The organism is Flavobacterium algicola (assembly GCF_022399565.1).
GTDB classification, from domain to species: Bacteria; Bacteroidota; Bacteroidia; order Flavobacteriales; family Flavobacteriaceae; genus Flavobacterium; species Flavobacterium algicola.
Genome location: NZ_JAJTUT010000001.1, coordinates 692,058 through 749,728, shown reverse-complemented (window position 1 = coordinate 749,728; position 57,671 = coordinate 692,058). Strand labels below are relative to the sequence as shown.

48 protein-coding genes, 3 tRNA genes and 1 pseudogene (2 of these 52 cut by a window edge) are annotated in these 57,671 nt (G+C 34.5%); 27 read left to right on the top strand and 25 right to left on the bottom strand.

From position 1 onward, the window contains the following. The 15 genes and pseudogenes from LXH21_RS03225 to LXH21_RS03155 all read left to right on the top strand — a co-directional run. Positions 1-104 carry the 3' portion of a phage holin family protein gene (locus tag LXH21_RS03225; protein ID WP_239862719.1) on the top strand. The gene continues 241 nt to the left of window position 1, outside the view, so the window shows 104 of its 345 coding nt (coding positions 242-345); its start codon lies beyond the left edge, outside the window; it ends in the stop codon at positions 102-104. 86 nt (positions 105-190) lie between these two features. Next, positions 191-559 (top strand): hypothetical protein, encoded by a 369-nt coding sequence (locus LXH21_RS03220; RefSeq protein WP_239862717.1) that lies wholly within the window; start codon positions 191-193, stop codon positions 557-559. A 143-nt stretch (positions 560-702) separates the two neighbouring features. Beyond that, a pseudogene (locus LXH21_RS03215) lies at positions 703-1,046 on the top strand (heavy-metal-associated domain-containing protein); the annotation flags it as partial. Between the two features lie 50 nt (positions 1,047-1,096). Then, positions 1,097-1,786: a DUF3347 domain-containing protein gene (locus LXH21_RS03210; protein ID WP_239862715.1), complete on the top strand. Its 690-nt coding sequence runs from the start codon at positions 1,097-1,099 to the stop codon at positions 1,784-1,786. 61 nt (positions 1,787-1,847) lie between these two features. Beyond that, positions 1,848-3,128, top strand: a complete 1,281-nt coding sequence (locus LXH21_RS03205) for an efflux RND transporter permease subunit (protein ID WP_239862713.1) — start codon at positions 1,848-1,850, stop codon at positions 3,126-3,128. 7 nt (positions 3,129-3,135) lie between these two features. Further along, a complete protein-coding gene (locus LXH21_RS03200; RefSeq protein ID WP_239862712.1) occupies positions 3,136-5,073 on the top strand; it encodes an efflux RND transporter permease subunit in 1,938 nt (645 codons plus the stop codon). Continuing rightward, positions 5,060-6,307, top strand: coding sequence for a TolC family protein (locus LXH21_RS03195; RefSeq protein ID WP_239862710.1), 1,248 nt, complete (start codon positions 5,060-5,062; stop codon positions 6,305-6,307). Before LXH21_RS03200 ends, LXH21_RS03195 begins: the two co-directional genes overlap by 14 nt. A 2-nt stretch (positions 6,308-6,309) precedes the next feature. Further along, the gene (locus LXH21_RS03190; RefSeq protein WP_239862708.1) at positions 6,310-7,551 is read left to right on the top strand and encodes an efflux RND transporter periplasmic adaptor subunit; all 1,242 of its coding nucleotides are present in this window, start codon (positions 6,310-6,312) and stop codon (positions 7,549-7,551) included. Positions 7,552-7,553: 2 nt separating this feature from the next. Further along, a complete protein-coding gene (locus LXH21_RS03185) occupies positions 7,554-8,768 on the top strand; it encodes an efflux RND transporter periplasmic adaptor subunit (RefSeq protein WP_239862706.1) in 1,215 nt (404 codons plus the stop codon). A 74-nt stretch (positions 8,769-8,842) separates the two neighbouring features. Next, on the top strand, positions 8,843-9,403 hold the full coding sequence (locus LXH21_RS03180; RefSeq protein WP_239862704.1) for a helix-turn-helix domain-containing protein: 561 nt from the start codon (positions 8,843-8,845) through the stop codon (positions 9,401-9,403). An 86-nt stretch (positions 9,404-9,489) separates the two neighbouring features. Then, on the top strand, positions 9,490-12,336 hold the full coding sequence (locus LXH21_RS03175) for a heavy metal translocating P-type ATPase (protein WP_239862703.1): 2,847 nt from the start codon (positions 9,490-9,492) through the stop codon (positions 12,334-12,336). 23 nt (positions 12,337-12,359) lie between these two features. Then, entirely contained in the window at positions 12,360-12,836 is a 477-nt protein-coding gene (locus LXH21_RS03170) for a DUF305 domain-containing protein (protein WP_239862701.1), read from the top strand. Then, positions 12,826-15,174, top strand: coding sequence for a multicopper oxidase domain-containing protein (locus LXH21_RS03165; protein ID WP_239862699.1), 2,349 nt, complete (start codon positions 12,826-12,828; stop codon positions 15,172-15,174). Before LXH21_RS03170 ends, LXH21_RS03165 begins: the two co-directional genes overlap by 11 nt. A 209-nt stretch (positions 15,175-15,383) precedes the next feature. Next, a tRNA-Glu gene (locus LXH21_RS03160) sits at positions 15,384-15,455 on the top strand. Positions 15,456-15,558: 103 nt separating this feature from the next. Continuing rightward, a complete protein-coding gene (locus LXH21_RS03155) occupies positions 15,559-16,368 on the top strand; it encodes an MOSC domain-containing protein (RefSeq protein WP_239862697.1) in 810 nt (269 codons plus the stop codon). Between the two features lie 49 nt (positions 16,369-16,417). Here LXH21_RS03155 and LXH21_RS03150 read toward each other — a convergent pair whose 3' ends face one another. Continuing rightward, positions 16,418-16,810, bottom strand: a complete 393-nt coding sequence (locus tag LXH21_RS03150) for a response regulator (RefSeq protein WP_239862696.1) — start codon at positions 16,808-16,810, stop codon at positions 16,418-16,420. Beyond that, entirely contained in the window at positions 16,797-19,208 is a 2,412-nt protein-coding gene (locus LXH21_RS03145) for a PAS domain S-box protein (RefSeq protein ID WP_239862694.1), read from the bottom strand. Before LXH21_RS03145 ends, LXH21_RS03150 begins: the two co-directional genes overlap by 14 nt. A 329-nt stretch (positions 19,209-19,537) precedes the next feature. Here LXH21_RS03145 and LXH21_RS03140 point away from each other — a divergent pair, with 329 nt between their 5' ends. The 4 genes from LXH21_RS03140 to serB all read left to right on the top strand — a co-directional run bounded on the left by LXH21_RS03140 (position 19,538) and on the right by serB (position 24,565). Continuing rightward, positions 19,538-20,863, top strand: a complete 1,326-nt coding sequence (locus LXH21_RS03140) for a trigger factor (RefSeq protein WP_239862692.1) — start codon at positions 19,538-19,540, stop codon at positions 20,861-20,863. Positions 20,864-21,170: 307 nt separating this feature from the next. Then, positions 21,171-21,845 carry an ATP-dependent Clp endopeptidase proteolytic subunit ClpP gene (clpP, locus tag LXH21_RS03135; RefSeq protein WP_239862691.1) on the top strand — a complete coding sequence of 225 codons (675 nt, stop codon included), beginning with the start codon at positions 21,171-21,173 and terminating at the stop codon, positions 21,843-21,845. Between the two features lie 84 nt (positions 21,846-21,929). Beyond that, a complete protein-coding gene (gene clpX / locus LXH21_RS03130; RefSeq protein WP_239862688.1) occupies positions 21,930-23,162 on the top strand; it encodes an ATP-dependent Clp protease ATP-binding subunit ClpX in 1,233 nt (410 codons plus the stop codon). 164 nt (positions 23,163-23,326) lie between these two features. Further along, complete coding sequence (gene serB / locus LXH21_RS03125) at positions 23,327-24,565, top strand: phosphoserine phosphatase SerB (RefSeq protein ID WP_239862686.1); 1,239 nt, start codon at positions 23,327-23,329, stop codon at positions 24,563-24,565. Between the two features lie 140 nt (positions 24,566-24,705). Here serB and LXH21_RS03120 read toward each other — a convergent pair whose 3' ends face one another. Beyond that, positions 24,706-26,232, bottom strand: coding sequence for a GH3 auxin-responsive promoter family protein (locus LXH21_RS03120; RefSeq protein WP_239862685.1), 1,527 nt, complete (start codon positions 26,230-26,232; stop codon positions 24,706-24,708). An 89-nt stretch (positions 26,233-26,321) separates the two neighbouring features. On the opposite strand from LXH21_RS03120, the gene LXH21_RS03115 reads away from it, so the two are divergent. Beyond that, positions 26,322-27,116, top strand: a complete 795-nt coding sequence (locus LXH21_RS03115; protein WP_239862683.1) for a DUF2797 domain-containing protein — start codon at positions 26,322-26,324, stop codon at positions 27,114-27,116. A gap of 88 nt (positions 27,117-27,204) precedes the next feature. On the opposite strand, the gene LXH21_RS03110 is transcribed toward LXH21_RS03115, so the two are convergent. Beyond that, a complete protein-coding gene (locus LXH21_RS03110; protein WP_239862682.1) occupies positions 27,205-29,865 on the bottom strand; it encodes an AsmA-like C-terminal region-containing protein in 2,661 nt (886 codons plus the stop codon). A 138-nt stretch (positions 29,866-30,003) separates the two neighbouring features. Then, complete coding sequence (gene sppA / locus LXH21_RS03105) at positions 30,004-31,764, bottom strand: signal peptide peptidase SppA (RefSeq protein ID WP_239862679.1); 1,761 nt, start codon at positions 31,762-31,764, stop codon at positions 30,004-30,006. Positions 31,765-31,896: 132 nt separating this feature from the next. On the opposite strand from sppA, the gene folK reads away from it, so the two are divergent. After that, complete coding sequence (gene folK / locus LXH21_RS03100; protein ID WP_239862678.1) at positions 31,897-32,406, top strand: 2-amino-4-hydroxy-6-hydroxymethyldihydropteridine diphosphokinase; 510 nt, start codon at positions 31,897-31,899, stop codon at positions 32,404-32,406. Between the two features lie 54 nt (positions 32,407-32,460). On the opposite strand, the gene LXH21_RS03095 is transcribed toward folK, so the two are convergent. Together LXH21_RS03095 and LXH21_RS03090 are read right to left on the bottom strand one after the other, a co-directional pair. Next, entirely contained in the window at positions 32,461-32,997 is a 537-nt protein-coding gene (locus LXH21_RS03095) for an RNA methyltransferase (RefSeq protein ID WP_239862676.1), read from the bottom strand. Between the two features lie 166 nt (positions 32,998-33,163). Further along, positions 33,164-33,595 carry a DUF1573 domain-containing protein gene (locus LXH21_RS03090; protein ID WP_239862675.1) on the bottom strand — a complete coding sequence of 144 codons (432 nt, stop codon included), beginning with the start codon at positions 33,593-33,595 and terminating at the stop codon, positions 33,164-33,166. A 162-nt stretch (positions 33,596-33,757) separates the two neighbouring features. Here LXH21_RS03090 and mutS point away from each other — a divergent pair, with 162 nt between their 5' ends. The 4 genes from mutS to LXH21_RS03070 all read left to right on the top strand — a co-directional run bounded on the left by mutS (position 33,758) and on the right by LXH21_RS03070 (position 37,246). Continuing rightward, the gene (gene mutS, locus LXH21_RS03085) at positions 33,758-36,364 is read left to right on the top strand and encodes a DNA mismatch repair protein MutS (protein WP_239862673.1); all 2,607 of its coding nucleotides are present in this window, start codon (positions 33,758-33,760) and stop codon (positions 36,362-36,364) included. Positions 36,365-36,509: 145 nt separating this feature from the next. After that, positions 36,510-36,582: transfer RNA gene (locus tag LXH21_RS03080), tRNA-Gly, on the top strand. A 118-nt stretch (positions 36,583-36,700) separates the two neighbouring features. Then, a tRNA-Leu gene (locus LXH21_RS03075) sits at positions 36,701-36,786 on the top strand. A 112-nt stretch (positions 36,787-36,898) separates the two neighbouring features. Next, on the top strand, positions 36,899-37,246 hold the full coding sequence (locus tag LXH21_RS03070) for a YegP family protein (RefSeq protein WP_239862670.1): 348 nt from the start codon (positions 36,899-36,901) through the stop codon (positions 37,244-37,246). Positions 37,247-37,408: 162 nt separating this feature from the next. On the opposite strand, the gene LXH21_RS03065 is transcribed toward LXH21_RS03070, so the two are convergent. Together LXH21_RS03065 and LXH21_RS03060 are read right to left on the bottom strand one after the other, a co-directional pair. Continuing rightward, entirely contained in the window at positions 37,409-37,609 is a 201-nt protein-coding gene (locus LXH21_RS03065; protein ID WP_239862668.1) for a hypothetical protein, read from the bottom strand. 286 nt (positions 37,610-37,895) lie between these two features. After that, positions 37,896-39,122 carry a 3-deoxy-D-manno-octulosonic acid transferase gene (locus LXH21_RS03060; protein WP_239862667.1) on the bottom strand — a complete coding sequence of 409 codons (1,227 nt, stop codon included), beginning with the start codon at positions 39,120-39,122 and terminating at the stop codon, positions 37,896-37,898. 151 nt (positions 39,123-39,273) lie between these two features. Here LXH21_RS03060 and LXH21_RS03055 point away from each other — a divergent pair, with 151 nt between their 5' ends. Continuing rightward, positions 39,274-40,407, top strand: a complete 1,134-nt coding sequence (locus LXH21_RS03055) for a DegT/DnrJ/EryC1/StrS family aminotransferase (protein WP_239862665.1) — start codon at positions 39,274-39,276, stop codon at positions 40,405-40,407. 172 nt (positions 40,408-40,579) lie between these two features. Here LXH21_RS03055 and fabD read toward each other — a convergent pair whose 3' ends face one another. From fabD to LXH21_RS02975, 16 genes are all read right to left on the bottom strand, one after another. Next, complete coding sequence (fabD, locus tag LXH21_RS03050; protein WP_239862664.1) at positions 40,580-41,452, bottom strand: ACP S-malonyltransferase; 873 nt, start codon at positions 41,450-41,452, stop codon at positions 40,580-40,582. A 263-nt stretch (positions 41,453-41,715) separates the two neighbouring features. Then, positions 41,716-42,009 carry a GNAT family N-acetyltransferase gene (locus LXH21_RS03045; RefSeq protein ID WP_239862663.1) on the bottom strand — a complete coding sequence of 98 codons (294 nt, stop codon included), beginning with the start codon at positions 42,007-42,009 and terminating at the stop codon, positions 41,716-41,718. Between the two features lie 133 nt (positions 42,010-42,142). After that, the gene (locus tag LXH21_RS03040; RefSeq protein WP_239862661.1) at positions 42,143-42,859 is read right to left on the bottom strand and encodes a pirin family protein; all 717 of its coding nucleotides are present in this window, start codon (positions 42,857-42,859) and stop codon (positions 42,143-42,145) included. A 130-nt stretch (positions 42,860-42,989) separates the two neighbouring features. Continuing rightward, positions 42,990-43,565 carry a Crp/Fnr family transcriptional regulator gene (locus LXH21_RS03035; protein ID WP_239862659.1) on the bottom strand — a complete coding sequence of 192 codons (576 nt, stop codon included), beginning with the start codon at positions 43,563-43,565 and terminating at the stop codon, positions 42,990-42,992. Further along, on the bottom strand, positions 43,565-43,888 hold the full coding sequence (locus tag LXH21_RS03030) for a DUF6370 family protein (RefSeq protein ID WP_239862657.1): 324 nt from the start codon (positions 43,886-43,888) through the stop codon (positions 43,565-43,567). Before LXH21_RS03030 ends, LXH21_RS03035 begins: the two co-directional genes overlap by 1 nt. Before the next feature lie 290 nt (positions 43,889-44,178). Beyond that, positions 44,179-44,427, bottom strand: a complete 249-nt coding sequence (locus LXH21_RS03025; protein ID WP_239862655.1) for a hypothetical protein — start codon at positions 44,425-44,427, stop codon at positions 44,179-44,181. Positions 44,428-44,458: 31 nt separating this feature from the next. Continuing rightward, on the bottom strand, positions 44,459-44,920 hold the full coding sequence (locus tag LXH21_RS03020; protein ID WP_239862654.1) for a ferritin-like domain-containing protein: 462 nt from the start codon (positions 44,918-44,920) through the stop codon (positions 44,459-44,461). Between the two features lie 287 nt (positions 44,921-45,207). Next, positions 45,208-47,067 (bottom strand): peptidase U32 family protein, encoded by a 1,860-nt coding sequence (locus LXH21_RS03015; RefSeq protein ID WP_239862652.1) that lies wholly within the window; start codon positions 47,065-47,067, stop codon positions 45,208-45,210. A gap of 455 nt (positions 47,068-47,522) precedes the next feature. Further along, entirely contained in the window at positions 47,523-47,975 is a 453-nt protein-coding gene (locus tag LXH21_RS03010) for a ferritin-like domain-containing protein (protein WP_239862650.1), read from the bottom strand. A 279-nt stretch (positions 47,976-48,254) separates the two neighbouring features. After that, positions 48,255-48,680: a DoxX family protein gene (locus tag LXH21_RS03005; protein WP_239862648.1), complete on the bottom strand. Its 426-nt coding sequence runs from the start codon at positions 48,678-48,680 to the stop codon at positions 48,255-48,257. Between the two features lie 387 nt (positions 48,681-49,067). Next, the gene (locus LXH21_RS03000) at positions 49,068-49,502 is read right to left on the bottom strand and encodes an RbsD/FucU family protein (RefSeq protein WP_239862646.1); all 435 of its coding nucleotides are present in this window, start codon (positions 49,500-49,502) and stop codon (positions 49,068-49,070) included. A gap of 53 nt (positions 49,503-49,555) precedes the next feature. Then, on the bottom strand, positions 49,556-50,326 hold the full coding sequence (locus LXH21_RS02995; RefSeq protein ID WP_239862644.1) for an SDR family NAD(P)-dependent oxidoreductase: 771 nt from the start codon (positions 50,324-50,326) through the stop codon (positions 49,556-49,558). Positions 50,327-50,966: 640 nt separating this feature from the next. Beyond that, positions 50,967-51,728 (bottom strand): GLPGLI family protein, encoded by a 762-nt coding sequence (locus LXH21_RS02990; protein WP_239862642.1) that lies wholly within the window; start codon positions 51,726-51,728, stop codon positions 50,967-50,969. A 38-nt stretch (positions 51,729-51,766) separates the two neighbouring features. Next, entirely contained in the window at positions 51,767-54,532 is a 2,766-nt protein-coding gene (locus LXH21_RS02985) for an outer membrane beta-barrel protein (protein WP_239862641.1), read from the bottom strand. A gap of 566 nt (positions 54,533-55,098) precedes the next feature. Then, positions 55,099-56,289: a pyridoxal phosphate-dependent aminotransferase gene (locus LXH21_RS02980; RefSeq protein ID WP_239862638.1), complete on the bottom strand. Its 1,191-nt coding sequence runs from the start codon at positions 56,287-56,289 to the stop codon at positions 55,099-55,101. Positions 56,290-56,356: 67 nt separating this feature from the next. Beyond that, positions 56,357-57,451, bottom strand: coding sequence for a fatty acid desaturase family protein (locus LXH21_RS02975; RefSeq protein WP_239862637.1), 1,095 nt, complete (start codon positions 57,449-57,451; stop codon positions 56,357-56,359). 111 nt (positions 57,452-57,562) lie between these two features. On the opposite strand from LXH21_RS02975, the gene rsmG reads away from it, so the two are divergent. After that, a protein-coding gene (gene rsmG / locus LXH21_RS02970) for a 16S rRNA (guanine(527)-N(7))-methyltransferase RsmG (protein WP_239862635.1) crosses the window boundary here: on the top strand, positions 57,563-57,671 show its 5' portion. Its footprint extends 521 nt past the window's final position; 109 of the gene's 630 nt are visible here — the first part of the coding sequence; its start codon is at positions 57,563-57,565; its stop codon lies off the right edge, out of view.

Sequence of the window (57,671 nt, the reverse complement as noted above, 5' to 3'; positions counted from 1 at the left end):
TAGGAGGCTTTAGGGTAGATTCTTTTTTAACTGCCTTTTTGTTTAGTGTTATATTGTCTGTTTCTCAGTCAATTATGTATGCGCTTTTTGGAGAGACTAAATAAATAAAACAGCTTAGTAAAACTATATTAACAATTTTTTTAAGGATTGTTTATATAGTTTTACTAATTTTGTGCTCAATTACAAGACGATGAAAAAAATCCACTTTATACTAATACTTCTGATTGGCGCCTTTATGATGCCAACATCAGTATTTGCATGTGGAAATAATTCAAAACAAAAATCTTGTACCAAAGAAATGTCTTCTCATAAGGGCATGAAAAACTGTTGCAAGAAAAAAACTGGTTCAAACGATAAAGAACACAGTGGTTGCAGCGGTAAATGTGGCAACGCTTTGTGTAGTGTTTCAACATTGAATTTAGGAATTGTTTCGGCCTTTACTATTGAAACAAATTCCGATGTCTTTAATTTTTCTACCAAAAGACAAAAGTTTTATCATTCAGTATCGTTCACTTCTGAAGGGTATTCATCTATTTGGCTTATTCCTAAAATAAGCTAAAAATAATCTGTGACAGCCATTATTCTGTCAAATTCAAAGCTATAAATGCTTTATCCTATTATTTAACGACTTTAAAAATGCAACTTATAATAGTTTTGATACTGTTGTTCGGCCATTTTATACGTCATTCTAATTTTTATCCAATGAAATCAATTAAAAAAGTATTGATAATAACTGTCTTGTTATTATCAACAGTGGCTATGCAAGCCCAAATAAAAAATGCAAAAACAGATACTGTAACTATTCTAGGTAATTGCGGTATGTGTCAAAAAAACATCGAGAAAGCTGGGAACATTAAAAATGTAGCTTTAGTAAATTGGAACAAGGATATTAAAGTAGCTTCTATAACATATGACGCTAATCAACCAATCAAGATGAAATCTTAAAACGTATTGCATTAGCAGGTTACGATAGTGAAAAAAACACTGCACCAAACGCAGCATACAAAAAGCTTTCTCCATGTTGTCAATACGACCGAGAAGCAAAAGAATCAAACTAAAATACATCAAATAATTATCACATTTAAAGTACATAAAAATGAAAAATTTAATAAAAATTGGTCTCTTATCATTAGTTCTAATATTAGCATCTTGCAAAGACAATAAAGAAAATGCATCAGACGACAACAAAGAAATGATTGCTGATAACGAATTATACTTCTGTTCCATGCATCCAGAAATCACTGGTAAAATGAATGATATTTGTTCAGAATGTGGAATGAAATTAACAGAAAAAGTGAGCGATAGAGACGAAACTGTAAGTGTAAAGAAAATGGAGATCATAAAAAGCAAAGCGGCTTTTTCTACAGATCTAATTTTAGATAAATACATTAATCTTAAGAATAAGCTAGCGGCTGATGATAGTAAAGCGGCCGCTGCTGCAGGTACGGAATTAGAACGAGCAATAGAAGATGCCAGATTTGAGATAATCGAAGCAGAATTACAAAATCAGTACACAACGATTACAAAAGCGGCAATTGAAGAAACAGTTGCTATTACTGCAAATTCGGAAAAAATTGCTAATCAAAGAAAGCAATTTGCGGCTTTAAGCCAAAACATGACGTATTTAATTCAAATGTTTGATACTGATAAAATATTATACCAAGATTATTGCCCAATGTACGGTGAAGGTAAAAACGGATATTGGATCAGTGAAGTAAAAGATATTAAAAATCCTTACTACGGAGCTGAAATGTTGACTTGCGGTGGATTAATCAAAGAGTTGTAATAACAAACACAATGTCCTCTAATCTTTTGACAACAGTAATTTTGTCTAACACCTTCTGGTTATGGTTGAAAAATTAATATCCTTTTCTTTAAAAAACCGTGCGGTTGTGCTGCTCGTTTCGCTCGCCCTTTTTGGATGGGGAATTTATAGCGTGCAACAAAATCCTATTGATGCAATCCCTGATTTGTCTGATAATCAAGTGATTGTTTTCACGGAGTGGATGGGTAGAAGTCCGCAGGTAATTGAAGACCAAGTAACCTATCCTTTGGTTTCCAACCTGCAAGGAATTCCGAAAATCAAAAATATTCGTGCCTCTTCTATGTTCGGGATGAGTTTTGTTTACATCATTTTTGACGATGAAGTAGATCCTTATTGGGCAAGAACCCGAGTTCTAGAACGCCTCAATTTTGCTCAACGCTTGTTGCCAGAAAATGTCACACCTACATTAGGGCCTGATGGTACGGGTGTTGGTCATGTTTTTTGGTACCACTTAAAAACCGATAAAATGGATCTTGGAGAGCAGCGTGCCTTGCAAGATTGGTACGTAAAATTTGCTTTACAAACGGTTCCTGGTGTTGCTGAGGTGGCCTCTTTCGGTGGTTTCGAAAAACAATATCAATTGGTATTAGATCCTCTCAAAATGCAATACTATAATGTAAGTATGATGGAGATAATGAAGGCGGTCAAAACGAGTAACAACGATGTCGGTGGTCGAAAATTCGAAATGAGTGACCGCTCGTATGTTGTGAGAGGACTAGGGTATATCAAAGACATTAAAGACGTCGAAGGTATCGCTATTAAAAACTACAATTCGGTTCCTGTGAAAGTGAGCGATGTAGGATCGGTACAAATGGGTGGTGATTTGCGTTTGGGTGTATTTGATGCAAACGGTGAAGGTGAAGTTGTAGGTGGTATCGTGGTGATGCGCTATGGCGAAAACGCCGACAAAGTTATTGCTGCGGTCAAAGAAAAAATGAAAGAAGTTCAAAAAGGCTTGCCTGATGGAGTGACTTTCGAAACCTCTTATGATCGTTCGGATCTAATTGCCAAAGCTGTCGAGTCAATCAAAGGAACGCTTATCGAAGAAATGATTGCTGTGTCAGTGGTTATTTTACTCTTTCTTTTTCATTGGCGAAGCGCCTTGATTATTTTAATACAGTTGCCAATTTCGGTAGCGATAGGATTTATTTTATTGCAAGCTTTTGGCATTTCGTCAAATATAATGTCCCTCACAGGAATCGCACTGGCAATAGGTGTAGTTGTGGATGACGGAATAGTAATGGTCGAAAATGCTTATAGAAGCATATCCGAAAGGCAAGAAGAACTTAATAGTAATCCATAATTTGGCCATGAAAAAATTATTCAAAAAAATATTTAAAAAAGAGCATGATCCGCTGTCTCACGAGGAGCGCATGAAACTCATCGAGGATTCCTCTAAGCTTGTAGGGCCTGGAGTTTTTTATTCGACCCTAATTGTGATTGCTTCTTTTTTACCGGTTTTCCTTTTAACAGGAATGGAAGGGAAATTGTTCAGTCCATTGGCTTGGACCAAATCATTTATATTAATCGTAGATGCAATTGTTGCGATTACATTAACTCCGGTATTGATTAGCTATTTGCTAAAAGGGAAATTACGACCAGAATCGAAAAACCCAATCAATAGAAAATTAGAAACGCTTTACACTCCCATTTTGATTTTCTGCTTAAAATGGCGCAAATCAGTTTTGGCTGTAAATGTTGTAGCCTTGCTTATTGGCGGACTCATGTACACAAGATTAGGATCTGAGTTTATGCCGGCTCTTGATGAGGGTTCGATATTGTTTATGCCGGTTACTTTGCCTGATGTTTCTAATTCTGAAATCAAAAGAATACTACAAGTTCAGGATAAATTGATAAAATCAATTCCGGAGGTGACACACGTTTTAGGAAAGGCAGGAAGAGCAAACACGGCGACAGATAATAGTCCGATTAGTATGATCGAAACCATTATGCTGTTGAAACCTCATAACGAATGGAGATCTGGTAAAACAAAGAGTGATATTGTAAGCGAAATCAATAATAAACTGCAGATTCCCGGGGTGACCAATGGATTTACGCAACCGATTATTAATAGAATCAATATGCTTTCTACGGGTATTCGAACAGATGTAGGGATAAAAATCTACGGTGCTAGTTTGGATACCATTGATGCGCTTTCGCAAAAAATAAAAAAGACATTAGAAGGTACAGAGGGAGTCAAGGATTTATTTGCAGAACCAATTACTGGCGGAAAGTATATCGATATTTCGGCAAAAAGAGACGTGATTGGACGCTACGGACTCACTGTTGACGATGTCAATAATGTGGTAGAAGCTGCTATTGGCGGGATGACATTAACGACAACTATTGAAGGGAGACAACGTTTTTCTGTAAATGCACGCTACGCTCAAGAATATCGTAATAGCATTGACGGACTTAAAAAATTGCAGGTGCAAACTATGGATTTTGGCCCCATTCCTTTAGAAACAGTGGCTGATATCGCCATAAGTGACGGACCTCCAATGATTAATAGCGAAAACGCCATGTTGCGCGGAAGCGTTTTGTTTAATGTTCGTGATCGCGATTTAGGAAGTACTGTCGAAGACGCACAGAATAAATTGAATACCATGATGGCCAAAATGCCAAAAGGGTACTACGTAGAGTGGAGCGGACAATGGGAAAGCCAAATCCGAGCCAATAAAACGCTATCGCTGATTTTGCCGATCGTTGTAATTATCATTTTTATCATTTTGTACTTTACTTACAATTCGATAAAAGAGGCAATGATCACAATGATTACAGTTCCTTTTGCTTTGATTGGTGGAATATTCATGGTGTATTTCTACGGTATTAATTTATCAGTAGCGGTGGCTGTTGGGTTTATTGCATTATTTGGTATGGCCATAGAAACAGCCATGTTGATGACAATATATCTCAACGAAGCCATGACAAAAATGGTTGCAAAACACGGAAACACTGCCGAGACAATCAACGAAGATATTATCAGAGAATATGTTATCGAAGGTTCTGCTAAGAGACTGCGTCCTAAATTAATGACGGTTTTTGTAGCACTCTTTGGTTTGATTCCTATTCTTTGGTCTACAGGAACGGGCGCTGATGTGATGATTCCAATCACGGTTCCATTGATTGGTGGAACGATTTCTTCAATTATTTATGTATTACTAGTAACACCTGTTGTTTTTGAAATGTCAAAATTACACGAACTAAAAACAAAAGGTAAAATAGATATTATCGATGCGAAACATTAAATTATATACGATAGTTTGCTTTTTAGTTTTTGGTTTAACCAATGGGCAAACACTTTCTGTTGATGCGGTTTTAACGGCTATCAAAGAGAATAATCCGCAGTTAAAAATGTACGATGCCGAGATTCAAAGCATGGATGCCAATGCCAAAGGGGCTAAAAGTTGGAGTGCTCCTCAGGTGTCAACAGGTTTTTTTATGACTCCTTATAATACTAAAATGTGGAAAGCTACAGATATGAGTGCCGGAATGGGAGCCTACATGATTGGTGTCACACAGATGATTCCCAATGCTTCGAGACTCAAAGCCGACGCTGATTATATGTACGCCATGTCATCCGTGGAAACTGAAAATAAAAATTTCACGATCAATGAATTGAATGCACTGGCAAAAACAAACTATTACGAGTGGATTGTTTTAGATAAAAAACTAAAAATCACCAAGGACAATTTACGCTTACTCGACTACATGATTAAAAGTATCGAGGTGCGATTCAAGTACAACAAAGACAAGCTTTCTACTTATTACAAAGCCAAATCACAATATAGCGCACAGCAAAGTTTGATTGTAACGATGCAAAATGATTTGATTCAGAAAAAAGTAATGCTCAACACTTTGATGGCTCGCGATAAAAACAGCAATTTCGAAATAGATACAACTTATAACATCAAGAATTTTGAAATGATGCCAATGGATAATTCCGCTTTGTCAGAAAGTAGAAGTGATGTAAAAGCTATTGATCGCACAATGGAATTAAACCAAATGAAAATAGCGATCGAAAAATCAAAGTTACTACCGGAATTTGGAGTGAAATACGATCACATGGTTCCGTTTGGAGATCGCTCACAACAATTTTCGTTGATGGGAATGGTGACTATCCCGATGCCGTGGTCTACCAAAGGAAATAAAGCAGCGATAAATAGTATCCAAATCAAAAATGAAAGTTTGGAGTGGCAAAAACAGATGATCTTGAATGACGCTGCTGGTGCCGTAAATGGCATGCAACAAGAGCTTGTGAATTTAAAAAAGCAATTTGATATCGCTGAGAAAAGTATCATTCCCGCAATAAAACGCAATTACGATACTTCGGTTTTATCGTGGCAAAACAATACAGGAGAATTATTTGAAGTTTTAGATGCTTGGGAAGCTTTGAATATGGCTCAAATAGACAAACTAGATAAGTTACAGAATATATTCAAGACCCAAATTGCTATCGAAAAACAACTTGAAATAGAATAATTATGAATAAATATTTAAAATATAGTATCCTGTTTTTGACTGTTGTAGTGGTGGGACTTGCTGTTTATTATAAAACAGAATTGTTTCATAACACGGATACGCATGCCGCAACTGGTGAGGTTTACACCTGTTCAATGCATCCTCAAATAATCAAGCACGAACCTGGGAATTGCCCTATATGCGGAATGGATTTAGTGAAAAAAGTCAGCGAAGAACAGCCTGAAGAAAGTCAAGACATTAGCTATTTATTGCAACGCACGGATGGTTTTGTAGTAGGTGAATTTGAAAACACAAGGTTAAAGGATACTGCCATTGGTAGCGTGGTTAATTTACCGGGAATGGTGACTTATGATCCTAATTCGTCAGTTACGATTTCGGCTCGAATTAGTGGTCGAATCGAAAGAATGTACGTGAATCGAAAGTTTCAGGCTGTAGCCAAAGGTCAAAAACTCTTTGATGTTTACAGTCCAGAATTGGTGACTGAACAGCAAAATTTTATCTACCTCATCACTAATGATGCTGAAAATAAAACCATTATTAATGCTATCAAGCAAAAGCTAGCGCTCTACGGAATGACTAAAGCACAAATCAATGCTTTGGCTGCAGCCAAAAAAGTAAATCCGATCATTACTATTTACAGTCCCGCAAACGGAATTGTAGATGGAACAGAAAAGATGGATGCTAATGCCGAAGCAAAAATGCAAAGCATTAATACTGAGGTTTTAGGGATCAAAGAAGGAGATTATATCACAAAGGATGTCGCAATTTTTAGGTTGTTAAATACAGATAAAGTTTGGGGCGTTTTTAATATCATTCAGGGATATGCCAGTTTGGTGCAACTAAATCAGACAATTGCGATTACCACAGAATTAGATGCTGAAGAAGTAATTCATGCCAAAGTGAATTTTATCGACACCCAATTAGACCCAAACGAAAAGACCAATCGCATAAGAGTATATCTTGATAATTCAAAATTAAAATTACCGGTAGGTTTGCGTTTGGAAGCAAAAGTTTCGACAAATGCAACTGCTGGTTTGTGGTTGCAAAAAGAAGCTATTGTGAGTTTAGGTACTGATAAAGTCGCTTTTGTAAAAAAAGAAAAAGGCTATCGAGCGGTCAAAGTAAAAATGGGATTAGAAAGAGAGAATTTGGTGCAAATCTTAGAAGGAGTTTCCACTGAAGATGTATTAGTATCAAATGCACAGTATTTAATAGATAGCGGAAGCTTTATAAAAACAAAATAAAGATGAAAAAGCTACATCAATTTGGGATGCTTATTTTAATGATTGCACTTTTGGTGAGTTGTAATTCTAAAAATGAAGAAAAACATGCCGACCATAAGTATCAAGAAAGTATTTATTACACTTGTTCGATGGATCCTCAAATCAAAGAAGAAAATCCAGGGAAATGTCCTATTTGTCATATGGAGTTAACGCCGATGCAAAAGGACAATGGCGCTTATAACGAAATCACATTAAGCGATCAGCAAATAAAATTGGGGAACATTACCATGCAAAAAAGTAGTGCCTCTGAACAATCGAGTCAAGAAAATTTCACAGGAGTTTTAACCCTGAATCAGTCTAATGTCAAGAGTATTTCGGCACGAGCTACGGGTCGTATAGAAAAATTGTACTTTAAAACGGAAGGTGCTTCAATCAAAAATGGACAAGCAGTTTACCAAATTTACAGCGAGGACATTGCGATCGCAAAGCAAGATTATATTTCGGCTTACAAGCAAATGGAGATTCCGGGAGATTTTGGTAAAAATGCCAAAAGCATGATGCAAGCGGCTAAGCAAAAACTATCTTTTTACGGACTCTCAAATGCGCAGATTGAAGCGATTAAAAGAGGCAAAGAAGTATCACCTTATACTACGTTTTATAGTAATTATAGTGGTACCGTTGCCGAAATCACAGCTACCGAAGGAAGTTATGTCATGGAGGGAGCGCCTGTTTTGAAAATCGGGAATTTGTCTACTTTGTGGTTGGAAACGCAAGTGAATGTGAATTACGCCAAGCAATTGCGAGTAGGACAGACGGCTTTGATTTCGTTTGTAGATTTTCCGTCGAAGGAAATTTCGGCAAAAGTATCGTTTATCAATCCAGAAATTAATGCAAGTTCGAGATTGTTGTTGATCCAGATGGAAGTACCCAATACTAATTTAGCTTTAAAACCCGGAATGCAAGCTATTGTAAAATTGACCAAGTCAAATACTAAAGGTATTTTTATTCCTGCAGATGCGGTGATTAGAGACCAAAATGGTAGTTCGATTTGGGTCGAAAAAAGTAAAGGTGTTTTCAAAAATATAAGGGTTACCTTGGGGACTGAATCTAATGGAATGGTAGAACTTATTTCAGATCTAGATCCCGAAGCTAAAATAGTAATCACTGGAGCCTATGCTGTTAACAGTGAGTTTGAATTTCGAAAAGGAAAAGATCCTATGTCCGGAATGAAAATGTAAACTGGTTTGATTCGAATGCAATAATTGATGAGGTTCGAATGCTGTTTTTAATATAAAGTAAACGCGTTGTTTTAATGAAAGTATACATAAAAAATATGGTTTGCAGTCGTTGTGAAAGTGCAGTGACAAAGGCATTCGAAAATTTAAAACTGCCATTGGTGGGATTGACTTTGGGAGAAGCTACGTTGTCAAGAATGCTTTCAAGTGGTGAGAAACTGAATTTAGCTGCGGCATTGCATGTGCTTGGTTTCGAACTGCTAGAAGACAAAACAACACAAACAATCGAAAAGATTAAGAATAGAATCATTGATTTGGTACACCATCAAAATGACAAGTTAAAGGTGAATTTTTCTACTTATCTCTCGGGAGAATTAGGTCAGGATTATAGTGCTTTGAGTAAACTTTTTTCTGAAGTTGAAAGTATGACGATCGAACATTATTTTATAGCTCAGAAAATAGAAAGAGCTAAAGAATTATTAGTTTATGATGAGTTGAGTTTAGGCCAAATAGCAGAACAATTAAACTACAGTAGCGTGGCACATTTGAGTAATCAATTCAAAAAAGTAACTGGTTTAACACCAACACATTTCAAGAAATTGAAAGATAAAGACCGCAAGCAAATCGATGCTTTATAAATGATGCAAATGTCTTCCATAATTGTGTAATGAAGATGAGGTTTAGTATTCGGATCTTTGTATAGCAATATTAAAAGAGCCACATTATGAAACATACCTATATAATTGACGGAATGTCCTGCGATGGCTGCCGTAAAAAAGTAGAAAAAGCATTAAACGAAATAGAAGGTGTTCAAGCGACTGTCTCACTTGAGAATAAAGAAGCGGTGATTACCATGGAAAATCATATTCCAACCACGACTTTTGCTACAGCGTTAGCCGCTTTGGGCAATTATACCATAAAAATGGAAGGCGACTATACAGCTGCTATTCCTGAGGTTGAAAAAAAATCATGTTGCGCATCTGCAACACCACAAAATCTTGATCACGATCATAGCGCTGCACATTCTCACGCTGCAGAGCCGGGTAAATATTATTGCCCAATGCATTGTGAGGGAGATAAAGTGTACGATGAGGCAGGAGATTGTCCGGTGTGTGGAATGCATTTAGTACGACAACCTATTCCTGATCAAAAACAACAATATACCTGCCCGATGCATCCCGAAATTGTTGAAAACGAACCTGGCAAATGCCCAATTTGCGGAATGGATTTAGTGCCTTTAGAAAAAGATCAAGAAGGCGCTGTCACTGAAGTTGAAAAAAAATCATGTTGTGCATCTGCAACGCCGCACAATCACGATCATAGCGCTGCACATTCTCATGCTGCAGAGCCGGGCAAATATTATTGCCCAATGCACTGCGAAGGAGATAAAGTATACGATGAGGCAGGAGATTGTCCAGTATGCGGAATGGATTTAGTGCAACAACCTGTGCTGAATCAAAGACAGCAATATACATGCCCGATGCACCCCGAAATTATTGAAAACGGACCTGGTGATTGCCCAATTTGTGGAATGGACTTAGTGCCTCTAGAGCCAGACGAAAGCGAAGACAATAAAACTTACAATGATTTATGGCGTAAAATGAAAATTTCGATCGCCTTTACATTACCCATTTTTATCATCGCGATGTCAGACATGATTTCCAATAATCCTTTGATGAAAATCTTCGATATGGAAACATGGAATTGGGTGCAATTTGCGCTGTCACTTCCCGTAGTTTTTTATGCATGTAGCATGTTTTTTGTTCGCGCCTATAAATCCGTAATCACTTGGAATCTAAATATGTTTACCCTTATTGGAATTGGTTCTGGTGTTGCGTTTCTGTTTAGTGTTTTTGGTTTATTCTTTCCAGATTTATTTCCGGCGGAATTCAAAACCGAAGATGGAACAGTGCATCTCTACTTTGAAGCTGCCACAGTAATTTTGACTTTAGTTTTATTGGGACAATTGTTAGAAGCAAGAGCACATAGCAGAACCAGTGGCGCTATTAAAGAATTGATGAAACTAGCGCCGACTGAAGCAACAATTGTGGTGGACGGAGTAGATAAAAAAATCTCCATCCATGATATTAAAAAAGGCGATTTATTGCGTGTAAAACCAGGTGACAAAATTCCCGTTGATGGAAAAATAACCAAAGGGGAAACCACGATCGATGAGTCGATGATTTCTGGAGAACCTATTCCTGTTGATAAAACGGTTGATGATTCGGTGATCTCAGGAACGATTAACGGAACCAAATCATTTGTAATGGTGGCAGAAAAAATAGGTTCTGAAACCTTGCTTTCGCAAATCGTACAAATGGTTACAGATGCCAGCCGTTCTAGAGCGCCAATTCAAAAACTAGCAGATAGAATCGCAAAATACTTTGTACCAATTGTAGTAGGGGTTTCAATTATCACATTCTTCATTTGGGCAATCTTCGGACCTGATCCTGCTTTGGTTTACGGATTCATAAATGCCATTGCGGTGTTGATTATTGCTTGTCCGTGTGCGTTAGGTTTGGCTACCCCCATGTCGGTTATGGTAGGAGTAGGGAAAGGAGCGCAATCTGGTGTTTTGATTAAAAATGCTGAGGCGCTTGAAATCATGAACAAAGTAGACGTTTTGATTACTGATAAAACAGGAACCATTACAGAAGGGAAACCATCTGTAGATAAAGTGTATGCTACGCAGAAGAATGAGCAAGAGTTGCTGCAAATGATTGCTTCGTTAAATCAATATAGCGAACACCCTTTGGCGCAAGCCGTAGTCGATTTTGCAAAAGCGAAAAACACAACGTTAACGGAAGTAAATGATTTTGATTCGATTACCGGAAAAGGAGTTTTAGGAACTGTCGCAGGTAAAAAAGTAGCTTTAGGAAACAAAAAATTAATGGATCAAGTGAATGCTCAAATCGATGCAGAACTTGAAGATGCAATCATAGCAGAGCAAAAACTGGGAAAAACAGTTTCTTATATTTCAGTGGATGGGGTAGCAGTAGGGTTTGTAACGATCAAGGATGCCATCAAAGCTACTAGTGCAAATGCGATTAAAGAATTGATGGCACAAGGAATTGAAGTCATTATGCTTACTGGTGATAACGAAAATACCGCTAAAGCTGTGGCCGATGAATTGCATTTGACCTCCTATATTGCAGGTTGTTTACCAGCAGATAAGTTGAACGAAATTAAACGTTTGCAAGCCGAAGGTAAGATTGTTGCTATGGCAGGTGACGGAATAAATGACTCACCAGCTCTGGCTCAAGCCAACGTAGGAATTGCAATGGGAACGGGATCTGACGCTGCTATTGAAAGTGCAAAAATCACTTTGGTGAAAGGAGATTTGCAAGGAATTGTAAAAGCACAAAAATTAAGTCATGCCGTGATGAAAAATATCAATCAGAATTTATTCTTTGCGTTTTTCTATAACGTGATCGGAATCCCAGTCGCAGCCGGAATTCTATATCCATTCTTTGGATTATTATTATCGCCAATGATTGCCGCTTTGGCCATGAGTTTCAGTTCAGTTTCTGTAATTGCAAATGCACTTAGATTGCGAAATTTAAAATTGTAATAGTAATATAAAAATGATAAAACATGGAAAAATCAAACAACAACAACAAACAGTACAATACATTTTTTTTAATGTTAGGTCTTTCATTCGTAGCAATGTATATCACTATGTATTTGAATACTTATTCGATAGACCACGTATATTTTAGTCTTACTAGGTTCTACATGAGCTGTTTGGGGATAGCTGCAATGGCAGTGATAATGTTATCCCTGATGATGGGGATGTATAAAAATAAGAAGAAAAACGCAGCAATATTTCTAGGGAGTGCGATTCTTTTTAGTTCTGCCTTGTTTCTAGTTCGTACTCAAAAGCCAATTATAGGTGATGTTTTATGGTTAAAAGGAATGATTCCTCATCATTCTATTGCCATAATGACTAGTGAAAGAGCAGACATCAAAGATCCTGAAGTAAAAAAGCTAGCTGACGATATAATTAAAGCGCAAAAAAAGGAAATTCAAGAAATGAAATTAATGATAAAAAGGTTGGAGAATGAGAAATAATACTATAATTCTATTCGCTTTACTACTACTAACTTCATCGGCAATCAAAGCACAGAAAGTAGTTCGATACGATTTGTATGTTAGAGATACCATAGTGAATTTCACAGGAAAAGAGAAAAGAGCTATAGCAGTCAATGGAAAGATTCCGATGCCGACTTTAACTTTTACAGAAGGTGATATTGCAGAAATTCATGTGTATAATGAATTGAAAGAAGGAACCTCTTTGCATTGGCACGGCTTGTATTTACCCAATAAAGAAGATGGTGTTCCTTATTTGACACAGATGCCTATAAAGCCAGGAACTGAGCATGTGTACCGATTCCCGATTGTTCAATCGGGTACGCATTGGTACCACAGTCATAGCGGTTTGCAAGAGCAAATTGGGATGTATGGTTCTTTAATTTTAAAGAAAAAAGTAGACGATCCAACTTTTAGGAAAGGCATTGATGATCTTCCGCAAGTTCCCGTTATTTTAAGTGAATGGACAGATTATAAACCAGAAAATGTGCATAGAATGTTGCACAATGCTTCAGATTGGTTTGCAATAAAAAAAGGAACTACTCAAAGTTATGCCGAAGCCATTAAAGAAGGTCATTTTAAAACCAAATTAACCAACGAGTGGAAGCGCATGTTGGCGATGGATGTAAGCGATGTGTACTACGACAAGTTTTTGATTAATGGAAAAACAGAAAGTCAGTTATCACAATTTAAAGCAGGTGATAAAGTACGGTTGCGCATTTCTAATGGTGGAGCCTCTTCTTATTTTTGGTTGACTTACGGGGGAGGGAAAATAACAGTGGTAGCCAATGATGGGAATGATGTTGATCCAATTGAAGTTGATCGATTAATTATTGGGGTATCTGAAACCTATGATGTGATTGTTACTGTTCCTGATAAGGATACTTCCTATGCATTTTTAGCAACTCCGGAAGATAGAACAAAATCGACTTCAATTTATATTGGAGAAGGTGAAAAAAAAGCCGCCGATCTTCTGCCAAAATTGAAATATTTTGAAGGTATGAAGATGATGAACAACATGATGAATATGGACGGTACCATGGATGACATGGGAATGAGTATGAGCATGCAAAAAATGGATATGAATACCGTTATGTATCCAGAATTATCAGCAAGTACAAATATGAAGATGGACGGTAAAATGGACCATTCCAAAATGAACATGAAATCAGAAGAAATAGATCATTCCAATATGGAACATTCAATGGCGGGAATGACGTCTGATAAAGTGGATAGGAAAGAAGGCGAAATGGATCACGCCAAAATGGACCATTCAAAAATGGATATGAGTTCAAAAAAATCCAAGATTATAACATTGAATTACGGGATGCTCAAATCTCCAATAGCAACTACATTGCCTAAAGAGGCAGCAGTTCGAGAGCTTCGTTTTGAACTGACAGGAAACATGAACCGTTATGTTTGGAGTATGGATAACAAAGTACTATCAGAAAGCGACAAGATTTTAATCAAGAAAGGAGAAATTGTTCGCATCACTTTATACAATAATTCGATGATGCGTCATCCAATGCATTTACATGGTCATGATTTTAGAGTATTGAACGGAAAAGGGGATTATGCACCATTGAAAAACGTTCTAGATATTATGCCGATGGAAACCGATGTAATTGAATTTGAGGCCAATGCTGATGGTGATTGGTTCTTTCATTGCCATATTTTATACCACATGATGGCGGGAATGAATCGAGTTTTTAGTTATGAAAACTCAGCACCCAATCCACTTTTGCTAAATAAAGAGAAAGCATATGAGAAATTACAAGCCGAAAGTAACGCGCTTCATTTTATGGCCGAAAATGATTTCGCGACCAATGGAAATGATGGTCAAGCGATGTTACAAAATGCAAGATGGAGTTTTGGAACCGAATGGCGATTAGGTTATAACGACCATCACGGTTATGAATCTGAAACGCATATTGGGAGATACATTGGAAGAAATCAATGGTTTATGCCCTTTATAGGTTTTGATGCACGGTATCGAAAATTAAATCATGGTGAAGTAGAAGAAAATTTATTTGGACAAAGTAGTACCAAAGACAAAAGAATGCAAGTAAGTTTAGGATTTAATTATACGTTACCTCTATTAGTAGTAGCTCAAGCCGAAGTCTACCATGATGGAAACGTTCGTTTTCAATTGATGCGTGAAGATATACCATTGACCAAAAGATTACGAATGGCATTTATGGTCAATACTGACAAAGAATATATGGCTGGACTAAAATATATCGTCGGCAAAAACATGGGTATAACTACTCACTATGATAGTGATATGGGAGTAGGTTTTGGATTGAATTTGAATTATTAAACCCTTTTTTAATAAAAAAACGGAGTTTTTCAACTTTAAAAAATGCAAAAATATAAAAAAGATTAAATCTTTTTCTTGCGTTAAGTGCTAGTTATAAATATTTTATGCTTTATGATATTCAAAAATATAATTTTAGTATTATGCTTTTAAAATTAGGCTTTGCATATTTCAAAAAAAGTGTTAGTTTTGCAACCGCAATATAAAAGCAGGGCCCGTTCGTCTATCGGTTAGGACGCATGGTTTTCATCCATGTAAGAGCGGTTCGATTCCGCTACGGGCTACAGAAAAATATAGGCTAAGCCTCGAAGACAAAATGTTTTCGAGGCTTTTTTTTGCTTGTTAGACAATCACTTTTTTGTAATTTGGTCAAAAAATAAAAAATCTATGTTGCTACTTTCTGAAATTTGGATCTATCCTGTAAAATCTTTAGGCGGAATTAGTCTTAATGCTTCTGTTGTTTTGGACCGTGGTTTAGAACATGATCGCCGATGGATGTTGGTAGATGAGGAAGGAGTGTTTTTATCGCAAAGAACAACACCGCAATTGGCCTTGTTCAGCACCGATATTAGTGATGGTTTTTTAAAAATTTCTCATAAATCAACTGAGAAAGAATTTGTAAAAGTTCCTTTGTTTCCGAAATTTGATTCTGATGACAGTAAACTGACAGCAGTTGTTTGGGACGACAGTATCGCATCCTATGAAGTCGATAAAGAGGTTTCAGAGTGGTTTTCTGCAATTTTAAAACGAAAGGTACGGTTGGTGTACATGCCAGAAGATAGTAATCGTAGCGTTGATCCCAAATACGCGTTAACTACAAATGATGTCACTTCTTTCTCAGATGGATTTCCTTACTTAATAATTGGCCAATCATCTTTGGATGATTTAAATGCTCGTATGGCAGCACCAATTACCATTAAACGTTTTCGACCAAATTTTGTTTTTACTGGCGGAGTAGCTTATCAAGAAGAAACTTTCAAACATTTTAAAATAGGTTCGGTATCTTTTTATGGTACAAATGCTTGTGAGCGTTGCGTGCTTACGAACGTGGATCCAGAAAGAGGAGTTATTGCAGGTAAAGAACCTCTGTTTACTTTGTCAAAATACAAAAGATCAGGGAAGAATGTCATCTTTGGTCAAAATGTAATAGCAGTAGATAGGGGAAATATAAAATTAGGAGATTTACTTTCGTTCTAAAAGCACAAAAAGAAACAGATGCTGTTTCTTTTTGTGGAGTATTTTTTGGTTATAATTCGCTGAAAATTGTTTTAATTTCGCCAAACGTAATAGGTTTTACCAGATATTTCCCGTTGAGGTTAAATTGTTCCGCTCGTATTTTATCTTCTGCACTAACTGAACTTGTCAAAATAAAGATATGGATTTTGGCCTGTATCGGAATCTTCAAAAATTCTTCGAGAAACTGCCATCCATCCCAGATTGGCATGTTTAGATCCAATAATATAATCTCGGGTAATTTTTGAGAGGCAACTATAATTGCTTTTAAACTATCATAAGCTTCTTTACCATCTTTATAGACCACTATGTTATTAACTAAGCCAGATAGTTCAACATATTTCTTTGTAATAAATAGATGTGTTGGGTCGTCATCTATTATACAAATTTGATCAATTTTCTTCATATTCAAAATATATTTTAAAGGTGGTGCCTACATTTAGTTCACTTTCGACTTCGATTTTTCCTCTCATTGCTTCGATTTGATTTTTAGTGATAAACAAACCGATTCCGCGCGAGTCAGCATGGTTATGAAATGTCTTGTACATACCAAATAATTTTTGACCATGTTTCTCTAAATTTATTCCAAGTCCATTATCTATAAACTTTAAAATTATGTAGCTTTTATTTTTTTGTGCTTGTATTTTTAAGAAACTTTCTCTTTCTGTAGAACTGTATTTAATAGCATTGGTCATAAAATTCATAACGATACTATCAAGGTAGGCGGGAATAGCCTTCACTTTTATACTTTCCTCTATTTCATTGTAAATGGTGACATTAGCATTTTTAGCTTGTAGTAGTAAGCTATTGATGTTATTTTCAATTACTGGTTTTAAAGCAACTAATTGTAGTTTCTCTTTGTCAGAAAGATTTATTTGAACAACCTCTGTTAAGTGCTTAATTGTTTCAGAAAGATTCTGAGAGGATTTTTTTAAATATTCAAAAATTTCAGTAGTTCCAAAATCAGGATGTTCTGATTCGGTTAATTCGATTAGTGACGAAATTCCGCCAGAGTGAGAACGCAGGTTGTGCGATACTATGTAAGCAAAATTTTTAAGTCTGTCATTTTGTAATTCGGCTATCTCCAGTAACTCTGCAGTCTCCCTCTCAACTTTTTTCGTTTCAGTAATATCTGCGGCAACACCTAGGTAGCCTGTTACCTTTCCTTGATGCTTGATAGACGTGACAGAAAGTAGTACAGACAAAGTTGATTTATCCTTTCGTACATACGTCCATTCGTTAGTTTCATGAAGATCAATCTCAACTTTTTCTTTAAATTGATCATCATTGTCTATTTCATTTTCACCTTCTGTTCCTTTGTCAGAATAGAAAGCTTTAAGCTCGTCTTCCAAATGAAATACTTGAGGCTCGTACTTTCCAATTACTTCAGTTGAGGTGTAGCCTAGCATTTGTTCGGCTCCTCTATTAAATAAATTTATTTTTCCATCTAGATCGGTACCAATAATCGCTACCTGGGTGTTGGCATCCAAAATGGCCTGAGTATTAGCGAGCGTATTGGCTAGCTGAATTTCAAATTGTTTGGTTGTAGTGATATCTACAATTTGAGTTACAAAATACTGAATCTTACCAGCTTTATTTTTAACAGTTGAGACGGCCAAAATGATATGAATCATATTGCCATTCTTATGGATGTAGCGTTTCTCTAAGGTGTAATTGTCAAGTTTACCTTGTACTAACTGTTTAATTAGGTGTAATTCTGATGAAGTATCTTCAGGATGTGTAATGTCGGCAACGGTTAGATTCATTAATTCTTGTTCAGAATATCCAAGAATTTCGCAAAGCTTTTTATTAACCTTAAACCATTTTCCTTTTTCATTAAGTAAAGCCATACCAATTGCTCCGTGCTCAAAGCTTCCTCTAAAGGCTTCCTCACTGATACGTAATTGGTCTTCAATGTTTTTTTGATCGGTAATATCTTGAAAAATTCCAATAAGCTTATTTGCTTGGTTTTTTTCCTTCCAAACTCTACCAGCAGAGCGTACCCATTTGTGACTGTTTTTTGCTGATATAAAGCGACACGTTAAATCAAATGGCTGTTCTGTCTTTAAGGTATGAGCAATTGCATCCAAAATTTTTTGTCGGTCATCAGGATGGTAAAAGTCTATTGCTTTTGATTTGTTGTGATTGTAGTCTAATGGTAGTTCATATATAGAATACACCTCATCTGTCCAAATAGTTTCATTTGTCGATAAATCTAGTTCCCACGTTCCTACATGATTGATACGTTGACTTTCTTTAAAAAGTTCGGTTATTTTTTTTAAACTATTATTTTGCTTTTTCAGTGTAATTGTCTTTCGGTGCAATTCAAGTAATTTCATCACCTGTGTTGAAAGTAATTTCAACGAATCAATTTGATTTTTATTTAATGTTTTTGGTTCATCATCTATCACGCATAAGGTGCCCAAAGGATACCCTTTTTTCGTCACCAATGGCATTCCAGCATAAAAAACCACCTGTGAACTGCCCGTTACCAAAGGGTTGTCAAAAAAACGTTTGTCTTTTGTAGCATCTTCAATAATAAATAACTCTTTTGGTTTATTTATAGCATGAGCACAAAAGGCAATTTCTTTAGGTGTTTCTTTTGTATCTATGCCGTGGTGTGATAAAAACCACTGTTTGTCTTCGTTAAGAATAGATATCAACGAAATTTTGGTACCACAAATTTCCGCTGCCATTTTAGTCAAAAAATCATAGTCGGAATTTTCTAATTCTCCCATAATATTATAGGATCGTAGCTCTTGCAACCTTTCGTTTTCGTTACTTGGAATGTCTGGATATGTCATAAATAATCAAATAATATTTGGTGCAGACTATTGCCTAACTACAAATAAACAATATAAAAGTAATCTTATTATCGGGCCATTCAAATTTATTCTAGATAAATTAATCGAATTTACTATTTTTTTAAGCTAATTGAATTGAAGAGAGACGAGTTAATTGATGTCAGAATAGTTTGCTATTTATTTTAAGAATATCATATATACGGTAGTTAGCTGTAGGTTGATCTATTGAAGTTAAACCCCTTGGCATTCAATAAATAAAAAAGCTTGTATGGCTTCTAAAAATTTTATAATTTTGCCACCCAATTTTATTATGTAAATTAAAGACGAAGATGGATATCAAAAGAGTAGCAATAGACACAGTAAGCGAAACAATAGTAATGAATGTGGTTCACATGGATTACAAAGGTCAAGTAGCCAAAAGATTAAATGAAAAAATGCCTTTAGCACAAGTAAAGGGTTTTAGAAAAGGGGCTGTGCCTAAAGATTTAGTTGAAAAACAATACGGAAGAGAAATCAAACAAGAAGAAATTAAAAAAGTTGTTGATTTAGCTCTTGAGCGTTATATTCAATCAGAAAGATTGAACCTTTTGGGAACTCCACTTCCAGTAGCGAATGATGCAATTGATTGGTCTGCAGAAGAACTAACTTTTGAATTTGAAATTGGTTTAGTGCCAAATTTTGAATTGAATTTAGATGCAGAAAATGAAATAGTAAAATATGTAGTTACTGCAGATGATAAATTAATTGATGGTCAAGTAGAGCGTATCCAAAAACAATTTGGAACTGCAGTTCCACAAGAAGCTGTAATCGAAGGTGCAGACTTGAAGGGAATCTTTACTAATGAAGCAGAAGGAATTGGTAACACTACTACAGTGCCATTGTCAGCTTTCAAAGACAAAGCTACTGCAGATAAATTTATCGGTAAAAAAGTAGGTGACGTAGTTACTGTAAATACAAAAGATTTATTTGAAGATGCACATCAATTGATGGATTACTTAAAAGTAGAACACGATAATGTACATGACTTAGCAGTTGATGTTGATTTTACTATCGAAGAAATCACTACATCTGAGCCAGCAGAATTGAATCAAGAATTGTTTGATAAATTGTTTGGAGCAGGAACTGTTGCTTCACTTGATGAATTGAAAGCAAAAATTAAAGAAGATGCTGAATCTCAATTCGCTCAACAAGCAGACCAAAAATTACTAGGTGATGTAACTGAATTTTTGATCGAAAGCACAAAATTCGAATTGCCAGCAACTTTCCTTAAGAAATGGTTGCAAACAGTAGGTGAGAAAAAATTATCTCCAGAAGAAGCTGAAGCAGAATATGCACGTTCAGAAAAAGGATTGCGTTACCAATTAATTGAAGGTAGAGCAATGTCTCAAACTGATATCAAAGTTTCATTTGAAGATTTGAAAACTTTCACAACAAAAAATATTCGTCAACAAATGGCTCAATTTGGTCAAACAAATCCAACTGACGAAGAAGTTCAAGGAATTGTAGCAAGAGTTTTGTCTAACCAAGATGAAGTTAAAAAACTTTCGGAGCAAGTTGTTGCTGAGAAATTGTTAGAAGTTTTCAAAGAAAAAGCAAAACCAACTATCAAAGAAGTAACTTACGATGAATTTATTGCTGCGTCTTACGGAGAATAATTTCAAAAAAAAATAAGTATATTTGAGCGTCATTAGATTTTTTCTTTGACGCTCTTTTATTTTAAGGAGCTTTTCCAGTTGTACGTTACAAGTTTTTTTAGTCCTGCCTTTTTTTGTAAGGTAAAAAAAGAGCTTCCTTTGGTCGCTTTTTTCTAACAACAAAAAATAGTCAGTAATTTCAAAAAGCTTTTCACTTCCATCTGGGCTAAAAAGATAAGACATATTGGCACTATCTGTAAAGCGGAATGACCTTTGCAGTAATCAAATAAGTAATAAAGACACAAAGTTAAACCTGAAATAAAAAAATATGAACTACGGTAAAGAATTTAAAAAATTTGCTACAAAGCACCAAGGAGTCAATGCAATGTACTACGATAAAATTGTAGCTGCTATGAATCCTACCAATATGACTCCCTATATTATCGAAGAACGTCAATTGAATATTTCTCAATTAGATGTTTTTTCAAGATTAATGATGGACAGAATTATATTTCTAGGAACTGGTATCGATGATCAAATTGCAAACATTGTACAAGCACAATTGCTGTTCTTAGAAAGTGCAGATGCTTCAAAAGATATTCAGATTTATTTGAATTCTCCAGGAGGAAGTGTTTATGCTGGTTTAGGAATTTATGATACTATGCAATACATCAAGCCTGATGTAGCAACAATCTGTACAGGTATGGCAGCGTCTATGGGAGCTGTGTTATTATGTGCAGGGGCAGAAGGGAAACGTTCTGCATTACCACACTCAAGAGTAATGATTCACCAACCATCAGGTGGAGCTCAAGGTGTAGCTACAGATATGGAAATCAACTTACGCGAAATGTTGAAACTGAAAGATGAATTATACAAAATCATTTCTCAGCACTCAGGACAAACTTTTGACAAAGTGCACACAGACAGTGAGCGTGATTACTGGATGAAAGCTGATGAAGCAAAAGAATACGGAATGATTGATGAAGTGTTGAGAAGAAGTTAAATTAGTTACAAGTTTGATGTCTCAAGATTCTAGTTGCACAAGTAACTTGAAACTTGAAAACGTTCAAACTTTAAACAAAAAATAATGGCAAAAGAAAAATTAGAATGTTCATTTTGTGGACGAAAAAAGCCTGAAACCAATTTGTTAATTGCTGGTATCGATGCGCACATATGTGATAAATGTATCGAGCAAGCGCACGGAATTGTACTCGAAGAAATTAAGTCGGGTAAAGGAGCCAATGTCGTAGGAGATTTGATTTTACAAAAGCCGAAAGAAATTAGAGCTTTTCTAGATCAATACGTAATTGGTCAAGACCAGACTAAAAAAGTAATGTCTGTTGCGGTTTATAATCACTACAAACGTTTGATGCAACAGCAACAAGACGATGAAGTAGAGATTGAAAAAAGTAATATCATAATGGTAGGGCAAACTGGAACTGGAAAAACATTAGTTGCAAAGACAATTGCAAAAATGTTAGATGTTCCTTTGGCTATTGTAGATGCTACCGTATTAACAGAAGCAGGTTACGTTGGTGAAGATGTAGAAAGTATTTTAACTCGTTTATTGCAAGCGGCAGATTATGATGTTGCAAAAGCAGAACGCGGAATCGTTTTTATTGACGAGATTGATAAAATTGCTCGTAAGAGTGATAATCCATCTATTACACGTGATGTATCTGGTGAAGGTGTGCAACAAGCTTTGTTAAAACTACTTGAAGGAACAGTTGTAAACGTGCCGCCAAAAGGAGGTCGTAAACACCCCGACCAAAAGTTTGTTGAAGTAAATACGCAAGATATTTTATTTATTGCAGGTGGAGCTTTTGACGGAATTGAAAGAATTATTTCAAAACGTTTGAACCGTCAGGCAGTAGGATATTCTACTTCAAAAAATGTAGATAACATTGATAAAGACAACTTGCTACAATATATTATTCCAAAAGACATCAAAGATTTTGGATTGATTCCAGAGATTATTGGTCGTTTGCCAGTACTAACTCATATGGACCCTTTGGATAGAGAAACTTTACGTTCGATCTTGACAAAACCCAAAAATGCGTTGATCAAGCAATACCAAAAATTATTCTTGATGGATGAAGTGGAGTTCACTATCACTGACGAAGCTTTAGATTTTATAGTTGATAAAGCTCTGGAATATAAATTAGGTGCTCGTGGATTGCGTTCGCTTTGTGAGGCGATCTTAACAGATGCCATGTATGAATTACCAAGTTCTGAGAATAAAGTGCTCGTAATTGATAGAGAATATGCAGAAGAAACTTTAAATAAAAACTTATTGAAACGATTAGAGATAGCTTCATAAAATCAGATTTTCGATACTATACAAAACCTATTCATTTATTTGAATAGGTTTTTTTTGTGGTCTACATCTAAATCAGGTTGTCGATTCAAAAAATCACTCAATATCCTTTTATATAAACATTAGATTACCGATTTTTGTTAAATCGTAATCAATAGAGATACAAAATGGCAATAGAAGATAAGGAGATTATATTATTAAAAGTTTCTGGTCAAGACAAACCAGGGGTAACAGCTGGGTTAACTGCGGTACTTGCTACTTACAATGCAATTATATTAGATATTGGTCAAGCCGATATTCATGATACTTTATCACTAGGGATTTTATTCGAAATAGAAGCGGGTTCTTGTTCAGCTCCTGTTCTTAAGGATTTATTATTCAAAGGATATGAACTCGGAATCAAAGTGAAGTTTATTCCTATTTCTATTGATGATTATGAAAGTTGGGTTAAAACGCAATCTAAACAACGTTATATAATCAACATTTTGGGCGAAACACTTGCAGCAAAACAAATTGCGGCGGTTACCAAAATAATGTCAGACCAGCATTTGAATATTGATTCTATAAAAAGATTGACAGGAAGGACTTCTATCATTGATGTAGAAGATTATCCTCGCTCTTGTGTACAGTTATCTGTTTCAGGAACTATCGTAGACAAAAAGTTGATGACGTCTAGTTTTATGAAAATTTCGAGAGCTTTGGACGTTGATATATCATTTCAAGAAGATACTATCTACCGAAGAAACCGTCGTTTAGTTTGTTTTGATATGGATTCGACTTTGATTCAAACCGAAGTAATAGATGAGTTAGCCGATTTGAATGGAGTAGGAGAGCAAGTGAGAGCTATCACCGAATCTGCTATGAATGGCGAAATTGACTTTACAGAAAGTTTTAAACAACGTATGGCGCTGCTAGAAGGATTGAGTGAAGATGTACTTCGTAACGTCGCTGTTAATCTTCCAATCACCAAAGGAGCTCATCGTTTGATGAAAGCTTTGAAATATTATGGATATAAAACCGCTATACTTTCTGGTGGATTTACTTATTTTGGTGAATACCTTCAAAAAGAATTAGGTATTGACTATGTTCACGCCAATCAATTAGAAATAAAAGACGGAAAGTTAACAGGTAATTATTTGGGCGAAATTGTTGATGGTAAAAAGAAAGCCGAATATTTACAAGCGATCGCCGATAAAGAAGGTATAAATATCAATCAAACTATTGCTGTAGGAGATGGAGCAAACGATTTACCTATGATAAATTTAGCTGGATTGGGAATTGCTTTTCATGCCAAACCTACGGTTAAAGACTGTGCAGAAACATCAATATCAAGTTTAGGACTTGATGGAGTTTTGTATTTATTAGGATACCACGACAGACACATCGACATGATGGATGAAATATAAAATTAAAAATAATTTGATACAAACGGTAGTGCTTTAAAAGTGCTACCGTTTTTTTTTCGTTGAATTTTCTCTTAAGATTTTTACAGTCACTGGATTATTTCCGAGTTTTAAACCTTTCGATCATAAAAATAGAAATGAGCTTATACGTTAACTTTGACTTGCATATTTAACAGCTGCTCCAAATAATCACGACTATTTGACAAGCGCGGAATTTTATGCTGACCCCCTAATTTATCTCTGTCTTTCAACCAATCGTAAAATAAATTTGTACGAGCAACGTTGATAATTAGCGGATTTAGCGTCATATTGTTGTGACGCTTAGCTTCATAATCAGAGTTGATGCTTTGCAAGCTTTCATCCAAGATATTTCTAAATTGATCAATATCAGTTGGTGCTTTTTTAAATTCAATCATCCATTCGTGAGCACCTTTCTCTCTGTCCTTCATAAAAACAGGAGCTACTGTATAATCTTTTATCTCACTATTTGTAGCTTTACAAGCTTCAGCTAGTGCCTTGTCAGTGTTTTCGATCATCAACTCTTCTCCAAAGACATTAATATGATGCTTTGTGCGCCCTGTAACTCTGATTCTAAAGGGATTTAAGGAAGTAAAGCGAACGGTATCACCAATCAGGTATCGCCACAATCCCGAATTGGTAGTAATGACGATCGCATAATTTTTATTTAATTCTACATCAGATAATCGAATTGCTTTTTGATTCTCAGTGCCAAATACATCCATCGGAATAAATTCGTAGAAAATACCATAGTCCAGCATCAATAATAAATCATCTGAATAATTCAAATCTTGTATGGCAAAGAAACCTTCCGAGGCATTGTATATTTCGTAATATTTAAAATCTTTTCTAGGAAGAATGTTTTTGTATTGTTCTCGGTAAGGTTCAAAACTAACACCACCATGAAAATAAACTTCAAGGTTTGGCCATATTTCAAACAAATCACCTTTGCCAGTTTCTTCTAGCATTCTATTCATCAAGACCAACATCCAAGAGGGTACGCCGGCAAAACTAGTTACATTTTCATTTTTGGTTTCATTAATAATGGCTGCAATCTTGGTTTCCCAATGGCTCATTAGTGAAATCTTACTACTTGGAGTACTACTAAATTCGGCCCAGATTGGCATGTTTTCAATTAAAATCGCTGACAGGTCACCGAAGTAGCTATTGTTGTTTTCGTAGATTTGAGAGCTGCCTCCCAAGCGAAGACTTTTGCCTACAAACATTTCTGAGTTCTCATTATTGTTCAAATACATACACAGTAAATCTTTACTGCCTTTGTAATGGCAACCTTCGAGGGCTTCATTACTCACAGGAATAAATTTACTTTTTGCATTTGTTGTGCCACTTGATTTAGCAAACCATTTGATATGGCTGTTCCAAAACAAGTTTTGCTCACCATTACGGGTACGTTCGATCATGGGCTGAATTTCTTCGTAACAGCTAATAGGCACACGATCACAAAAAGTGGCATAGGATAGAACACCGCTAAATTCATATTTTTTACCAATTTCTGTGTACTTTGCAAATTGAAGCAAATCCATAAGTAGCTCTTCTTGAACCTCATTGGGGTACTTTAAGAAAAGTTCAATCTGATGGATGCGCTGTTTTAAAACCCAAGAAGCAAATGAATTAATGATTGTTAATGGCATTTTTAAAAAGTTGAGATTATGAATTATGCGTTACGAATGATAACTTTACCAAAAATAGAAAAAATAGTCCAATATTTAATCATAATCGAATGCAATACCAAGGTGTACTAACAAAAATGCAAACTGAATACGGAAATCCAATTCAGTACTATTTAGTTTTTGAAGATAATTTTATAAATATGAATCAAATTTTAAATCAAGAAATCGAAATTAGTTTTGTTGGTTACCAATGTTTGAACTGCAGTAAAAAGAAAAAAATATTTCGTCAAGGCTTTTGCTATGATTGTTTTTATTCTAGTGCTGCTGTAGGTGATTGGATTATGAGACCCGAACTTAGTACCGCACACTTAGGAGTTGCTGATAGAGATTTGGTTTACGAGCAAAAAGTACAACTGCAACCGCATATAGTTTATTTGGCGCTATCTAGTGAAGTTAAAGTAGGAGTGACACGCAAGTCGCAAGTACCTACCAGATGGATTGATCAAGGTGCGAATGAAGCAATATCGATTGTTGAAGTACCTAATCGCTATTTGGCTGGAATTACAGAGGTAGCCCTAAAAAGTCATTATGCAGATAAAACCAATTGGCGCAAAATGTTGACCAATGATATAGCGCCTGCCGACTTGATCGCAGAACGCATGAAATTAGAAATGATAATACCCGCCGAAGCAAGGGAATATTTCATTTTAGATAAAAATGATTTGTATAAAATGGACTATCCAGTCGCACAATATCCATTGAAGGTAAAAAGCTTGAGTTTAGATAAAACTCCAAGTTTTAAAGGGAAATTAATGGGAGTCAAAGGACAATATCTTTTGTTTGAAGACGGTACTGTTTTTAATGTGCGCGGTTCTGAAGGATATGTTGTGCGGATAACGGTCTAATATAATAAGGACGTATCAACCCATCAAATGAAAAAAAAGCCGTTTCAAATTTAATTTGAAACGGCTTTTTTACAATTAATTATTCTCTTTACTCTCCAGCTTTAGGTTCTTCTGCTGCTTTGTTTTTATTCAAGAACCCTTTTAGTATGCTAGTCGCTTTTGTTTTAACCTCTTCTTTCGCTTTGGCTTCCACCTCAGCCTTTGTAGTTGGGAGCACTGTTTTGGTGGTGTCTCCGGGCTTTTTATTTTTATTAATTAAATCAGTCAATTGAGAAGTTCCTTTGCTTATTAAGGCCGCTTTCTGCTGTTGTATTAATTGATTTGTCAAGTTGGTAATGGCCGTCTTCATGTCTGTGGAGATCTTTGGACTTGAAAAGTTACCAGTCATGACAGCGTTTATTGGAATGTTTTCTAATTTATTTGCGTCAGCAGGAGTAAGTTTTGCAATTAAAGCATTTGCATCGGTACCTAAATATTTGGCAGGTACATCAAATTTTAAATTGTAATTCATACTTTGATCAAAACCGTGAGTACCACCTACAGTAGCTTTAATATCCTTATATTTTATATCAAATGGTTTTACATTTACTTTTCCATCTTTAAATGTTATAGCCGCTTTCAAATCATTTAAATTGATTTTGTCTAGATCTAAGAATTTAATGTTAGAAGTAAGTGCGGTTAATAAAGTAGATTTCTCGGAGTTGATTGTTGTTGATAACAGTTGGCCTAATAAATCACCGGTAAGCGATGTCAAATCTGGACTCATATCATCTGTCAGGTTTCCATTTAATTTGATGGTCGAATTTAATTTACCATTGATGATTCCAGCAATTGGAGCAATTTTTTTCAACATGTCCAATTGTGTAAATGATTGCGCAATGTCAACTTGTGTCAATGCTAGGTTCATATCAAAAACGGGCGTTTTACCTTTTGTAGAAACGGATCCATTCAGTCCTATATTACCACCAAATATTGATGACTTAACGTTTTCCATAGTTACTTTCTCATCCTTAACTATTAATTTTCCAGAAACATCTTTTAAGGTAAGATTGTCATAGAGAACAGTATTTGCTTTTGCAGTAAGCGTACAATTTAAAAATGCTGGAATCTTCATTGCATCAGCTGGTTTTGCTGTAGTAGTAGTAGCAGTTGTTTTCGACGTTCCGCTCGCCGTTTTAGCAGGCTCTTCGGCGGTCATAAAGTCACTAACTGCTATTTGATTGGATGACATTGCAAAATTTCCTTTTAATTCTTGATTTTTAAAAATAAAACCATAGAAATTATCTAGAATTCCAGTAATATCAATATCACTTTTCCCGGTAGTGGCATTAAATTGTTTTAAGTTGACTTGACTTGGATTGAACTGAACCAAAGCGGTACTGATGTTCATCGCTTTTCCATTTTCATCAGTATACTTAAATCCAGAAAGACTCATTACTCCTGAATTGTCAATTTTTTGATATTGACTGTTCGTTACCGATTCCATGTCAAATTTAGTTTTGACATCTGCTTTTAATATACCAGATAATGGCGTATCAAGTTTAATGGGATACGCTTGTGATAAACTAGCCAAGTTAATAGTACCTTTCAGCATAGCGTCTAAAATTGCATTTTGTGTCACATTACGAATAGTTGCTTTTGCATTAAAAACATCTTGATCAATCTTAAAAGATAGTTTGTCAAGATTTACATAGGTGTCATTTAATATCCCTGTTTCATTTATTATTTTGGTATCGATGACAATGTTTTGAACTGATTTTGGTAAATCAGGATATTTAAACGAAGCATTATTTGATGCGATTTCTATGTTAAATCTAGGAACTGTAGTCTCTGTCAATGTTCCTTTTGCAAATCCAACAACAGAAAAGTCTCCTGTCGTTTGAACGTTATCCAAGCTAGCTGCATAGGCTTCTGGAATTAATCCTAAGAAATTTTTAAAAGAGGAGGTTGGTGTTTTAAATTTTAGATCATATACTTGACCTGCTTCGACCATCTGTATAAATCCATCAAACTCTAATGGTAACTGGTTTATTAATGCTTTGTTTTCTTTAAAGGTATATTTGCTTTGATCTAGATCAATTCCTAATACGGCATCTAATGTAAGGGCTACATTTTTCATGTAATTCACTTTATCCATGTCTAAGGATATTTTTGCAGTAGATTTCGTTGTTAAATCTAATTTAGATGATGCAAAATCTCCTGTTCCTTCGTGATTTAAGCTATCAATCACCATTTTTATTTTAGACCCTTCATCAGTGTAGCGAAATTGAAAATTTTCAATACTGTATTCTTGGATCTTTAACGATAATGGTTCACTCGTTTTATCGGTTGCAGGTTTGTCTTCCTTTAATGCAATGTCGTAATTCCCTAAACCTTCTTTATTCAAAATGATATTGATCAATCCATTTTTAGAACTAATTCCTTGAATATTCATTGCCTCATTACTTTCTTTAAAAAGTTCTTTTACAGACATTCTTAAATTTAATTCGCCTAATGATACCAATGTGTCGCCTTCAAAGGGAGCTTTGTTTATTATTACTAGAGAGTCTAAAGTTACTGTTGCATTTGGAAAACTTTTGAACAAACTCAAATCGGCGTCAGAAAAACTAACTTTAGCATCTACCTTGTCATTTATAGCTTGTGCTATTTTTGCTTTTATTTGATCTTTGAAAAAATAAGGAATCGCAAATAAACTCCCCGTTATAAGAAGTAAGATTCCTCCAATTATAAGTGCAATTTTCTTATACATAATTTTTGCTGTTTTTTTGTTTTAATATATTCTATCAATAATTTTGCCGTATCGCTCTAATAAAGATACGAATTTGGTAGTAACTTGGATTTGTAAAAAAAAAATCCGCTAGAGTATCATAACGGATTTTTTCTACTTTTATTGAATGTCAATTTCAAAAGGCATTATCGCTTGAATTCCTTTTCTTTCCTGTAAACGCTTCAGTTTTTGAATAATTTTGTAATTTTCGAGTCCAATTTCGCTCTTAATTACATCTGATTTAGATTGTGCAAATGGCAAGTTACTCATCATATCTTCAATACTCTTATCAAATTCGGGAAAGTTTTTTGTCGAATAATTTTTTGTTTTAGCTAAGGTTGCGGCAGCTTTTATAGCATCTTTTAAATTCCCTATTTTGTCAACCAGACCTATTTTTAACGCTTCGCTTCCTGTCCACACACGACCTTGAGCGATAGAATCAACTTGCTCAAATTTCATTTTACGTCCTTCTGCAACGTGAGTTACAAAAGTTTTGTAAATATGTTCAACACCTTCTAATGTAACGGCCTTAAATTTATCATCAATTGGTACAAATGGACTGTATTCTGATGCATTTTCATTGGTTTTAACCTGTTCAATGTTTACGCCGATTTTTGCGGTTAGTTTACTAAAGTTAGGTAAAATTCCAAATACTCCAATAGAACCTGTTATAGTGTTTTTCTCTGCAAAGATTTGATTGGCATTACAAGCAATGTAATATCCTCCAGATGCAGCATAATTACCCATAGACACAACGACTGGTTTTACTTTTTTGGTCAATTCGATTTCCCTCCATATCAAATCAGAGGTTAAAGCATTTCCTCCAGGACTATTGATACGGAGCACTATCGCTTTTATTTTTTTATCTTTTCGAGCATCTTGTAAGGAGCGATTCATCGAAATTTCACCTATTGTGTTTACATCTCCCTCTCCAGACTGTATTTCGCCTTGAGCGTAGATTACCGCAATCTGATCATCTGCTTCTGAAAGTTCGGTATCTTTTAAATGTTTCTTTGTATAATCTATGATAGAGATTCTTTTGTAATCCTCGTCCTTAACCACCTTGAGTGCTTTTTTGACAGCATCATGATATTGATCTTCATAACCAATTACATCGATTAGTTTTTGTTGTTTGGCTAGTGTTGGTGTTCTAGCTAAAAGACTAGTTGCAATTCTATTTAATTCTGTAATTGAGATCTTTCTACTTTGAGAGATATCCTCCAGTGTAGAATTCCAAATAGATTGCAATAAAGCAGTCACCTGTTCTCTGTTAGCATCACTCATTTCATTTTCCAAAAATGGTTCTACGGCACTTTTATATTTTCCGTGACGTATCACTTCCATTTTTATACCCGTTTTCTCCTGTAAATCTTTAAAAAACATTAGCTCGGTTGAGAGCCCTTTAAAGTCCATGTCTCCTACAGGATTCAGGTAGATTGTATTGGCAACCGAATTTAAATAATATTCTTTTTGAGAATAAGTATTAGCATATGCCATAACAAATTTCCCCGATTTTTGAAACTCAGCTAGCGCATCTCTTAATTCTTTACTTTGTGCCATTCCAAGTGAAGAGTTATTATTCAGGATTGATATTCCCTTGATATTATCATCGTTTTTTGCAACGTTTATTGCATTGATAATATCGATTAATCCTAATTCTTCTCCTCTAGAAAAAGCAGATACCCAAGGGTCATTATATTGTCCAGCATAATCTAAGGTTACATCACCAATGTTCAATTCAATAACCGAATTATTCTCTAAGGTCGCAGTATCAGACCCGCCTCCTACTAGCGCGGCTATAAGTCCAATTCCGATTATTGACAGCAAGCAAAAAATAAACAATCCTACAATAGTTGCGAATACATTTCCTAAAAATCTCATATAGTGTTTTTTTTTAAAGGGAACTTAATGTAACAAAGTTATAATTGTACATTTTAGTTTATACAAATATATTCCTATTTCTAAAAATGTTTTAGTTAATTTGGTATTAAATAATAAAATAGGAGTACAAAAATGGAGGACGGACAGAAGATTGTTTTATCACTGGGAACAAATCAAGGTAATAAATTAGAAAACATCTTGTATTGTATTCAATTAATAAAGGAAAGAATAGGAATTGTAACCCAAGTTTCTAGAGTGTATCAAACTCCCTCTTGGGGATTTGAAAGTGACGTTTTTTTTAATTGTGCGCTGGAAGTCGAAACCAAAAACAGTCCGCACGAAATATTGACAATTGCGTTATCCATTGAAGAAGATATGGGGCGTATTCGAAAAATTCAAGAAGGATATCAGTCCCGTATTATAGATGTCGATTTATTATTTTATGGAGATGAAATTATTAACACAGATAAACTCCAGATACCACACCCCTTAATGCAGGATAGAAAATTTGTTCTGTTGCCAGTTTCTGACTTAAATTTAGAATGGATACATCCGATTTTGATGCAAAGCATTGGTGATTTAATAAAAAATTGTTCCGACTCAAGTGAATGCATAGTAGTGCAAGCTCTTGCTTTTCAATAATTCTCTCAAATTTAGGAAGCCATTTTCACTATCAGAAAATTTAGATGTTTGGCTTTAATTGGGCCATTTTAATTTTTGAAACAAATCCCAAACGACAATTCCAGCACTTACAGAAATGTTTAAGGAATGCTTTGTTCCTAATTGCGGAATTTCGATACAGCCGTCACAAAGTTGTACAGCATCCTGAGATACGCCAAATACTTCATTGCCAAATACCAAAGCATATTTCTGATTTTCTTCTACCTTAAAATCTTGCAAAAAGGTAGCGCTTTCGACTTGTTCGATGGCAAGTGTGAGTACATTTTCTTGTTTAAGTTCTGTAATAACATCTAGAACACTTTCACGATGTTCCCAGCTGACAGTTTCGGTTGCTCCAAGGGCCGTCTTATGTATTTCTTTATTTGGTGGAGTAGCAGTGATACCGCATAAATATATTTTTTCGATTAAAAATGCATCAGCAGTCCTAAAAACAGATCCTATATTATGCAAACTACGGATGTCGTCTAATACCAAAATTAAAGATGTCTTGTCAGACATTTTAAAATCTTCAATTGATTTTCGATCTAGTTCACTGTTCTCAAGCTTTCTCATTGGAATCTTCTATTTGATGTGTAATAATGGCGCAAATTTAAATTACTAATTTGTGATTTCGAGCCTTTCTTGCAATTATAATAGCAAATGCTAGTGTTTTTATATAAAAAGAGCTTCCAAATTTTGGAAGCTCTTTTGAAAGTATTTTAGGATTAGCGCTTTTTAATTAGTCAGCTAATACAGTACCTTTAATGGTAAGTGTTTTTATAGCTTGTCCTTCAGCATTTGAAGTAACAGTTACTGTTTTGGTAAAAGGACCTACTCTATCTGTAGCATACTTTACTCCAATTGATCCTTTACCACCTGGTAAAATTGGTTCTTTTGGTGTAGTAGGTACTGTACATCCACAAGATCCTTGTGTATTAGTAATGATCAATGGTTTTGTTCCGTTATTTGTAAAAACAAATTGACGATTTCCATCTGCATTATGAGCGATTGTTCCGTAATCGATAGTTTCGTTTTCAAAAACCATACCAGCACCATTTACTTTAGCGGTTACAGTTTTAGCGACTGCTTTGGCTTTTTTTGCAGTAGTTTGTGCGTTAGAATTACTAATTCCAAATACTGCTAAAAGTGCAATTAAAACTATTTTTTTCATTTTATGTGAATTTTAAGTTGATAAAACAAAACTAAAGAAAATATCATGCCAATACCATAATTTTAACTTAAAACTGAAGATTATTTTTCAAGTATTTACATTTTTGCTTTAAAAACTATAAATTCGCTTCTCTTTCCAATTAATCATAAATCAAACAATATTTTGGCAGCAAAAGAAAAAGAAGTAAAAGAAACACCGTTGATGAAGCAGTATAACGAAATCAAAAGGAAATATCCTGATGCTTGTCTATTGTTTAGAGTTGGTGATTTTTATGAAACTTTCGGGGATGATGCAGTACGAGCTTCAAAAATATTAGGTATTACTTTGACCAAACGAGGTGCTGGATCGGCAACGGAAACTGCTTTGGCAGGATTTCCTCACCATTCGATTAATACTTATTTACCAAAACTAGTTAAAGCAGGATTGCGTGTGGCAATTTGTGACCAACTAGAAGATCCCAAAATGACTAAGTCTATCGTTAAGCGTGGTGTGACCGAATTGGTTACCCCAGGAGTCTCAATGAATGATGAGGTTTTGAATTCGAAATCAAATAATTTCTTGGCTTCGGTTTATTTTACGAGTAAGAGTATTGGTATATCATTTTTGGATGTGTCAACAGGTGAGTTTTTAACAGCTCAAGGAAACGGCGAGTATATCGATAAATTGCTACAGAATTTTAATCCTTCAGAAATTTTAGTTCAAAAAAATCATAAAAGCAATTTTAAAGAAGAATTTGGAACAGATTTTCATTGTTTCTACCTAGAAGATTGGATTTACAAAGAAGACTATGCTTTCGAAACTCTGACAAAACACTTTCAAACAGTGTCATTAAAAGGTTTTGGTATCGAAGATTTGAAAGAAGGGATTATCGCCTCGGGAGCTATTCTATATTATTTGTCGGAAACGCAACACAATCGCGTACAGCATATAACTTCTATTCAGAGAATCGCAGAGAATGCCTACGTATGGATGGACCGTTTTACAATTCGCAATTTAGAATTGTATCATAGTTATAATCCAAATGCAGTGACGTTGCTAGATGTGATTGATAGAACACTTTCGCCAATGGGAGGACGTTTGTTGAAACGTTGGTTGGCTTTGCCATTAAAAGATGCAAATAAAATCAGAAGTCGTCACCAAGTGGTAGCCTATTTGGGAGAGAATCAAGAAGTATTGCAAAAAATGCAATATCAAATTAAGCAAATATCTGATTTAGAACGCCTAATTTCAAAAATTGCGGCGGGTAAAGTTTCACCACGTGAAATGATTTATTTAAAAGAATCTCTGGATGCAATTATACCAATGAAAGTATTAGCGCTAGAGAGTTCACAGGAAGCTGTAAAAGTGATCGGAGACAGTTTTCATAGTTGTGAACTACTACGTGAAAAAATAAAAACGACATTAAATCAAGAAGCACCCGTGGCGATTACAAAAGGAAATGCCATAGCCAAAGGGATAAATGCTGAACTAGATGAATTGCGTGCAATATCAACTTCGGGAAAAGAATATTTGGCAGGAATTGAAGCACGTGAATCGGAACGTACTGGTATAACATCTTTAAAAATATCATTTAATAACGTTTTTGGGTATTATATAGAAGTTAGAAATACACACAAAGACAAAGTTCCTTCAGAGTGGATAAGAAAACAAACACTTGTAAATGCAGAACGATATATAACCGAAGAATTAAAAGAATATGAATCGAAAATTCTAGGTGCTGAAGAAAAAATCCAGAAGATAGAAGTCGATTTGTTTGAGCAATTGGTAGCGTGGGTAACAACATACATAAAACCTGTACAACTGAACGCTAATTTGGTAGCTCAATTGGATTGTTTGTGTTCTTTTACGCAATTGGCGATAGAGAACAAATACATCTGTCCAGAATTGGATGAAACGTTTGAACTTGAAATAAAAAATGGTAGACATCCTGTTATTGAAAAGCAATTGCCAGTAGGTACACCTTATATTGCTAATGATGTCTTTTTAGACAGGGAAACGCAACAACTTATAATGATTACAGGTCCCAACATGTCTGGTAAGTCCGCTATATTGAGACAAACGGCATTGATTGTATTATTGGCTCAAATGGGAAGTTTCGTCCCAGCAGATAGTGTTCGAATGGGAATTGTAGATAAAATATTCACTAGAGTAGGGGCGAGTGACAATATTTCTATGGGTGAGTCTACTTTTATGGTCGAAATGAATGAGACGGCTTCAATCTTAAATAATCTCTCTGATAAAAGTTTGGTGCTACTTGATGAGATAGGTCGTGGTACGAGCACTTACGACGGTATATCGATTGCTTGGGCTATTGCCGAATATCTACACGAACATCCTGCTAGGCCTAAAACACTATTCGCGACGCATTATCATGAATTAAATGAAATGAATGAGCTATTGCCTCGCATTCAAAATTATAATGTTTCTGTAAAAGAATTAAAAGATTCGGTTTTGTTTATCCGTAAACTAGTCAAAGGAGGAAGTGCACATAGCTTTGGTATTCATGTTGCAAAAATGGCGGGAATGCCACAGATTGTGATTCAAAAAGCGCAAAAACTTTTGAAGAAATTAGAAAAAGATCATTCGAGCGATGCTTTAAACGGAATAAAATCTGAAAATGAAGAGATGCAAATGAGCTTTTTTAATTTAGATGACCCATTATTGGAAGAAATCAAGGATGAAATATTGAGTTTGGATATTAACAGTGTTACGCCCGTTGAAGCGTTAATGAAGTTAAATGAGTTGAAAAGAATGTTGACGCGAAAATAATTTGATATTTAAAGTTTAGGTTATCAATTAGTTATAAAATAATTTAAAAATATATTGAAAAAGCGCTTGTATAACTCAATAAAAGTCCTAAATTTGCATCCGCAATACAGAACAAGTATCGCGGTTCTTTTTAAGAATTGAAAATGCGAAAATAGCTCAGTTGGTAGAGCGCGACCTTGCCAAGGTCGAGGTCGCGGGTTCGAGCCCCGTTTTTCGCTCTAAGCGTTAAAAGCTCGAAAAGATATTAAAAAAAAGTAGTATCTTTGAAAAATATAAAGCTGAATGGAAAGCTTAATTAAGTGATTTTTTCGAAAATCACATCCATTAAAACCATACGCTCGGATGGTGAAATTGGTAGACACGCTGGACTTAAAATCCAGTGAACAGCAATGTTCGTGCGGGTTCAAGTCCCGCTCTGAGTACTAAAGCCTCTTCTTTTGAAGAGGCTTTTTTTTGTTTATAACTATCGGCTATTTTTCGAGGTCGTCATTGGTAAAGGTTGTAATTTTATTTTTTTTAAAATGAAAATCAGTTATGGGTTCTTTTGTGATTAGCAAGCGTTTTAGTGGGGATTATAAGTTTGAATATACTTCAAGAAAGGGTAAGCCAATCTTTACTAGTAATGCTTATGAATTGCGAATGGATTGCGAATCTGAAGCAGAGTTGCTTCGCTCTAAGTTTGAAAGCTGTTCTTTTTTGAAGTATAAGACGGCTAAGGGGAAGTTTTATTTCAAAGTGGTACTAGATGATGTCTTGGTCGCTATTAGTCGTAAATACAGCACGGTCTTAATGGCGCAAAAAGGAATCGATGAAATAGTGAAATACGGCTCGCGCGCAGAAATTTTAGATTTTGCTGCAAGTGAAGTTATTTTTGATGATTAAGTAAGTTGTCTTATAAATAAAAAAAAGGAAACCAGAGTAAATGTACTCTGGTTTCCTTTTTTTTATTTGTCTTTTGATTCAGAGCTAATTTCTGAAAAATAAGAACAAAAAAAAGCCATAACTAGTATGGCTTTGATTTTTTCTCTAGAATAAATTCTTAGATTAGTGAGCAGCAGGAGTTTCAACTTCTGTAGTTGTAACAGTAGTGTCAGCTTCTACCATAGTAGTATCAACAGATACAGTGTCAACAGTTACAGCAGTTGTGTCAACAGCTACAACTTCTTCAGCAGAAGCATCAGCTTTTTTACAAGATACAACAGTTAATACAGCAACTACAGCTAAACTTAAAAATACTTTTTTCATCTTATTTAATATAAAAGGTTAATTATTAATTCGAGGCAAAGATATAAAATTTTTGATATGTAATATATATTTTCAATATTTTTTTAAAAATATTATTGAATTTGATATTTAGGCCCTTTTTATTACAGATAACTAACTTAACTATAACGTTTAAAATGATATCTGCAATGGTTAAAACAGTCATTATATCGATGTTAATGGCAGTATTTATACCTACTGTTATCCTCTTTTAATTGGTAATTTAAATTAGTAAATAATTCACTTTCTATTCAATTTTTAAGGACAATTAGAGCTTATTCATAATGGAGTTGGTTGCACCCTTATTATTTGAGATGAATTGGCTGCAAATTTCTCCCCTTTCTTTTCTGAAAGCTATGTTTGTTATGAGCTTGTCTAGAATAGATTGAAGCTGTTCTTGATTCGAAATAGAAAAACAACCTTTTAAGCCGACAAGTGAAGTTGCTTCGGCAAAATGAGAGTAATTACTACCAATAACTATTGGAACTCCAAAAGTAGCTGGTTCTAATATATTATGAACTCCTGGATTTCCAAAACCCCCGCCAACGTATGCAATGTCTGCATAACTATAAATTTTTGTTAGAATTCCAATTGTATCAATAATAAAAACCTCGTATTCTTCTAGATTTTTATCTTTCATTTCTGAGTAGCGAACTACTTTTTTTGTAATGTTTGATTGTAATTGCTGAATTTGATCTGCTTTTATATTGTGTGGCGCTATAATAAACTTGACATTTTGATTTGTATTATTGATGTACTTGATCAATAACTCTTCATCTTTTGGCCAAGAGCTCCCTATGACAATTGTTGGAACGTTATTTTTAAAATTTGAAATAAATGCTAAGTTGTTGTCTTTCTCCAAAATTGAAGCTACACGATCAAAGCGAGTATCTCCAGAGACAGTCACGTTTTTAAATCCCAATTGATTTATCAACTGTTTTGATGTATCGTTTTGTACAAAAAAGCGGGTGAAACTCTCAAGCGCTTTTCTGTAAAAAGCTCCATACCATTTAAAAAACAATTGCTTTTCTCTAAAAATTCCAGATATTAAATAAGTTGGAATTTGTTGTTTTTTTAATTCGGCTAGATAATTAATCCAAAATTCATATTTTATAAAAAACACCATTTCTGGATTAACTAGTTTTATAAACTTCTTAGCATTTGCTCGCGTGTCTAGTGGCAGGTACAAAGTAATATTTGCGACAGTATTATTTTTTCGTACCTCATAACCAGAAGGAGAGAAGAAGGTGATGATGATTTTGTGTTCAGGATATTTCTCTTTTAATTTTTCGATTATCGGTAGTCCTTGTTCATATTCTCCTAGTGACGCGGCATGAACCCAAATTGTTCTATCGTTCGGTTTTAAATTTGCTGCAAGTAGGTCAAAGACAGATTTTCTACCTGATACAAATAATTTTATTTTAGGGCTGAATAACGCAATAATTTTCAATAAAGAAGAAGCGACAACGATAATAAGATTGTAGAGAAAATGCATTCGATAATTTTTTGGGCTAAAATACGTTTTCTTTGGCTTAAATTCATTGGTTTGAAATCAATAATACCTATTTTTGTTTTCCTTTTAGGGAAGTTAAGATGCATTAGTAGTAAAGCAATCTCAGGCTTTCTAACTATAAATTAAGTTGAAAATGAAGAAAATTCAAATGGTTGACTTAAAAAGTCAATATGATAAAATAGCCGATACAGTTAATGCTTCTATTCAAGAGGTTTTAAATACCAACACCTATATCAACGGTCCACAAGTACATGAATTTCAAAAAGGATTAGAAATTTATTTGGATGTAAAACATGTAATTCCTTGTGCCAATGGTACAGATGCCTTGCAAATCGCAATGATGGGCTTAGGTCTACAGCCAGGTGATGAGGTGATAACTGCAGATTTTACTTTTGCTGCTACTGTTGAGGTGATTGCATTGTTGCAATTAACGCCAGTACTGGTAGATGTAGATTTGCACAATATGAATATTTCGATAGATAGAATCAAAGCTGCAATTACACCAAAAACAAAAGCAATTGTTCCTGTACATTTATTTGGACGTGCAGCTAATATGGAAGCTATAATGGCTTTGGCCAATGAACATAACTTATTTGTAATCGAAGATAATGCTCAAGCTATTGGCGCCAATTGCAAATTTTCTGACGGGACTAAGAAAAAAGCAGGAACGATAGGTCATGTGGGTGCGACATCGTTTTTCCCGTCTAAAAATTTAGGTTGTTATGGTGATGGTGGTGCCATTTTTACCAACGATGACGCTTTGGCTCACACGATACGCGGGATCGTAAATCACGGAATGTACGAGCGTTACCATCATGATGTAGTTGGAGTAAATTCGCGTTTAGACAGTATTCAAGCGGGTGTTTTAAATGCTAAATTACCATTGCTAGATTCTTATAATAAAGCGAGACAAACTGCGGCCATGAAGTATTCGGCTGCATTACAAGCACATAAAAACATCATTGCTCCTATAATTTGCGATAACTGTGATTGTCACGTTTTCCATCAATATACGTTACGAATTATCGATGCCGATAGAAACGGACTGATGCAACATTTGTTGGATAAAGGTATTCCTTGTGCTATCTACTATCCGATTCCTTTGCATTTACAAAAAGCATATTTGGATGTTCGCTATAAAGAAGAGGACTTTCCAGTTACCAATCAGTTGGTAAAAGAAGTGCTGTCTCTGCCAATGCACACTGAATTGGATGATGATCAAATTACATTTATAACAGATAGTGTCTTAGAATATTTGAATAAATAAGAATTTAGATATCCTTATAACTAGATTTTGCTAATTTGATTTGCAATTGTATAGAAAAGTCCCAAAGTAGTTTTAAATTACTTTGGGATTTTTTATGAATTATGGTAGTTGAGAAGCTACTCATGTAGTTATTATTCTATTCAATAATAAATTATTATACAATATAATAACGTTAAGCGTTTGCGGTAACTGCTTCTTTATTAATTTTTCCTATAAGTCCAGCTAACACTTTTCCAGGTCCTACTTCTGTAAAAGAAGTGGCGCCATCAGCAATCATTTGCTGTACTGATTGTGTCCATTTTACTGGAGCGGTTAACTGAATAATTAAATTCTTTTTGATTTCGTTGGCATCAGAAACTGCCGACGCAGTTACATTTTGATATACAGGGCAAGTAGGAGTGGAGAAAGTTGTCGCTTCAATCGCTGCAGCCAATTCCTCACGAGCAGGCTCCATCATAGGCGAGTGAAATGCGCCACCAACTGGTAATAGCAAAGCACGTTTGGCACCAGCCTCTTTTAGCGCTACGCAAGCTGCTTCAACAGCTTTAAACTCTCCTGAAATTACCAACTGACCAGGGCAGTTGTAATTTGCAGCTACAACAACACCATCAATCGAAGCACAAATGTCTTCAACAATATTATCTGCCAAAGCGAGTACTGCAGCCATAGTTGATGGAGTGATTTCACATGCTTTTTGCATCGCTAATGCGCGCTGTGAAACTAATTTAAGACCATCTTCAAATGATAAGGTTCCGTTTGCTACCAAAGCAGAAAATTCTCCTAATGAATGTCCTGCTACCATTTCTGGTTTAAAATCTTCTAATGTTTTTGCCAAAATAACCGAATGCAAGAAAACTGCTGGTTGTGTAACTTTAGTTTCTTTTAACTCTTCAACTGTACCGTTGAACATTATATCTGTGATTCGGAAGCCTAAAATTTCGTTTGCTTTTTCAAATAATTCTTTTGCCAGAGGGGAATTTTCATATAGTTCCTTACCCATTCCTGCAAATTGTGCTCCTTGTCCAGGAAAAACATATGCTTTCATCTTAATTTCTTTAAAGTTTAAAAGGTTTCAATAAACCAACTGCAAAAATAGTGATTTTTTTAGGAGCACCAACTTTTCTAGTTTTAATCACTTATCCTCCTGCTATTCGTTTCAATCTTGGCGGCCGAACGCCGGCCACAAAGGATTTTCACTTCTATCAGGACTAGAGACAAGAATTTTCTTGGATCAAGGAGTAGAATTAGTTCGCTCCATACAAAACCTTTGGGTCATGAAAATAATTAAGTCCTATTAAAGGGTATTATTTAGGAGCTTGCCACCATATCATTTAGTTCTGGATGTTTGTCAAAATAAGCCTTTGCAAATGAGCATAAAGGAACAATTTTACTGTTTTTCTCTTTCGCAAAATCAATTGCTCTTTCAACCAAACGTTTGGCAAATCCCTTACCATTGTAATCTTCATCAACTTCAGTATGATCGATTACAATTTTTGAAGAACTATCATATCTGAATGTCATTTGTCCTATTGTTTTTTCGTCAGCTATAAGTTTGAAGGTGCCTCCTTTATTATTATCGGTGATTGTTATACTTGGATTCATGTTTTATATATTTAAAAATTAAATTGTTCAAATTTCAGAAATTGAATTCAGTTATTGTGTAGATTGATTTTAATTCTACTACACTAACTAAAATGCATATAGTATCGATATTTACCTATAGTATTCTTAAAAATTATAGTTTCATCGGAATATCCATAATTAAGAATTTAGCATCTGTATTTGCTTTTATAGCGACAGTTGTAAAATCAGAAATTCCTATAGCATCTTTCTCATTAAGATTTTGATCGCCAACAGTAATACTTCCTGAAATTACAATCAAATAAACACCATTACTAGCGCTAGAGATAGTGTAATTTTTGGTAAAGTCAGCATCAAAGTCAGCCATAAAGAACCAAGCATTTTGATGTATCCACACTCCTTCATCCTCTTGATTTGGAGAAAGAATTTGAGCGAAATTGTTCTTTTGAGCAGTTTTGTCCAATGTGATTTGCTGGTAGCGAGCTGTTACATTTTGCTTGTTGGGAAACAACCAGATTTGAAACAATTTGGTTTGCTGGTCTGCATTTGGATTGAATTCTGAATGTTGAATTCCAGCACCTGCGCTCATCACTTGAACGTCGCCAGTTTTTATAGTAGCCTCGTTGCCCATACTGTCTTTATGTGCCAGATCACCTTCAAACGGAATCGTTATAATTTCCATATTGTTATGCGGATGCGTACCAAATCCCATTCCGGCTGCAATTGTATCATCATTTAGAACACGTAGTACTCCAAATTGATTCCTATCTGCATTATAGTAATTTCCGAAACTAAAACTATGGTAAGCATTAAGCCATCCGTGATTTGCATTTCCTCTTGTATCTGCTGTGTGTAAAACCGTTGTTGCCATGATGTTATAAATTTTGTGATTAGTTTCTACAAATTTACGAAGAAGCAAAAGCTTTGTCACTTAACCTAGATTAAGAAGAATTTAATTATTGTCACAATAGCAATGGCTGCAACAAATAGTTTTACAAGACTTACCTTTTTAATAATCGATTTTTCATTTTACTGAAAAATTCGGGAGTAACTCCAATATACGAAGCAATTTGTTTTTGTGGAATTTTGTGTTGCAAGTCACCGTATTTATTTTGAAATTTTTCAAACCGCTCTTCGGCAGACAAACTTAGATTGTCCATTAATCGTTCTTGATTGGCAACCAATGAATTTTCGATCAAAATTCTGAAGAAGCGTTCAAACTTTGGTATTTCTTGATACAATATCTCTTGATTTTCTTTCGACAAAACAATAATTTCAGCATCTTCGAGAACTTCGATAAATAAATCACCTGGCTTTTGCGAAATTAAACTGTACATATCGCTAATCCACCAACCCGCACAAGCAAAAGTCATAATGTGCTCTACAATATTGTCATTAATATTAAAGCTGCGTACGATTCCTGAATTGACAAAATAGGAGTTTTTACAAACTTGTCCAGATTGCGCTAATATAGTTTTGGAGTTAAAATGCTGTATTTCAATTTTTGATAAAAACAATTCTTGCTCCTTAACTGTGAGCGCAATATGCTTAGCGATATTTTGAAGAATCAAAGACATTAATTTTTGTCTTCGGGTAGTAGTTTAAATTGAGATACTTTGAAGCGATTGCCCTCAATCGTACCCACGACGGCTGCTTTCCTGATAGAAGTACAAAAGCCATCCATGGCATGAGCATCACCATGCGCATCTATGGATGTTCCATCAACAAAATAACTTTTACCATCTATACGTACTGCCAAATCACATCCTTTTGCTTTCATACCAAAACGGCATTGCCCACAAGAAGCATCTACAAATTGAGTTTTTGACGCTGCCTTTTTTTCTTGTGATGTCATCGACAGACTCACAAATAAAACAAGTGGTAAAATTAACTTTTTCATACTAGAATAATTAGTAATACGAATGTAGTTCTTTTATTTTCTAAACAAAAAAGGTAAATTTAATTTTCGTACTTTTTTACAAGTTTAATAGTACAGTGAAATAATTTGAAATTGCAAGATAATACCAAAAACGAATATTCATAAATAAAAATTTACTGGTAAATGAGGTAGTGCTCAAATTAGAATAAGGGATTGTTAAGGGGGTTTTTGTTTCGTTCAAAATAAATATATCAATGACTTAAAAAATGATTTCCGGACTTTCAGTCAGCAATTATCAAATGGAACATTGTTTATTCTAATGGTTCATCTTGATCCAATTCCTTTTTACGTGGTGGTTTTTCATCATAACCTAGATTTGTTTCTCCTTCTGTCAAAGGATCAATTTTATCTTTCTTTAGGTCATCTATTAAATCTTCTGGAAGTTTAGTTGTTTTAGGTTCTTCAGCTGTTGGTTTGATGTTTTTTTTAGGGAAAACTTCATTTGTCGCAGCTGTAACTTTTTGTCTTTGTTCTTTATTAGTATTTTTTAAGTTTTCCATGATAAGCATAATTTTATTTAATATTCAGAATTTAAAGCAGGTGACTTTTCTTTTTTTCGATTTTAGATAAAGTCTCTTTTATACTTGCCAGTTGATCTAAAATAATAGGACGCAACATTGGGTTGAAGTGTTTCTCTTTTAACGCTTGTTCGTATTCTTCAATTGCTGCTCTTTCTCCGGTAATGCAAGCATTAATGATAGCATCTCTATCACCACCAGTGAAAAGTGATTTAATGTCAATCCAAGTTCTATGTAAAGCTCCCATTGGCCCACCTTCAGTAGCCGTAGATTTGCCTAATTTGTGAATTTCATTTTGTAATTCTACTATAAACATCGATCTCTCTTTTGCAAAACCTAAAAAATCTATTTTTGTCTGTGCATCATCTACATCTTCAGCAGCATTAGTGTATCCTAGTTTTCCATCATCAAGAATGATAATTAAAGTTTCTAGTATATTTATCGTTTTTTGGTCTTTTTCGGCTATATTTTCCATGATTGGTTTCTTTGTAGTTTTTTATTTTACAAAGGTGGTAAATAAGTCGCTTTGAGCTTTATACAATTCAATGTGAGATTTATATAATTACGGCAGTACAGAAACGCACAAAAAAAACCGCCTCTAAAGTTAGAGGCAGTTTTATATAATTAGATCTAAGAAAAGTAAATTAGAAACACAGTGCTAGAATTGGCAAAATCACTTTTACATTAATTCAGAATGATTTCTATTTATTTCTGCAGCCGTAATTTTAACTCAAATCGGAATACTGAAGTTTATCTATAGTTTTACACTTCTTCAATTTCAAATTCGGCATCTTTTTCCCAAATTTCCATTTCACATGGTTTACAATTAAATTTCAATTTGTATTCTAATTCACCTTGCTTCAATACTAGAGGTTCTTTTAATTTCTCACCCATCGTACTTTTTTGGTGAATAGGACATTTGCCCAATTCGTATTTAATACAATATTTGGTTGTCATTACACGAGATTTTCCCGGTTCCCACTGCAATTCAAATGCTTTTTCGATTTCTGTAACACCATGACGTTCGTAAAATTTACGAGCAGTTTTATTTGCTACATTATACATGAAATCTAGTTTGGTTTCAGGATAAGGATGTGAAGTTTTTACAATTTGGTGCTCTTCACGTTTGTAATTGGCCAAGCGCATTGCTGTCAATTGTTCAAAAGCCGTACGTCGCATTTCGTTAATTTTCGAAATTGGCATGAACCAGTTTTTGGAGAACACTACACTTATTTCATCGGCGGTATAAGGAGTGAAACCTGTTTTTGCCAATTGTGTTTTGATGTTTTCTTCCATCGAAAGTCCGGTTTTTGTCTCGTCTTTATGAGAGTCCAATTGTACCGTACTCACATAGCCATCTTCATCAGTTACAATTAACTCAAAACCACTTTCGTTTTCAGTTAGTAAAACGGTAGTGCCAATTTTACGTACAGCACTATCTTCGCGTTCTACAAGTTTGATAAAGGCAGAATCATTATTTCGATAAATAAACGTTCCATCTTTAATTTCTTTAAATATGTTCGGGTATGCTAAACCGTTCTCCGATTTATTTACATAGATTCCTTCTGCCTCATTTTCTTCGTTAATGAAACAAAGTCCGTCACCATTGTTTAGTAGTTCACCATTTTCAATTTGATAAGCATTTCCAATTGTCTTAATCAGTTTACCAATGTATTGCCCCTTCGACTTTGGACTTTCCCATGAGCCAATAGCACTGTGACGCTCGTTGACAAAATAATCAGTGTATCCGCGGTTAAAGCTTTTGTTTAAAGCAGAATCAAATGTAAACGTACATTTACCCGAGGATGCTTTTGTATATTTATCACTACCTTCTAAGAAAGCGTCTAATTTTTGTCTTAAATAAGAAACATTGTTTTTTACATAAACAACATCTTTCAAACGTCCTTCAATTTTGAAAGACATAACCCCAGCTTCTACCAAATTCGGAATTTGATCTGATACATCAAAATCTTTTATCGAAAGCAAATGGCTGTTTTTGATCAAAGTATCACCATTACCATCAATTAAATTATAAGGCAAACGACAGTTTTGTGCGCAAGAACCTCTGTTGGCAGAGCGCTCACCATTGGCAACACTCATATAACAGTTTCCGCTAAAGGATACGCAAAGTGCACCCGTCACAAAAAATTCTAATTCGACATCACTAGCCGAACTAATTTCCTTTATTTGGTGTAAGTTTAATTCACGTGCCAAAACCACACGCTTAATTCCGGCATCTTTCAAAAATTTAATTTTGTCGGCATCACGATTATTTGCTTGTGTACTTGCATGAATCACGATAGGAGGTAGTTCCATTTCCATAATTGCCATATCTTGTACAATTAAAGCATCAACGCCTATATCATACAACTCATAAATCATCTTACGACAATTTTCAAGTTCGTTATCATATAAAATGGTATTGATAACTACAAAAACCTGAGCATGATACAGATGTGCATATTCTACAAGTGCAGCAACATCTGCAATAGAATTAGTAGCATTTGAACGAGCACCATACAAAGGCGCACCAATGTAAACAGCATCGGCGCCACTATTGATAGCAGCTATTCCGTGAAACAAATCTTTTGCAGGTGCTAGAATCTCTATTTTTTTCTTCATCTTGTGATGATAATTTTTTAATTGCTAAAACTTTACGCTTTCGTATTACACGAAAAAAAGTGTGCAAAGGTCTAATAAATTATTCAAGATTTCTAATTCAAGAGCCTATTTTTTGGAAATTGCTGTATGATTTAAAATATAAAGCTTTGCACTTGACAGTAAAACTATAAAGTTGGACAATAATATGGAAGTGTCAAAATAATTATTTGGGCGTGCCCCTCCGTAAAAACTTCGGGTCGGGCTATTCATTGCAATCTTTTATACTATTTCGCTAGTGCTACATATTATAAAAGGATTTCCATTACTATCCTTCACGCGAACTGTATTACAAATTAGCCCAAATTAATAGAAATAATGATACCTTTTTTTATTATTTATCAGGAAAAAAAAGCAAAAAAAAATACCTCAAGATTATTTCTCGAAGTATTTTTTTTTGGAACGTTGTTAATGCTATTCTAGCTATTTACGTTTAGTTTCATCAAAATAGCTCTAACGCTATTCAATTGATTTGTAAGCATTGCAATTTGATTTTGATCTAGTGCTTCATTTTGTAAAGCAGCTTCGTATTTTTCAATTGCAGCTTCTTCACCAGTAATACAAGCGTTGATAATTGATTCAGTATCTCCACTAGTAAATGTTGATTTTATGTCAATCCACGTACGGTGAAGTGCTCCCAAGGCTCCACCTCCAGAAGTATCTGTAGATTTTCCTAATCGGTTAATTTCATCTTGAATTTCAACTACAAACAATGCACGCTCACGTGCATACTGCATAAAGTCAACTTTAAATGCAGCATTTTCTACATGCTCTGCAGCATTTGTATAACCTAGTTTTCCGTCTTCAAGGATTGAGATTAATCCTTCTAATGTGCTTACAATTTCATTTCTTTTGTCATCTGTATTTGTCATGATCTTTGTTTTTTGATTAATATTATATTACAAAGATGGGAAGATAAACCTATTAACATCTTACAGAATTTTCATCATTTTTTACAGAATTGTGGAAACTTAATTATAAGAACACACATTTTATAGTTAAGGAAGTGAGGGAGTTACTCGGTTACAGTAATAATTAGTGTGAAGTTTTAAATTAGCGGGATTTAAGTTGTGCATAAAGAGTTTCTGAATTTACTTCAAGCTAATTCAACGCTCAATATTGACTCAATATAACTTGCTCACAATTAATGCTTAGCTCGTTTTTTTTCTATTCATTAAATAATGTAATGCTCCAGTGGACCATAGCGCCCATAAGATCAATACAGGTTGAAACAACAATCTGATAAATCTTTTTTGATCTGTATCCAAACCAAAAGCATCGATGCCATTTGTATATTGTGAGATGTTTCCAGGGAAAACCAAAATGAAAAAGATAGCCAGAATAATTCCGATATTGATTTTATTCTTTACTAAAAAAATCAATGATAGACCCATAGCTATTTCTACGATACCAGAGGAGAGAACAACAAAATCTATAAACGCACTACTATCGGGCAGCCACGATGGTACTTGTGCCGTAAATTCTTGACGTTGAAATGTTAAGTGTCCTATTCCCGCAATTGTCATGATTGAGCCAAGTACTATTCTAGAGATATTTTGAAATAAAGAAGTTTTCATAAAGTATAAAAATTAAAAGGAATGTAATAGTAACGATAACCAAATATAAGGTTTACATTTTATTTTTCTTCAATACTATCTTAATATAAAGCAAAGGGAGAAGCAAACCCAAGGTAAGTGCTGATTAACTCAGCTAGCATAAGGTAATGATTAACAGCGCAAAGACAGCTAGCGCTTTTTATTTTTAACTGGTTGGTAAAATTCAAAAGTATTCATTTGAATTTAAAATAATTTATTCAATTTTAAACTTTACACACGTGGAGGTTAATTGAAGGTAGAAGAGTAGAACTAAAAATGCCGCACCATTATGATAACAATCACATTGATACGGCAAATTTTTATTGATATAATAATTACAATAACTAATCTAAATTATAAACTGCAAAATTAAAAGCCAGCTTCTTCGGCCATTTTTACAACGCCAACTATTAAAATTAAATTTGCAAAACGACGTTGTTCCCCTGTTTGAATAATTAAGGTGGTAGCAGGTTCTCTAATTTTGTCGTAAAATGCCCATCGTTCCATTTCGTCCCAAGTAACGTCTCCTAGTAATTCTTTATAGGTTTTGTGAATGTCAGCATTTGCTTCGGCAGGCTTTTCCATTACAATAGCACCTTGTACAGGACAAACTTCTAAAATTCCTTCTAGAACAGTGACTGCATCCAAGAGACCTGGTCGAAAGTTGAGATGTACAGTTGTCGAGTTGGGACCTGTCATGGCACCTACTGGTAAGTTTCCGTCAGCAATAACTACTTGAGCAAAGTGACCCGAACGTGCCAAGGCTTCCATAATTGTTGGATGTATAACTGGAGTTTTAAGCATATTATTTCTTTTTCAAAAATTAATAAAAGTATGGATTCTCTTTATCAGGGGAGTTACATATTGTAAACTCCTCCATTAATGTCTAATGTAGCGCCAGTAATAAAACCATCGTACTCTGATGCTAAATACAAGACAGCTCTGGCAACATCATCAGCATTACCTGCACGTTGGATAGGGATTCCAGCTGTTGTAGCATCTGCAGATTCTTTTGATGTATGTGTATTATGAAAGGATGTTCCTAGGATAAGTCCTGGCGCAACCGCATTAACCCTTGTTCCTTGGGGTCCTAATTCTGAAGAGAGTGCTCTTGTAAAGGTTAAAATTGCACCTTTGCTAGTTGAGTAAACAAGTGAGCCTGGGTGCCCACCTTTACGTCCTGCAAGTGACGCAAGATTAACAATACTGCTGCTTTCGTTTTTACCTAGATGAGGAGCTGCGGCTCTTGTTACAAACATCATAGAAGTCAAATTGATATCCATTACTTTGTGCCAAAATTCAGTCTCCATTTCGTTTAACAACTTACGAGCAACAAGCGAACCAGCATTATTAATCAGGATATCCAAACCACCAAATGCTGCAATTGTTTTTTCAACCATTGCATTTGCATCCTCTTCCTTTGTTAAATCACCGCTTATAGCGATTGCTTTCTGTCCTTTGCTTGTTGCATATTCTGCCGATTTGTTGGCTGTTTCTGCATTCGAGAAATAGTGTATGGCTACGTTTGCGCCACTATCAATAAAATGCTTTGTAATGGCTTCGCCAATTCCTTGCGCGCCAGCAGTTATCAATACATTTTTCCCAACTAATTTATTGTTATCCTTCATAATGTTCGTTTGTTACGTTGTTTAATAGCGTTTTAATATCCGGTTTCTGTTGTGGTTAACCAATTCCGGTCGAACAAATATACTATTATGATTGAAATATGTTTGAAAACGGTAGGGTGTATTTGCAATTAATTTTCTACTGTATAACAATATAGTCTTTTTTGCATTAGCTAGAAGCTTAAAGCACGAAGGGCTAGCAGTGATCGTGGTGTTGTGTGTTTTATAATTATTGTGGGATTTGAGCGATTTGTAAATATCTTTTTTTCGATCAATATTACGGAATGTTCCTATACTATATGTAGGAATAAATCTTATGTTAACTCTAAAATAATTTAAAAATGTAAATTCATTCCTTATAAGCATGCGATAGGAATGAATGTTTCATGCATCTATAAATTGTGCTTTTTTAAAAACTATGTTAGCGAGCAAGACGCGTGCGAAAGCCTGGACTTTTTTTATTACGCGATTAAGTTTATATAAATTGATTAGGTTAGTTAGCAATAACATACGAGCTGTTCTTTCTATTCAGATAAAACACAAACAATAATGATACAGCCCATATAAAGTGATGAATGATAAAATTAACTGTCAAATGTAATGATGGTATTAATAGTGTTTAGAACTAGAGGAAATATGGCTTTTATAAAAAAGAACTCCATAAGAAAATATTTTTTTGCCTTTCGTTTTCCTCTTTATCTTGACCGTAATTAAACCAATCTTTGGTTTTTCCCTCTATTTCTGTTTTTAAAGTTATAAAAGAATAGTTTTTTTTTGCGGTGATAGGTTTTATTTCAGCTGCGTTTTTTAAGGATGTGTCTACTTTTGTAGCAATAAATGAGGTATGTAAGCGAGGAATTGTCAAGCCTAAAATCATGCCCGGTAATCCATTTATAGAACATGGACCCCCAGAAATTACAATGTCATCAGTGTAAAATGCGAATACATACACATCATTCATTATTTTACCAATTGCTTTCCTGCAGTTGTAACCTGCAATTTCACGGTGTTCATTTGTGATTTGCCACTGGATAGTACTAATACTGTCGGCAATTACGAAATTCGTTCCTACGATTTGCTTTTGCATAATCATTTTGTTGGAATCAAAATCATAGTACCATACATTTTCTTCGTCAACTACTTTCATCTGTTTTGGAATTCTTGTTTTAGGGCTCCATCTATCAAATTTAAAAATGCTTTTGTTGTTCGCAAAAGTAAAGGTGTAATATGATATTTTCAGGTCAGAAATGTTTTCTTTCATCTGCTCATCCCAACTGTTACTACTCATCATTTTTTTTAGATTTGTATTTACTTCATATTCAATAACAGCTTTGTTTACAAATTCCTGTGCTATTAATGTATTTGTAAAAACAAGTATTGTTACTATAAAAAATAGTGCTTTCATGAGTAGTTGTTTTTTAATTTTAGAGATAGTTTTCAGCATTATTTGTTTTTAAAATTCCAGCTAAAACCTATCATCGCATATCTTTTGAGCCTATCATTTTGTTCTTCTCCAATAGTATTTCCGTAAACAAATCGATTAATACCTATATTTTGATTCAAAATATCTCGCACCATTAAATAGGCAGTAAATTCATCTTTTTTGAATGTGCGTTCCAGTCTTGCATTCCATAATTGATTAGTAAGGTTGTCTTGAAAATCAACTGTTTTCTGCCTAGTGTATAAATTATAATCGGACGATAATTTCCATTTTGCGGTCAGGTAAAATCCTATGTCTAATCCTAAATTGTTGGTGTTAAATGATTTTATTTCATCATTTTGTGAAGTTGTATTTCTATTATTCGAAAAATTATTATTTAATGTAATATCGTATTTCTTTTCTTTTGATTTATTTAAATAAACATTTATACCTGAATTTAATGTTCTCGAATCGTTTATTTGGTTATTGATACTATTAACAGATTTAGTGTAATTTAAATTAGGATTGAAACTAAAACGCATGTCTAATTTTTTTAATTTCATTCCATACCCAAAGTAAATATTCCCAACAAAATTACCATTTGTATTAATAGGTGTGGAAATTGTTTGGGCACTTTCGGGGTCTATATCTCTATTATATGAAATTTGATTGGATGTAGATCTTAAAAAAATACTTTGATAAAAATGTGATTCAGACAGAATGCTATAACTATTGTTACTTATTCGAATGCTGTTTGTGAAGGACTGTTTTAAGTCTGGATTTCCTAATACCTGATTAAAAAAATCTTGGTTATTACGCAAAGGCTGCAGTTGATTTAAAGTAGGCTGTCTCGTTGCACCTTGATAGTTAATACGCAAATTGCTATTGCTTTTGTATTTAAAATTAAAATTTGCAGATGGGAAAAAGTTGGTGTAACTACGTTTGTACACATTATTTAAAGTTTGGTCTTCTAGATCAAATGAAGTAAAACCAAAACCACTTCCAAAACTATAATTGATTTTCTTAGCATTGTAATTCAGTTGAATACTTGGTTTATTAGTAGTTATAGTCTGATTGAACTGGTTTGATAATGAACTAACAAGAACATCATATTTTTCTGTGATTTTAGAGTAGTCATAAGTAAAATAATCGTTTTCTCCTTTATTTAATGTCAATTGATACGCAAACTGCAATGCAAAATTCTTAGCAAGAGGTTCAGAATACGTAATATTAATAGCCGCGTTTTGAACAGAATTATCGCCTATTTTGTTTTGGTCAATATCAGTTCTACTATCAAAAACTCCACCCACATAACTTTTATTATTAGACTTTAAATAATTATTTGAATTGGTATTCAAACTACTCCAACTACCATTTGCTGAAAATGTACGTCGGGCTTTGGCAAATTTATGTTTAAATAATATACTGGCGGCCAAAGCTGTTTTGTCTGAATCTGTAGTAATGGTTTTTTCTTGTTTGTTTTTTAAGATTTCGTCTTCTCCTGTAGTAATTCCATTTGTCGATTCGTTGCTTGCAGTTGTATAAAAATTTGTTCTAGTCGTAATTTTTAAACTATTTAATGTATCCAATTTTATATCATAAGTTGCGTTTAATTTATAATTAGAACGGTTTATATTGCTTGTTTGAGACGTATTTTCATTCAACTGGCTCTCTCCAACTTGTGTTTGTGTTTTTCTAGTACTATTGTTAGTGTAAATTTGATTGTTGTATTTTGGAGTTAAATTCAAAGATTGTTTTTCATTCCACTTATTGCTGTATTGTAATCCGGCATTAGTGTTTTTTATAAAACCGTTCTGAGTATTCACATTAGGCTCTTCATCATTATTACTGCCTGCCCATTCATATTCTACATTTCCATCGGCATCCATACTCATACTATAATTTTCATTTGCTCCTCCAAATTTATCTTTATCCTGCCAGCTCAGCCCATCTTGACCTGTGTTTCCATTTAATAAAAAAGCTGAGAGTTTTCTTTTACCCTTAAAACTACTAAGCATAAGATTGGTATTGTATCTGGAATCTGCATCGGCAAAGGGTTGGTTTGCGGCATCTATTTTACCAAAGTATCCTTTCTTTTTATCTTCTTTTAGCTTTAGGTTAATGGTTTTTTTGCTTTGACCATCATCAATTCCTGTAAACTCCGCTTGATCACTTTTCTTGTCAAAAACCTGTACCTCTTTAACTGCATCTGCTCTTAAATTTTTAACTGCCATACCTGGATCATCACCAAAAAATTCTTCTCCATCCACCAAAACTTTTTGCACAGTTTCCCCCATAGCTTTTATGGTTCCATTTTTATCGACTTGTATTCCAGGTAGTTTTTTCAATAATTCTTCGACATTAGCATTTGCGCTTACTGCAAAATCACTCGCTCTATAACTCGTGGTGTCGCCTTTAATTCTTATAGAACCTGTTTTAATAACGACTTCTCTTAACAGTTCTATTTTGCTCAATAATGAAATAGTACCTAATTTTTTATCAGATGATGTGATTTCGATTTCCTCCAAATAATCAGCATATTGATTATTTGATGTCATCAATATATAGTTTCCTTTTTTTAAGTTTTTCAAATCGAATTTTCCTTCTTTATCTGTTCTAGTAAATCGATATAAAATGGAATCAGTAGGGGACAACAATGCCACTACAGAATTGTATACAGGGTTTTTTTTGCTATTGTCGATTAAAAGCCCAGAAAGATTGGTTGTTTGAGAAAATGCTGAGGTCGAAAGTAAAAATAAAAGAAGAGGTATTATTAAATTTTTTGACATAAGCAATTCCTTTATCTAGTTAAATAATAAATAAGCGATAGTCGATCGACTGAAAAAACTTTCATTTTTGAAGTCGAAAATAATATTATATTTGTTAATAAATGCTAAATTATTGTTAATCTAATTATGTTTTAATAATCTAATTTATAGTTAAGGTAAAGTATGTCAATAATTTGCAGTATATAGTGCCTTTAATTAACTAATTTTCTCATAGAATTTTTTTGTTTTTTGAAACAATAAAAAAGTAGCAAATTTAGAAGTTCAAAAATTGTATTTAAATAGTTGCGAATTATAGAAACTTTGGCTTTATGCGCTAAGTTGCTAAATAGGAAAATTTTATTAGCAGTGTGAAATGGGGAAAATATTGAGATATTTGGGGAGTTTTGCGTGAGGGATAGCAGCGAAAATCCTTTTTATCATGTAGCGATAGCGGAATGAGAAAAAGATTGTAGCGAATAGCCCGACCCGTTTTTTTGCGGGGCACGCCCATATCATTGAAAAGTATAGTCTGATAAAAAAAATGCCCCAAGTTTCCTTGAGGCAAATAATATAAAAAGAGGTTTGGACTATAGAGCCAAAGCATCTTTAATTCTTTTTAAAGCTTCTTTTAAAATCGCATCGCTTGTTGCATATGAGAAACGGATACAATCTGGGTTTCCAAAAGCATCACCTGTTACAGTTGCAACGTTTGCTTCAGCCAAAAGATACATAGATAAATCCATTGCATTTTTAATCTCAGTTCCCTTTAATGTTTTTCCGAAGAAAGACGAAACATCTGGAAATACGTAAAATGCTCCTTCGGGAACGTTGATTTTTACTCCAGGGATTTCTCTTAATAATCCAACAACCAAATCTCTACGGCTATGGAACGCGTCAACCATGTGTTTCAATACAGATGGATCTGCGTCTACAGCAGTGATTGTAGCAATTTGTGCTGGAGAATTGGCTCCAGAAGTTACTTGACCTTGAATTTTTGTACATGCTTTTGCAATAAATTCAGGTGCTCCAATGTATCCAATACGGTATCCTGTCATTGCAAATGCTTTTGCAACTCCGTTTACAGTTATAGTTTTGTCGAACATTCCTGGGATAGATGCAATACTGCAAAAAGTTCCAGAGAAGTTAATGTGTTCGTATATCTCATCAGATACAACGTAAATATTTGGGTATTTTGCCAAAACTTCAGCTAATGCCGTTAATTCTTCACGGTTGTATACAGATCCTGATGGGTTGCATGGTGAAGAGAACCACATCATTTTTGTTTTTGGTGTGATAGCTGCCTCTAATTGTGCAGGTGTCATTTTGAAATCAGTCTCGATAGAAGTAGGAACTTCAACCGGTACACCACCTGATAATTTTACGATTTCAAAATAGGAAACCCAGTAAGGTGCAGGTAAAATAACTTCGTCACCATCATTTAACATTACTTGCGCAATGTTGTACAATGATTGTTTTGCCCCAGTAGATACAACGATATTTGCTGGCTTGTACTCTAAGTCATTATCTCTTTTGAATTTTCTGCAAATAGCATCTTTCAAATCACCGTAACCATCTACTGGAGAGTACGTACTGTAATTGTCATCAATTGCTTTTTTTGCCGCTTCTTTGATAAAATCAGGTGTATTAAAGTCAGGTTCTCCTAAACTTAAACTGATAATGTCTTTTCCTTGTGCTTTTAATTCGCGAGCCAATGCTGCCATTGCCAATGTTTGCGAAGTAGCCAAATTGTTAATTCTGTCTGAAAGAATATGGTTCATTAAAGTTGATTTAAAAGGCTTTAATTTCGATAAAGAAATCAAAACGGTTAATGATTAAATTTTTTTGTTATGTTGTTTCGGGTTGAACGCCTAAATCTTTTAAATGTTTAATATGTGCAATTACGGCACTAAACATGGTCTTGTATTCAAAATAAGGCAGATTACATTCGCTTGCAGTTTGTTTGACATATTCGGCAATTTTACCATAATGTACATGACTGATGTGCGGATATAAATGATGTTCTATTTGATGGTTTAATCCACCAGTATAATAATTTACTAACCAGTTTTTTGGCGCAAAATTTGTCGTAGTGTACAACTGATGTATCGCCCAAGTATTGTCCATTTCGTTCAGTTCATTCGGAGTAGGGTTTTCTGTTTCCTCAACAACGTGGGCCAATTGAAATACAACACTCAAAATTAAACCTGCAGTATAATGCATGATGCAAAAACCAATTAAAACTTTCCACCAACTCAAAAGAAGGATAGGAATCACCAACCAAAATGAAAAATAGATAATTTTTGAAATAACCAATCCAGTCCATAATTTTTTTGGATTAGAAGGTCCTCCATAAGAAAGTTTCCTTTTCAAATACGCTCTCATTTGTTTGAAATCGGTTGTCAAGCACCAGTTGATGGTCAACAAGCCGTAAGCAAATAAAGCGTAATATTGCTGAAATCTATGGAAGCTGTACCATTTTGCATGTTTGGTAAAACGAATAATACGTCCTGCTTCTAGATCTTCATCGTGTCCAGGTATATTGGTGTACGTATGGTGTAATACATTATGTTGAACTTGCCAGTTGTAGACATTTCCAGCAAGGATGTAAATACTCCCTCCCATGATTTTGTTGAGCCAAGGTTTTGAAGAATAGGAGCCGTGATTCCCATCGTGCATTACGTTCATTCCCACTCCAGCCATTCCGACACCCATGACAAAACTTAATAAGAGATGTAAACCAAAAGGCATGGTAGGCAATAGGAGAATTACAAAATAAGGCACAAATAACAGCGAGAACATTATAGCTGTCTTGATATATAATGTCCAGTTTCCTGTTTTTTTAATATTGTTTTCCTTGAAATATTCATTAACGCGCGAGTTTAAAACTTTAAAAAATTTTAAAGCATCATGTCTTTGAAAAGTCGGTGCATTCGAATTCATAAATAGATTAGGTTCTAATAGTCTGCAAAGGTAATTATTAAAATTTTCAATTTGCGGAAATCACTTAATATTTAAGATTTAAAAATAGTACTTTTGTTAAAAAATTAGATAATGGACGAGATTTTGAAGTATTTTCCTGATTTGACGGATATTCAGAAAGAACAATTCGAAAGATTGAATTTTTTATACCATGATTGGAACGAAAAAATTAATGTAATTT

Coding starts and splice junctions, on each gene's coding strand:
- LXH21_RS03220 (WP_239862717.1), top strand. CDS start 191: ATGAAAAAAATCCACTTTATACTAATACTTCTGATTGGCGCCTTTATG.
- LXH21_RS03210 (WP_239862715.1), top strand. CDS start 1,097: ATGAAAAATTTAATAAAAATTGGTCTCTTATCATTAGTTCTAATATTA.
- LXH21_RS03205 (WP_239862713.1), top strand. CDS start 1,848: ATGGTTGAAAAATTAATATCCTTTTCTTTAAAAAACCGTGCGGTTGTG.
- LXH21_RS03200 (WP_239862712.1), top strand. CDS start 3,136: ATGAAAAAATTATTCAAAAAAATATTTAAAAAAGAGCATGATCCGCTG.
- LXH21_RS03195 (WP_239862710.1), top strand. CDS start 5,060: ATGCGAAACATTAAATTATATACGATAGTTTGCTTTTTAGTTTTTGGT.
- LXH21_RS03190 (WP_239862708.1), top strand. CDS start 6,310: ATGAATAAATATTTAAAATATAGTATCCTGTTTTTGACTGTTGTAGTG.
- LXH21_RS03185 (WP_239862706.1), top strand. CDS start 7,554: ATGAAAAAGCTACATCAATTTGGGATGCTTATTTTAATGATTGCACTT.
- LXH21_RS03180 (WP_239862704.1), top strand. CDS start 8,843: ATGAAAGTATACATAAAAAATATGGTTTGCAGTCGTTGTGAAAGTGCA.
- LXH21_RS03175 (WP_239862703.1), top strand. CDS start 9,490: ATGAAACATACCTATATAATTGACGGAATGTCCTGCGATGGCTGCCGT.
- LXH21_RS03170 (WP_239862701.1), top strand. CDS start 12,360: ATGGAAAAATCAAACAACAACAACAAACAGTACAATACATTTTTTTTA.
- LXH21_RS03165 (WP_239862699.1), top strand. CDS start 12,826: ATGAGAAATAATACTATAATTCTATTCGCTTTACTACTACTAACTTCA.
- LXH21_RS03155 (WP_239862697.1), top strand. CDS start 15,559: ATGTTGCTACTTTCTGAAATTTGGATCTATCCTGTAAAATCTTTAGGC.
- LXH21_RS03150 (WP_239862696.1), bottom strand. CDS start 16,810: ATGAAGAAAATTGATCAAATTTGTATAATAGATGACGACCCAACACAT.
- LXH21_RS03145 (WP_239862694.1), bottom strand. CDS start 19,208: ATGACATATCCAGACATTCCAAGTAACGAAAACGAAAGGTTGCAAGAG.
- LXH21_RS03140 (WP_239862692.1), top strand. CDS start 19,538: ATGGATATCAAAAGAGTAGCAATAGACACAGTAAGCGAAACAATAGTA.
- clpP (WP_239862691.1), top strand. CDS start 21,171: ATGAACTACGGTAAAGAATTTAAAAAATTTGCTACAAAGCACCAAGGA.
- clpX (WP_239862688.1), top strand. CDS start 21,930: ATGGCAAAAGAAAAATTAGAATGTTCATTTTGTGGACGAAAAAAGCCT.
- serB (WP_239862686.1), top strand. CDS start 23,327: ATGGCAATAGAAGATAAGGAGATTATATTATTAAAAGTTTCTGGTCAA.
- LXH21_RS03120 (WP_239862685.1), bottom strand. CDS start 26,232: ATGCCATTAACAATCATTAATTCATTTGCTTCTTGGGTTTTAAAACAG.
- LXH21_RS03115 (WP_239862683.1), top strand. CDS start 26,322: ATGCAATACCAAGGTGTACTAACAAAAATGCAAACTGAATACGGAAAT.
- LXH21_RS03110 (WP_239862682.1), bottom strand. CDS start 29,865: ATGTATAAGAAAATTGCACTTATAATTGGAGGAATCTTACTTCTTATA.
- sppA (WP_239862679.1), bottom strand. CDS start 31,764: ATGAGATTTTTAGGAAATGTATTCGCAACTATTGTAGGATTGTTTATT.
- folK (WP_239862678.1), top strand. CDS start 31,897: ATGGAGGACGGACAGAAGATTGTTTTATCACTGGGAACAAATCAAGGT.
- LXH21_RS03095 (WP_239862676.1), bottom strand. CDS start 32,997: ATGAGAAAGCTTGAGAACAGTGAACTAGATCGAAAATCAATTGAAGAT.
- LXH21_RS03090 (WP_239862675.1), bottom strand. CDS start 33,595: ATGAAAAAAATAGTTTTAATTGCACTTTTAGCAGTATTTGGAATTAGT.
- LXH21_RS03070 (WP_239862670.1), top strand. CDS start 36,899: ATGGGTTCTTTTGTGATTAGCAAGCGTTTTAGTGGGGATTATAAGTTT.
- LXH21_RS03065 (WP_239862668.1), bottom strand. CDS start 37,609: ATGAAAAAAGTATTTTTAAGTTTAGCTGTAGTTGCTGTATTAACTGTT.
- LXH21_RS03060 (WP_239862667.1), bottom strand. CDS start 39,122: ATGCATTTTCTCTACAATCTTATTATCGTTGTCGCTTCTTCTTTATTG.
- LXH21_RS03055 (WP_239862665.1), top strand. CDS start 39,274: ATGAAGAAAATTCAAATGGTTGACTTAAAAAGTCAATATGATAAAATA.
- fabD (WP_239862664.1), bottom strand. CDS start 41,452: ATGAAAGCATATGTTTTTCCTGGACAAGGAGCACAATTTGCAGGAATG.
- LXH21_RS03045 (WP_239862663.1), bottom strand. CDS start 42,009: ATGAATCCAAGTATAACAATCACCGATAATAATAAAGGAGGCACCTTC.
- LXH21_RS03040 (WP_239862661.1), bottom strand. CDS start 42,859: ATGGCAACAACGGTTTTACACACAGCAGATACAAGAGGAAATGCAAAT.
- LXH21_RS03035 (WP_239862659.1), bottom strand. CDS start 43,565: ATGTCTTTGATTCTTCAAAATATCGCTAAGCATATTGCGCTCACAGTT.
- LXH21_RS03030 (WP_239862657.1), bottom strand. CDS start 43,888: ATGAAAAAGTTAATTTTACCACTTGTTTTATTTGTGAGTCTGTCGATG.
- LXH21_RS03025 (WP_239862655.1), bottom strand. CDS start 44,427: ATGGAAAACTTAAAAAATACTAATAAAGAACAAAGACAAAAAGTTACA.
- LXH21_RS03020 (WP_239862654.1), bottom strand. CDS start 44,920: ATGGAAAATATAGCCGAAAAAGACCAAAAAACGATAAATATACTAGAA.
- LXH21_RS03015 (WP_239862652.1), bottom strand. CDS start 47,067: ATGAAGAAAAAAATAGAGATTCTAGCACCTGCAAAAGATTTGTTTCAC.
- LXH21_RS03010 (WP_239862650.1), bottom strand. CDS start 47,975: ATGACAAATACAGATGACAAAAGAAATGAAATTGTAAGCACATTAGAA.
- LXH21_RS03005 (WP_239862648.1), bottom strand. CDS start 48,680: ATGAAAACTTCTTTATTTCAAAATATCTCTAGAATAGTACTTGGCTCA.
- LXH21_RS03000 (WP_239862646.1), bottom strand. CDS start 49,502: ATGCTTAAAACTCCAGTTATACATCCAACAATTATGGAAGCCTTGGCA.
- LXH21_RS02995 (WP_239862644.1), bottom strand. CDS start 50,326: ATGAAGGATAACAATAAATTAGTTGGGAAAAATGTATTGATAACTGCT.
- LXH21_RS02990 (WP_239862642.1), bottom strand. CDS start 51,728: ATGAAAGCACTATTTTTTATAGTAACAATACTTGTTTTTACAAATACA.
- LXH21_RS02985 (WP_239862641.1), bottom strand. CDS start 54,532: ATGTCAAAAAATTTAATAATACCTCTTCTTTTATTTTTACTTTCGACC.
- LXH21_RS02980 (WP_239862638.1), bottom strand. CDS start 56,289: ATGAACCATATTCTTTCAGACAGAATTAACAATTTGGCTACTTCGCAA.
- LXH21_RS02975 (WP_239862637.1), bottom strand. CDS start 57,451: ATGAATTCGAATGCACCGACTTTTCAAAGACATGATGCTTTAAAATTT.